The sequence below is a fragment of the Candidatus Binatia bacterium genome (assembly GCA_036563615.1).
GTDB lineage: Bacteria > Desulfobacterota > Binatia > UBA12015 > UBA12015 > DATCMB01.
Genome location: DATCMB010000019.1, coordinates 1 through 57,532, shown reverse-complemented (window position 1 = coordinate 57,532; position 57,532 = coordinate 1). Strand labels below are relative to the sequence as shown.

56 protein-coding genes (1 of these 56 cut by a window edge) are annotated in these 57,532 nt (G+C 70.1%); 33 read left to right on the top strand and 23 right to left on the bottom strand.

Features of this window, described 5'->3' with window-relative positions; all coding sequences use genetic code 11:
- Positions 1-157, bottom strand: the 5' end (the start) of a protein-coding gene (locus VIS07_15990; GenBank protein HEY8517011.1) for an amidohydrolase family protein. It extends 911 nt beyond the left edge of the window; only the first 157 of its 1,068 coding nucleotides appear in the window; it begins with the start codon at positions 155-157; its stop codon lies beyond the left edge, outside the window.
- 97 nt (positions 158-254) lie between these two features.
- Here VIS07_15990 and VIS07_15985 point away from each other — a divergent pair, with 97 nt between their 5' ends.
- The 7 genes from VIS07_15985 (at position 255) to VIS07_15955 (ending at position 8,580) form a co-directional block, all read left to right on the top strand.
- Positions 255-1,940 (top strand): amidohydrolase family protein, encoded by a 1,686-nt coding sequence (locus tag VIS07_15985; protein ID HEY8517010.1) that lies wholly within the window; start codon positions 255-257, stop codon positions 1,938-1,940.
- Positions 1,937-3,058: an amidohydrolase family protein gene (locus VIS07_15980; GenBank protein ID HEY8517009.1), complete on the top strand. Its 1,122-nt coding sequence runs from the start codon at positions 1,937-1,939 to the stop codon at positions 3,056-3,058. Before VIS07_15985 ends, VIS07_15980 begins: the two co-directional genes overlap by 4 nt.
- A gap of 417 nt (positions 3,059-3,475) precedes the next feature.
- Entirely contained in the window at positions 3,476-4,081 is a 606-nt protein-coding gene (locus tag VIS07_15975) for an outer membrane beta-barrel protein (GenBank protein HEY8517008.1), read from the top strand.
- A gap of 145 nt (positions 4,082-4,226) precedes the next feature.
- Positions 4,227-5,006, top strand: coding sequence for an ABC transporter ATP-binding protein (locus tag VIS07_15970; protein HEY8517007.1), 780 nt, complete (start codon positions 4,227-4,229; stop codon positions 5,004-5,006).
- Positions 5,003-6,169: an ABC transporter permease gene (locus VIS07_15965; GenBank protein HEY8517006.1), complete on the top strand. Its 1,167-nt coding sequence runs from the start codon at positions 5,003-5,005 to the stop codon at positions 6,167-6,169. Before VIS07_15970 ends, VIS07_15965 begins: the two co-directional genes overlap by 4 nt.
- A 59-nt stretch (positions 6,170-6,228) precedes the next feature.
- Positions 6,229-7,347, top strand: a complete 1,119-nt coding sequence (locus VIS07_15960) for an ABC transporter permease (GenBank protein ID HEY8517005.1) — start codon at positions 6,229-6,231, stop codon at positions 7,345-7,347.
- Positions 7,348-7,362: 15 nt separating this feature from the next.
- Positions 7,363-8,580: an efflux RND transporter periplasmic adaptor subunit gene (locus VIS07_15955; protein ID HEY8517004.1), complete on the top strand. Its 1,218-nt coding sequence runs from the start codon at positions 7,363-7,365 to the stop codon at positions 8,578-8,580.
- 10 nt (positions 8,581-8,590) lie between these two features.
- On the opposite strand, the gene VIS07_15950 is transcribed toward VIS07_15955, so the two are convergent.
- Both VIS07_15950 and VIS07_15945 read right to left on the bottom strand, forming a co-directional pair.
- On the bottom strand, positions 8,591-8,986 hold the full coding sequence (locus VIS07_15950) for an RNA-binding S4 domain-containing protein (protein HEY8517003.1): 396 nt from the start codon (positions 8,984-8,986) through the stop codon (positions 8,591-8,593).
- A 4-nt stretch (positions 8,987-8,990) separates the two neighbouring features.
- A complete protein-coding gene (locus VIS07_15945) occupies positions 8,991-9,857 on the bottom strand; it encodes a DMT family transporter (GenBank protein ID HEY8517002.1) in 867 nt (288 codons plus the stop codon).
- A gap of 293 nt (positions 9,858-10,150) precedes the next feature.
- Between VIS07_15945 and VIS07_15940 the strand changes: the two genes are divergently transcribed.
- On the top strand, positions 10,151-10,924 hold the full coding sequence (locus VIS07_15940; GenBank protein HEY8517001.1) for a glucose 1-dehydrogenase: 774 nt from the start codon (positions 10,151-10,153) through the stop codon (positions 10,922-10,924).
- A gap of 9 nt (positions 10,925-10,933) precedes the next feature.
- On the opposite strand, the gene VIS07_15935 is transcribed toward VIS07_15940, so the two are convergent.
- The 3 genes from VIS07_15935 to VIS07_15925 are packed head-to-tail and all read right to left on the bottom strand — an operon-like array spanning position 10,934 to position 14,082.
- Positions 10,934-11,743, bottom strand: a complete 810-nt coding sequence (locus VIS07_15935; GenBank protein ID HEY8517000.1) for a glycosyltransferase family 2 protein — start codon at positions 11,741-11,743, stop codon at positions 10,934-10,936.
- Positions 11,744-11,745: 2 nt separating this feature from the next.
- On the bottom strand, positions 11,746-12,531 hold the full coding sequence (locus tag VIS07_15930; protein HEY8516999.1) for a lysophospholipid acyltransferase family protein: 786 nt from the start codon (positions 12,529-12,531) through the stop codon (positions 11,746-11,748).
- A 42-nt stretch (positions 12,532-12,573) separates the two neighbouring features.
- Positions 12,574-14,082 carry a radical SAM protein gene (locus VIS07_15925; GenBank protein ID HEY8516998.1) on the bottom strand — a complete coding sequence of 503 codons (1,509 nt, stop codon included), beginning with the start codon at positions 14,080-14,082 and terminating at the stop codon, positions 12,574-12,576.
- Positions 14,083-14,153: 71 nt separating this feature from the next.
- Here VIS07_15925 and VIS07_15920 point away from each other — a divergent pair, with 71 nt between their 5' ends.
- The 5 genes from VIS07_15920 (at position 14,154) to VIS07_15900 (ending at position 22,607) form a co-directional block, all read left to right on the top strand.
- Complete coding sequence (locus tag VIS07_15920; GenBank protein ID HEY8516997.1) at positions 14,154-16,658, top strand: BamA/TamA family outer membrane protein; 2,505 nt, start codon at positions 14,154-14,156, stop codon at positions 16,656-16,658.
- Between the two features lie 404 nt (positions 16,659-17,062).
- Positions 17,063-18,148, top strand: a complete 1,086-nt coding sequence (locus tag VIS07_15915) for a hypothetical protein (protein ID HEY8516996.1) — start codon at positions 17,063-17,065, stop codon at positions 18,146-18,148.
- Between the two features lie 863 nt (positions 18,149-19,011).
- Complete coding sequence (locus VIS07_15910) at positions 19,012-20,241, top strand: CAP domain-containing protein (GenBank protein ID HEY8516995.1); 1,230 nt, start codon at positions 19,012-19,014, stop codon at positions 20,239-20,241.
- Between the two features lie 237 nt (positions 20,242-20,478).
- Positions 20,479-21,135 carry an acetate--CoA ligase family protein gene (locus VIS07_15905; protein ID HEY8516994.1) on the top strand — a complete coding sequence of 219 codons (657 nt, stop codon included), beginning with the start codon at positions 20,479-20,481 and terminating at the stop codon, positions 21,133-21,135.
- Positions 21,132-22,607, top strand: coding sequence for a CoA-binding protein (locus tag VIS07_15900; protein HEY8516993.1), 1,476 nt, complete (start codon positions 21,132-21,134; stop codon positions 22,605-22,607). Before VIS07_15905 ends, VIS07_15900 begins: the two co-directional genes overlap by 4 nt.
- Positions 22,608-22,613: 6 nt before the next feature.
- Here VIS07_15900 and miaB read toward each other — a convergent pair whose 3' ends face one another.
- Positions 22,614-23,987 (bottom strand): tRNA (N6-isopentenyl adenosine(37)-C2)-methylthiotransferase MiaB, encoded by a 1,374-nt coding sequence (gene miaB / locus VIS07_15895; protein ID HEY8516992.1) that lies wholly within the window; start codon positions 23,985-23,987, stop codon positions 22,614-22,616.
- A 102-nt stretch (positions 23,988-24,089) separates the two neighbouring features.
- On the opposite strand from miaB, the gene VIS07_15890 reads away from it, so the two are divergent.
- Genes VIS07_15890 through VIS07_15865 form a run of 6 tightly spaced genes read left to right on the top strand, consistent with a single transcriptional unit; the run spans position 24,090 to position 28,963 of the window.
- Complete coding sequence (locus VIS07_15890; protein HEY8516991.1) at positions 24,090-24,293, top strand: hypothetical protein; 204 nt, start codon at positions 24,090-24,092, stop codon at positions 24,291-24,293.
- Positions 24,290-25,240, top strand: coding sequence for a cobalamin-binding protein (locus VIS07_15885; protein ID HEY8516990.1), 951 nt, complete (start codon positions 24,290-24,292; stop codon positions 25,238-25,240). Before VIS07_15890 ends, VIS07_15885 begins: the two co-directional genes overlap by 4 nt.
- Before the next feature lie 3 nt (positions 25,241-25,243).
- Positions 25,244-25,786, top strand: coding sequence for a MogA/MoaB family molybdenum cofactor biosynthesis protein (locus tag VIS07_15880; protein ID HEY8516989.1), 543 nt, complete (start codon positions 25,244-25,246; stop codon positions 25,784-25,786).
- Complete coding sequence (locus VIS07_15875) at positions 25,783-26,049, top strand: MoaD/ThiS family protein (protein ID HEY8516988.1); 267 nt, start codon at positions 25,783-25,785, stop codon at positions 26,047-26,049. The genes VIS07_15880 and VIS07_15875 overlap by 4 nt, the downstream gene beginning before the upstream one ends.
- Positions 26,050-26,057: 8 nt before the next feature.
- Entirely contained in the window at positions 26,058-26,552 is a 495-nt protein-coding gene (locus tag VIS07_15870) for a molybdenum cofactor biosynthesis protein MoaE (GenBank protein HEY8516987.1), read from the top strand.
- Between the two features lie 2 nt (positions 26,553-26,554).
- The gene (locus VIS07_15865) at positions 26,555-28,963 is read left to right on the top strand and encodes a Smr/MutS family protein (GenBank protein ID HEY8516986.1); all 2,409 of its coding nucleotides are present in this window, start codon (positions 26,555-26,557) and stop codon (positions 28,961-28,963) included.
- 91 nt (positions 28,964-29,054) lie between these two features.
- Here the strand turns inward: VIS07_15865 and VIS07_15860 are convergent, their stop codons facing one another.
- Both VIS07_15860 and VIS07_15855 read right to left on the bottom strand, forming a co-directional pair.
- Positions 29,055-31,025 (bottom strand): hypothetical protein, encoded by a 1,971-nt coding sequence (locus tag VIS07_15860; GenBank protein HEY8516985.1) that lies wholly within the window; start codon positions 31,023-31,025, stop codon positions 29,055-29,057.
- Between the two features lie 195 nt (positions 31,026-31,220).
- On the bottom strand, positions 31,221-31,832 hold the full coding sequence (locus VIS07_15855; protein HEY8516984.1) for an RlmE family RNA methyltransferase: 612 nt from the start codon (positions 31,830-31,832) through the stop codon (positions 31,221-31,223).
- 79 nt (positions 31,833-31,911) lie between these two features.
- Here VIS07_15855 and VIS07_15850 point away from each other — a divergent pair, with 79 nt between their 5' ends.
- Positions 31,912-34,158 carry a UvrD-helicase domain-containing protein gene (locus VIS07_15850; GenBank protein ID HEY8516983.1) on the top strand — a complete coding sequence of 749 codons (2,247 nt, stop codon included), beginning with the start codon at positions 31,912-31,914 and terminating at the stop codon, positions 34,156-34,158.
- A 27-nt stretch (positions 34,159-34,185) separates the two neighbouring features.
- On the opposite strand, the gene VIS07_15845 is transcribed toward VIS07_15850, so the two are convergent.
- Complete coding sequence (locus VIS07_15845; GenBank protein ID HEY8516982.1) at positions 34,186-34,515, bottom strand: hypothetical protein; 330 nt, start codon at positions 34,513-34,515, stop codon at positions 34,186-34,188.
- A 65-nt stretch (positions 34,516-34,580) separates the two neighbouring features.
- On the opposite strand from VIS07_15845, the gene VIS07_15840 reads away from it, so the two are divergent.
- Positions 34,581-35,483, top strand: coding sequence for a 2-oxo acid dehydrogenase subunit E2 (locus VIS07_15840; protein ID HEY8516981.1), 903 nt, complete (start codon positions 34,581-34,583; stop codon positions 35,481-35,483).
- A gap of 175 nt (positions 35,484-35,658) precedes the next feature.
- Positions 35,659-36,378: a CDP-alcohol phosphatidyltransferase family protein gene (locus VIS07_15835; protein ID HEY8516980.1), complete on the top strand. Its 720-nt coding sequence runs from the start codon at positions 35,659-35,661 to the stop codon at positions 36,376-36,378.
- Between the two features lie 10 nt (positions 36,379-36,388).
- Here the strand turns inward: VIS07_15835 and VIS07_15830 are convergent, their stop codons facing one another.
- The 3 genes from VIS07_15830 to clpB all read right to left on the bottom strand — a co-directional run bounded on the left by VIS07_15830 (position 36,389) and on the right by clpB (position 40,270).
- Complete coding sequence (locus VIS07_15830; GenBank protein ID HEY8516979.1) at positions 36,389-36,856, bottom strand: hypothetical protein; 468 nt, start codon at positions 36,854-36,856, stop codon at positions 36,389-36,391.
- A gap of 122 nt (positions 36,857-36,978) precedes the next feature.
- Entirely contained in the window at positions 36,979-37,557 is a 579-nt protein-coding gene (locus tag VIS07_15825) for a TetR/AcrR family transcriptional regulator (GenBank protein HEY8516978.1), read from the bottom strand.
- An 88-nt stretch (positions 37,558-37,645) separates the two neighbouring features.
- Positions 37,646-40,270 carry an ATP-dependent chaperone ClpB gene (gene clpB, locus VIS07_15820; GenBank protein ID HEY8516977.1) on the bottom strand — a complete coding sequence of 875 codons (2,625 nt, stop codon included), beginning with the start codon at positions 40,268-40,270 and terminating at the stop codon, positions 37,646-37,648.
- Between the two features lie 187 nt (positions 40,271-40,457).
- Between clpB and VIS07_15815 the strand changes: the two genes are divergently transcribed.
- The 3 genes from VIS07_15815 to VIS07_15805 are packed head-to-tail and all read left to right on the top strand — an operon-like array spanning position 40,458 to position 41,635.
- Positions 40,458-40,676, top strand: a complete 219-nt coding sequence (locus VIS07_15815; protein HEY8516976.1) for a hypothetical protein — start codon at positions 40,458-40,460, stop codon at positions 40,674-40,676.
- Between the two features lie 7 nt (positions 40,677-40,683).
- Positions 40,684-40,989: a hypothetical protein gene (locus VIS07_15810; protein ID HEY8516975.1), complete on the top strand. Its 306-nt coding sequence runs from the start codon at positions 40,684-40,686 to the stop codon at positions 40,987-40,989.
- Positions 40,990-41,032: 43 nt separating this feature from the next.
- Complete coding sequence (locus VIS07_15805) at positions 41,033-41,635, top strand: riboflavin synthase (GenBank protein HEY8516974.1); 603 nt, start codon at positions 41,033-41,035, stop codon at positions 41,633-41,635.
- A gap of 6 nt (positions 41,636-41,641) precedes the next feature.
- Here the strand turns inward: VIS07_15805 and VIS07_15800 are convergent, their stop codons facing one another.
- Together VIS07_15800 and VIS07_15795 are read right to left on the bottom strand one after the other, a co-directional pair.
- Positions 41,642-42,316: a tetratricopeptide repeat protein gene (locus VIS07_15800; protein HEY8516973.1), complete on the bottom strand. Its 675-nt coding sequence runs from the start codon at positions 42,314-42,316 to the stop codon at positions 41,642-41,644.
- A gap of 63 nt (positions 42,317-42,379) precedes the next feature.
- Entirely contained in the window at positions 42,380-42,775 is a 396-nt protein-coding gene (locus VIS07_15795) for a hypothetical protein (GenBank protein HEY8516972.1), read from the bottom strand.
- Positions 42,776-43,083: 308 nt separating this feature from the next.
- On the opposite strand from VIS07_15795, the gene VIS07_15790 reads away from it, so the two are divergent.
- Complete coding sequence (locus VIS07_15790) at positions 43,084-43,488, top strand: hypothetical protein (GenBank protein ID HEY8516971.1); 405 nt, start codon at positions 43,084-43,086, stop codon at positions 43,486-43,488.
- 2 nt (positions 43,489-43,490) lie between these two features.
- On the opposite strand, the gene VIS07_15785 is transcribed toward VIS07_15790, so the two are convergent.
- From VIS07_15785 to hemL, 8 genes are all read right to left on the bottom strand, one after another.
- Entirely contained in the window at positions 43,491-44,381 is an 891-nt protein-coding gene (locus VIS07_15785) for an alcohol dehydrogenase catalytic domain-containing protein (GenBank protein HEY8516970.1), read from the bottom strand.
- A 105-nt stretch (positions 44,382-44,486) separates the two neighbouring features.
- Positions 44,487-45,071, bottom strand: coding sequence for a hypothetical protein (locus VIS07_15780; protein ID HEY8516969.1), 585 nt, complete (start codon positions 45,069-45,071; stop codon positions 44,487-44,489).
- Positions 45,072-45,121: 50 nt separating this feature from the next.
- Positions 45,122-46,039 (bottom strand): ParB/RepB/Spo0J family partition protein, encoded by a 918-nt coding sequence (locus tag VIS07_15775; protein ID HEY8516968.1) that lies wholly within the window; start codon positions 46,037-46,039, stop codon positions 45,122-45,124.
- A gap of 350 nt (positions 46,040-46,389) precedes the next feature.
- On the bottom strand, positions 46,390-46,710 hold the full coding sequence (gene atpE / locus VIS07_15770) for an ATP synthase F0 subunit C (protein ID HEY8516967.1): 321 nt from the start codon (positions 46,708-46,710) through the stop codon (positions 46,390-46,392).
- Positions 46,711-46,824: 114 nt separating this feature from the next.
- Positions 46,825-47,544 carry a F0F1 ATP synthase subunit A gene (atpB, locus tag VIS07_15765; GenBank protein ID HEY8516966.1) on the bottom strand — a complete coding sequence of 240 codons (720 nt, stop codon included), beginning with the start codon at positions 47,542-47,544 and terminating at the stop codon, positions 46,825-46,827.
- Positions 47,545-47,574: 30 nt separating this feature from the next.
- On the bottom strand, positions 47,575-47,958 hold the full coding sequence (locus VIS07_15760) for a hypothetical protein (protein ID HEY8516965.1): 384 nt from the start codon (positions 47,956-47,958) through the stop codon (positions 47,575-47,577).
- The gene (locus VIS07_15755) at positions 47,939-48,193 is read right to left on the bottom strand and encodes an AtpZ/AtpI family protein (GenBank protein ID HEY8516964.1); all 255 of its coding nucleotides are present in this window, start codon (positions 48,191-48,193) and stop codon (positions 47,939-47,941) included. Before VIS07_15755 ends, VIS07_15760 begins: the two co-directional genes overlap by 20 nt.
- Positions 48,190-49,455 (bottom strand): glutamate-1-semialdehyde 2,1-aminomutase, encoded by a 1,266-nt coding sequence (gene hemL, locus VIS07_15750; GenBank protein ID HEY8516963.1) that lies wholly within the window; start codon positions 49,453-49,455, stop codon positions 48,190-48,192. Before hemL ends, VIS07_15755 begins: the two co-directional genes overlap by 4 nt.
- Before the next feature lie 409 nt (positions 49,456-49,864).
- On the opposite strand from hemL, the gene dnaA reads away from it, so the two are divergent.
- From dnaA to VIS07_15715, 7 genes are all read left to right on the top strand, one after another.
- Positions 49,865-51,205 (top strand): chromosomal replication initiator protein DnaA, encoded by a 1,341-nt coding sequence (dnaA, locus tag VIS07_15745; GenBank protein ID HEY8516962.1) that lies wholly within the window; start codon positions 49,865-49,867, stop codon positions 51,203-51,205.
- A 321-nt stretch (positions 51,206-51,526) separates the two neighbouring features.
- Positions 51,527-52,657 carry a DNA polymerase III subunit beta gene (dnaN, locus tag VIS07_15740; GenBank protein HEY8516961.1) on the top strand — a complete coding sequence of 377 codons (1,131 nt, stop codon included), beginning with the start codon at positions 51,527-51,529 and terminating at the stop codon, positions 52,655-52,657.
- 27 nt (positions 52,658-52,684) lie between these two features.
- Positions 52,685-52,912: an RNA-binding S4 domain-containing protein gene (locus VIS07_15735; GenBank protein HEY8516960.1), complete on the top strand. Its 228-nt coding sequence runs from the start codon at positions 52,685-52,687 to the stop codon at positions 52,910-52,912.
- Positions 52,913-52,915: 3 nt separating this feature from the next.
- Entirely contained in the window at positions 52,916-54,061 is a 1,146-nt protein-coding gene (recF, locus tag VIS07_15730) for a DNA replication/repair protein RecF (GenBank protein ID HEY8516959.1), read from the top strand.
- Positions 54,062-54,109: 48 nt separating this feature from the next.
- The gene (locus tag VIS07_15725) at positions 54,110-54,436 is read left to right on the top strand and encodes a hypothetical protein (GenBank protein ID HEY8516958.1); all 327 of its coding nucleotides are present in this window, start codon (positions 54,110-54,112) and stop codon (positions 54,434-54,436) included.
- 69 nt (positions 54,437-54,505) lie between these two features.
- The gene (gyrB, locus tag VIS07_15720; GenBank protein HEY8516957.1) at positions 54,506-56,440 is read left to right on the top strand and encodes a DNA topoisomerase (ATP-hydrolyzing) subunit B; all 1,935 of its coding nucleotides are present in this window, start codon (positions 54,506-54,508) and stop codon (positions 56,438-56,440) included.
- Positions 56,441-56,479: 39 nt separating this feature from the next.
- Positions 56,480-57,532: DNA gyrase subunit A (locus VIS07_15715; GenBank protein HEY8516956.1), on the top strand; the 1,053-nt coding region annotated here is incomplete at its 3' end.

Here is a 57,532-nt window from a genome sequence, read left to right as displayed (position 1 = left end):
CGAGGCGCGCGTGGATCGCGCCGCGCTGGAAGCCGTCGGCGGTCGGCCACAGGGGAAAGCCGAGCACGGTCGCGCGTCCGGCGTACGGCGCCGGCAGGAACTCCCAGAGCGCGGTCGGGCTCTCGTAGACGTGTCCGTCGGCGTCGACGACAGGCATGTCGGCGGTGGAATCCATGGTCCGGTGTGAGGTGCGCCCACGGCGATTGTCAAGCTCGTCGACACCGCGATAGACCTGCGAGAGCGGAGGGCGATCAATGGCGGAGCAGCTCGATCTCGTGATCCGCGGCGGGACGCTGATCGACGGTACCGGCGCCCCGAGGCGTCGCGGCGACCTCGGCATTCGCGCCGGACGCATCGTGGCGCTGGGCAACGTCCGCGGCAGCGCGACGCGCACGCTCGATGCGGACGGCATGATCGTCGCGCCGGGCTTCATCGACATCCACACGCACTACGACGCGCAGGTCTTCTGGGATCGCCTGCTCACCATCTCGCCCTGGCACGGCGTGACCACGGTGGTGCTCGGCAACTGCGGCTTCGGCATCGCTCCCACGCGGCCGACCCATCGCGAGCTGATCCTGCGCACGCTCGAGAACGTCGAGGGCATGTCGCTCGACGCGCTGATCGCGGGCGTCGGCGACGACTGGCCGTTCGAGACCTTCCCCGAGTTCCTCGACGCGATCGAGCGCCGCGGCACGTCGATCAACGTCGGCGCGCTGATCGGACACACGCCGGTGCGGCTCTACGTCATGGGCGAGGAGTCGACCGAGCGCGAGGCGACGCCGGACGAGATCGCACGCATGCGCGCGATCGTCCGCGAGGCGCTCGACGCGGGAGCGCTCGGCTTCGCGACCTCGCAGTCGCCGACGCACGTCGGCTACGCCGGACGTCCGGTGCCGTCGCGCGCCGCGACGCTCGCGGAGATCGAGACGATCGCGTCGAGCCTCGGCGAGGTCGGGCACGGCGTCGTCCAGGCGACCGTCGGGCGCGGCTTCTTCATCGACGAGCTCGCGGGCATCCAGCGCAAGACGTCGCGTCCCGTGACCTGGACGGCGCTGCTCGCCGGCATGCTCGGTCCCGACGGACACCGCTGGGTGCTCGAGCGCACCGCGAAGCTGCAGGAAGAAGGTGTCGCCGTCGTGCCGCAGGTGTCGTGCCGACCGCTGATGGTCGAGTTCCAGTTCGCGGCACCCTTCCCGTTCGAGAGCCTGCGCTTCTTCCAGCCGGTGTCGGCCGCCGACCGCGAGGGCAAGAAGCGGATCTACGCCGATCCCGAGTTCCGCCGCACCTTCCGCGAGCACGGCGAGGGCAGCGTGCTCGCGGGGCGCTGGAAGGACACGACGATCGCCGAGGCGCCGTCCGAGCCGGCGCTCGCGGAGCGCAACCTCGCCGAGGTCGCGGCGGAGCGCGGCGTCCATCCGGTCGATCTGGCGCTCGACCTCGCGCTCGCGTCCGATCTCGAAGCGCGCTTCCGCATGGCGGTCGCGAACACGGACGAGGCGATCGTCGGCGAGCTGCTACGCGATCCGACGGTCGTGCTCGGTCTCTCGGACGCGGGCGCGCACGCGAGCCAGCTCTGCGACGCGAGCTTCTCGACGCACCTCCTCGGCCACTGGGTCCGCGACAAGGGCGTGCTCACGCTCGAGGAGGCGATTCGGCTCTTGACGTCGCGCGGCGCGGATCTGCTCGGGCTCGCGGATCGCGGCCGGCTCGCGCCGGGTGCGGTCGCGGACGTCACGGTGTTCGACCCGGAGACCGTCGGCTGCACGCCGCTGCGGCGCGTGCGCGATCTGCCGGCCGGCGCCGATCGTCTGGTGTCCGACGCGGTCGGCGTGCGTGCGGTGATCGTCAACGGCGTCGTGATCCGCGAGGACGGCGTCGATCGCGTGGACGCGGAAGGTCCGCTGCCCGGTCGTCTGCTTCGCGGAGGGAGGCCATCGTGAGCTACCCGATCATCTCTGCCGACTCGCACGTCACCGAGCCGCCCGAGACCTACGTCGACCACATCGATCCTGCCTGGCGCGACCGCGCGCCGCGCATGGAGCACCACGAGACGCTCGGCGACGTGTTCGTCGTCGACGGGCTCAAGACGCCGATCGCGCTCGGCACGGTCGCGGCGGCGGGCAAGCCCGCCGAGGAGATCCGCTACACCGGTGCGAAGTTCAGCGAGCTGCATCGCGGCGGCTGGGATCCCGACGCGCGGCTCGCCGATCAGGATCGCGACGGCGTCGCGGCCGAGGTCATCTACCCGACCATCGGCATGGTGCTCTGCAACCACAGAGACTTCGACTACAAGAAGGCCTGCTTCGACGCGTACAACCGCTGGCTCGCGCAGTACTGCTCTGCGCACCCCGATCGCTTGATCGGCATCGGTCAGACGGCGATGCGCTCGCCGCAGGAAGGCATCGAGGATCTGAAGGCGATCAAGGCGCTCGGGCTGCGCGGCGTCATGATGCCCGGCGTGCCGGCGGTCGAGGACTACGACTCTCCGATCTACGACGACTTCTGGCGCGCGACGGTCGAGCTCGGGCTGCCGCCGTCGTTTCACATCCTGACGACGCGCGAGCAGCGTCCGCGCGGTCCGGCGATGAACAGCTTCCTCTCGGTGATCCGCGGCTGCCAGGACATCATGGGCACGCTCGTGCTGGGCGGCGTCTTCGAGCGCGTGCCGGAGCTGCGCGTCGTGTGCGTCGAGGCGGACGCGGGCTGGGTGCCGCACTACATGTATCGGATGGATCACGCCTACAAGCGGCACCGGAACTGGCTGCCGCCGGGTCAGAAGCTCTCGAAGCTCCCGTCCGAGTACTTTCGCGAGCACATCTACACGACGTTCCAGGACGACTGGGTGGCGTTCAGGACCGCGCACCTGATGAACTGGAAGCGCCTCATGTGGGCCAACGACTTCCCGCACAGCGACTCGACGTGGCCGTGGTCGCAGGAGATGCTGCGCGAGCACCAGGCCGATCTCGGCGACGAGCAAAGGGAGCACATCCTGTCGCGCAACGTGGCCGAGCTCTACGGGATCGATCTCGCCGCGCTCGTACCGCGCGGCGCCGCCTGAACGACGATCTTTGTTCTTGACAGTGCGGCTGCACGTCGTCGTGCGCCGCACGGTGCAAGAATTTCCAAACCGCAGGGCGTCGACCCGGTATCTGCTACACGCTGGCGCCCCGAACGCGCGCGTCTGCTGACTTTTTCGCTCGGCACGACGCTTGCCATTCGCCCCTGACGAAGTAGCGCGCGCGACATCCGCGCGCCTCGAGAGGTGGCGATGATCGAAGTGCGCGCGGTGGTCCGCGTCCGCGCGCAGCGCGTTCGACACAAGCTTCCCATTTCGTACCCCCACGGCCGCAAGGCGCGCGACCGCAGCCTCGGCCGTGCGGCGCTTCCACCGACCTCGTCGGTCGAGGAGCGCCCGATCACACAAACCTGGCCGCTTTCCCGGGGGAGGGAGCGACCGAGAAAAGGAGCTCAACCGGTGAACAAGTTCGAGAGAGGGGCGTGGCTCGTCGGTGTCGCCGTGCTCGCGATGTCGTTGTCGGTAGGGATGGCGCGCGCCGAGCACCACAGCGACGATCCGTTCAACCGTCCAGGTCCGTACGTCGGTCTCGGTGCGAGCTGGATGGTCGAAGGCTTCCAGGACCGGACGGCAAGCGGAGACTTCGGCAACTCGTGGGGCGGCAACGCGCGCTTCGGCTACCGTCTGCACGAGATCTTCGGGCTCGAAGGCATCTACGAGTACGGCGACGACTTCGGCGCGCACCAGGTCGTGCCCGAGGGCGCGCGCATCCGCACGCACTCGTTCAGCGTCAATGGCAAGCTGATCGTCCCGGTCGGGCGCTTCAATCCGTACTTGATGGGCGGCGTCGGCTTCCTCAACGCGGACGCAGACCGTTCGATCTCGAGCCGCAGCAACTGGGATGCAGACGGCACGAGCTTCATGGGCCGCTTCGGCGGCGGCGTCGACCTGTGGGCGACGGAGAACATCGCGCTCTACGTCGACGCGGCCTACACCATCCCGGTCGACGAGGTCTCGGACCTGAACCACTTCTCGCTCGGCTGGGGCGCGAAGTACGCGTTCTGAGCTCGGCGAGCTTCGCACACGCCACCGCCCCCGCTCCGCGGCGGGGGCGGTGCGCCAATTCCCCACCGACGCGCCGGAGCGCAGCCTTCTCGCTGCACCCCGAACGGTCGCATGGCCTGAACCCCTGCGTTAGGATCCCGCCGCGATGGAATCCCCGGCGGATCCTGTCCATCCTCCGCTGATCGAGATCCGCAACGTCTCGCGCCGCTACCTGCGCGGCGTCGACGAGGTGCACGCGCTCGAGAACGTCTCGCTGACGATCCCGGCGGGACGCTTCGTCGCGTTCATGGGACCTTCGGGCTCCGGCAAGTCGACGCTCATGAATCTCGTTTCGGGCATCGACCGCCCGAGCGAGGGCGAGGTGATCGTCGCGGGGCAGTCGCTCGGCGAGCTCACCGAGGACGAGCTCGCCGACTGGCGGGCGCGCCACGTCGGGCTGATCTTCCAGTTCTTCAACCTGATCCCGGTCCTGAACGCGCTCGAGAACGTCGCGCTGCCGCTGCTGCTCACGGATCTCCCGAAGGCCGAGCGCTTGCGTCGCGCCGAGACCGCGCTGCGCGTGGTCGGTCTCGCCGATCGGCTGCGGCACTACCCGCGCACGCTGTCGGGCGGTGAGCAGCAGCGCGTCGCGATCGCGCGCGCGATCGTCACCGACCCGGATCTGATCGTCGCCGACGAGCCGACGGGCGACCTCGACGCGCGCAACGCCGAGGCCATCCTCGAGCTCCTGCGCGAGCTCAAGAACGAGTTCGGCAAGACGATCGTGATGGTGACGCACGATCCGCGCGCGCTGCGCTTCGTCGACCACGCCTTCCACCTCGACAAGGGCATCCTGCTCGAGGGCGAGGAGGCGGAGCGCGCCGATCGCGCGGTGCAGCTGGCGGCCGGCGGACACCTCATCTCCGCCGCCGGAGGCGCCTCGTGAAGTACGCGCACCTGGTCTGGAAGAACCTGTGGCGCAACAAGCTGCGCACCGCGATGACCGGCGGGGCGATCATGCTCGCGGTCGTGCTCGTTTGTTTGCTCTTGACGATGCCCGCCGGGCTCGACGCGATGCTCAACCAGTTCGCGAGCAACACGCGCCTCACGGTGCACAACAAGGCGGGCATCGTGTACTCGATGCCCTACTCCTTCACGCGCAAGGTGCGGCAGATCGACGGCGTCGCGGCGGCGGTCGCGTGGGTCTGGTTCGGAGGCGCCTTCGAAGAGGACGGCAAGGTCACCTTCCCGAACTTCGCGGTCGAGGTCGAGCACATCGGCGAGGTGTTCCCGGACTACCCGATCGCGCCGGAGCAGCTCGAGGACTTCAAGCGCTACCGCGACGGTGCGATCGTCGGCCGCCAGGTGATGCAGAAGTACGGCTGGAAGATCGGCGATCGGGTGACGCTGAAGAGCACGGTGTGGCCCGTCGACCTCGACTTCCGCATCGTCGGGATCATCGACAACGACCGCGCGCCGCACTTCTGGTTCAACCGCGAGTACCTCGACCAGGCGCTGCGCGAGAAGGGCGCCGGCGGGCTCGGCATCGCCGGCACCATCTGGGTGCGCGTCCACGACCCGCGCGACGTCAACGAGGTGATGCGCAAGGCCGACGAGATGTCGCGCAACAGCGAAGCGGAGACCGCCTCGGAGACCGAGAAGAGCTTCTTCTCGAACTTCTTCGGCTCGCTGCAGGGCTTGGTGACGATCATCCTGCTGGTCACGGGGCTCGTCTCGCTGTGCATCGTCTTCATCGCCGCCAACACCGCGTCGATGGGCGTGCGCGAGCGCTCCGGTGAGCTCGCGGTGATGAAGGCGATCGGCTTCCCGCGCCGCGTGATCTTCACGACGCTGCTCGCCGAGGCGTCCTTGCTGTCGACCGTCGCGGGCGTGCTCGGCGTCGGCATCGCGATCGGGCTCACCCGGCTGCTCGCCGCCGCCGCGGGCTGGGACGACACGCTCGGGCCGCTCGGCAACTTCATCATCACGCCGTTCGTGATCGTGCAGGGTCTCTTCCTGTCGCTCTTCGTCGGGATCCTGGCGGGCGTCGTACCGGCGTTCGGCGCGGCGCGGAAGCCGGTCGTCGAGTCGTTGCACGAAGTCTTCTGATGGCGCTGCCGCTGTCCTACAGCGTGCGGAACGTCCGTGCGCGACCGACCCGGAGCCTGATGACGGCGGGAGTCATCGCGCTGGTCGTCGTCGCGTCGACCCTTTTTCTTGGATTGATCTCGAGTCTGAAGCGTACGCTGGTCGTCAGCGGCCATCCGCTGAACCTCGTCGTGATGCGCAAGGGCTCCGACAACGACGGCTCGAGCCAGCTCTCGCTCGAGGTCTATCAGGCGATCCGCTTCCTCGACGGCATCGCGCGCGACGAGAACGACCAGCCGCTGGTGTCGCCGGAGCTCGTCGTGCAGCCGTTCCTGCGCACGCGCGACGGCGGACGCGAGAACGTGCTCGCGCGCGGCGTCGAGCCGATGGCGCTCAAGGTGCACGACAAGGTCAAGATCATCGCCGGGCGCATGCTCAACCCGAGCTCCGGCGAGGCGATCGTCGGCGTCGGCGTCGCGAGTCGCTACGCCGGCGCGGAGCTCGGCAACGAGCTCGTCTTCGGTCGCGGCCGCTGGAAGGTGGTCGGGATCTTCGAGGCCGACGGCTCGTCGTTCGAGAGCGAGGTGTGGGTCGACGTGCGCGAGCTCGCGAACGACGCGAAGCGCCCGTTCCCCTACTCCGGCATCCGGCTGCGGGCGGCGAGCCCCGCCGACCTCGAGCGGCTCGAGAAGCGCATCGACGACGACCCGCGCTACGCGATCGAGGCCGAGCTCGAGACCGACTACTACGCGAAGCAGTCGGAGTCGGCGAACTCGCTCTACATCCTGGTGATCGGCATCGCGGTGCTGGCCGGCATCGGCGCCGGGTTCGGCGCGGCCAACACCATGTACGCGGCGGTCCAGGCGCGCACCGCGGAGATCGGTACGCTGCGCGCGCTCGGCTTCTCGCGCGGCTCGATCCTGCTCGCGTTCCAGCTGGAGGCGATCTGTCTCGCGCTGCTCGGCTTCCTGCTCGGCGCGGGGCTCGCGCTCGCGCTGTCGGCCGTCCTCGGCTGGCTGCTCGGTGGCATCGCCTTCGGCGCGCAAACCTTCACCACCAACGTGATCTCCTTGCGCGTTTCGCCGTCAGATCTGATAGGAGCGCTCGGCCTCGCTCTGCTGGTCGGCGCCCTGGGCGGGTTGGGCCCCGCCTGGCGCGCCGCGCGGCTACGGCCGATCGAGGCGCTGCGCAAGGCTTGACGGACGGTACCCATGATGGCCCAGAGCGAACGCGAGGAGCGCCTGCGAGCAGACCTGGCATCGCTGCGCATCGAGCGCGAGCCACGCGCGAAGCCAGCCGCGTCCGGGCGGCGCCAGCGCAGCCCGTGGCGCAACCGCGCGATCGTCGCCGCGCTCGTGCTCGTGGCGCTGATCGTCGCGTGGCGGCTCGTGCGGGGGAACGCGGTCGAGGTCTCGGTCGCGTACGCGACCGCGATCGACGCCGGCAAGGTCGAGCCGGCGCCGCTGCTCTCGGGCTCGGGCTACATCGTCACCGGCGACCGCTACGTCTCGATCGGCGTGCGCGTCCCGGGTCGCATCGAGCGCTACTTCATCGAGGAGGGCGAGAGCGTCAAGAAGGGCGACCCGCTCGTCCAGCTCGACGACCGCGACTATCGCGCCGCGCTCGACCGCGCGCAGGCGAGTCTCGAGCTCGCGCGGGCGAACGCCGAGCTCGCCGACGCCGAGCTCCGCCGTGGCCGCGAGCTGCGCAAGAACGGCGTCATCTCCGAGCAGGAGTTCGACATCCTCGAGAACAAGGCCGACGTGGCGCGCGCGTCCATCGCGCAGCTGGAGGCCGAGGTCGAGGCGGCGCGCGTCAACCTCGAGTACACGACGCTGCGGGCGCCGACCGACGGCGTCGTGCTCGCCAAGCTGAAGGAGGTCGGTGAGATCGCGGTTCCGGGCGGCTTCGCCGGCTCGGGCGATTTGGTCCGCATCGCGAACCTGACCGACATCCGCGCCGAGGTGGACGTCAACGAGGCGGACCTCGACCGCGTCAAGATGGGCGGGCTCGCGCGCGTCACGCCCGACGCCTATCCGAACCGCAACTACGCGGCGCGCGTCGTCAAGTTGTATCCGCAGGTCGACCGCCAGAAGGGCACGCTCAAGATCGAGGTCAAGCTCGAAAATCCAGACGACAAGCTGCTGCCCGACATGAGCGTGCGCGTCACCTTCCTCGCGGATCCGCCGGCGCCCGGGGAGGAGACCGGGAAGACGGTCCTGGTGCCCGCCGGCGCGCTGCAGCGCGACAACGACGGCACGTACGTCTGGGTCGTGCGCGACGGCCGGGTCGCGCGCGTCGACGTCGTGACGGCGGGCGACGTCGGCGACCGCGTGCGGATCGCGTCGGGGCTCGCGGGCGGCGAGGCGGTGGTGGTGGGCGACGTCGCGCTGAAAGAGGGTCAGCGCGTGTCGACGCCCGAGCGCGGCTGACCCGCTCCGCTCAGAACCCGCGGCGCAGGCGCTGCAGCTCGCGGCGGTCGCGCTTGGTCGGCCGGCCGGTTCCCGGATCGCGGATCTCGGGCGGCGCGAAGCGACGGCGCTCGATCTCCTCGGGCGAGGGCGGCGGGGTCACGTCCTCGTAGAGCGCGCGGGCGCTCTCGGCGTCGAGCCGCCGGATGCCGAGCCCGCGGACGATGAGCTGGCGCTTGCCGGCGGGCGTGGTCACGTGCACGCGATCGCCCACGCGCACCAGCTTGTGCGCGCTCGCCGTCTGGCCGTTGACGTCGACCTTGCCGCCCTCGCACGCACCGACGCACAGGCTGCGCGTCTTGAAGATCCGCGCGGCGAGCAGCCAGCGGTCGATGCGTACGGCGTCGGCGTCGCTGGGGGAGGACACGGCGCTAGCGATCCGCGGCGCGGGTCGTCAGCAAAAGACCTGTCACCACCGCGGCGCCGCCCGCGACCTGCGCCGCGCTCAGAGCCTCGCCGAGCAGCGCGACCGACAGCGCCGCCGTCATCACGGGCACCAGGTAGATGAACACCACCGCCCGGCCGATGCCGGCCGCGCGCACGCCCCAGAGAAAGAGCTGCCCCGACATGACGGACGAGATCAAACCCATCGCGACGATGGTCGCAAGGATCTCGGGCGACGCCGCGGTGAGCTGTCCGAGCGGGTCCTCGTCGAGGCCGAGGACGTACAGCGCCACCGCGCCGCTGGTGAACACCGCGAGGTTGACCGTCGACGGCGGGATCCGCTCGACCACCAGCCGCGAGGCGAGGTTGAACGTCGCCCAGCACGCCGCCGCCACGAGGGCGAGCAGGTCGCCGGCGTCGATCCGCAGCGCGAGCAGCTCACCCAGGTCGCCGCGGCTGATCACGATGACCGCGCCCGCGAACGCGAGCAGTCCGCCGGCGACGCGCCGAGCGCCGAGCGTCTCGCCGACCAGCGGCGAGAGCAGCAGCGTCACGACCGGATTGAGCGCGATCAGCAGCGAGGTGTTGGTCGCGCTCGTGCGCGCGAGCGCCTCGAGGAAGAGCCACGGATAGGCGACGCCTCCGACGACGACCATCACCAGCAGCGGCAGCGCGGCCGCGCGCAGACCCGCACTGGTCACGGCGCCGGCGCCGCTCGAGCGCACGACGAACGGCAGCAGCGCGAGCACCGCGACGACGTAGCGCCACGCGCCGAGCGCGAGCGGCGTCATGCCGGCAAGCGCAATCTTGCCGAGGATGAACGCCGCGGCCCAGCCGGCGGTTGCAAGCGTCAAGCCTAAGTATGCGGCATTGATCGTCGCGCGGGGTGACGCCACGACCGCGGAAGGAGCGACGTCGCTTGCGGCCATGCTCGGCGATACCACCCGCGCCGAGACCTGACGAGGTGCGCTCGACGAGGTTGGAAACGAGCGCGCGACGCTCGAAGCGCTGCACGCCCACGACGGCGCGCATCACGAACACACGAGCAGCGCGTGGGCGTCGCACGACGACGCTACGGTTGTCGCGGCGACGCGAGCTGTTGCGCCGCGCCGCCAGGTGCAGATAGTCCTCGCCGCAAGGGAGGGAGATCGTGATCCTCGACCGCTTTCGTCTCGACGGCAAGGTCGCCCTGATCACCGGGGCGGGACGCGGCATCGGCCAGGCGATCGCCCGCGCCTTCGCCGAGTGTGGCGCCGACGTGGTGTGCGCCGCGCGCTCGCGCGACGAGATCGAAGCGACGGCCGAGCGCGCCCGCGCCTTCGGTCGTCGCGCCCTCGCGGTGACGTGCGACGTCAACGAGCGTCCGCAGCTCGAGAACCTCGTCGCGGAGACGCTGCGCGAGATGGGCCGCGTCGACGTGCTGGTCAACAACGCGGGCGGCTGGCCGCCGCGCCCAGTGCTGCAGACCAGCGAGCGCTACTTCGAGCAAGCGCTGCGCTTCAACGTCACCTCCGCGTTCCTGCTGAGCCGCTTCGTTTTGCCGCACATGCTCGAGGGCGACGGCGGCGCGATCGTCAACGTCTCGTCCGCCGCGGGACGTCTGCCGATGTCGGGCTTCGTCGCCTACGGCACGGCGAAGGCGGCGCTGTCGTTCATGACCAAGGAGCTCGCGATCGAACTCGCGCCGAAGGTGCGCGTGAACGCGATCGCGGTCGGTTCGGTCGAGACGTCCGCGCTCACGCCGTTTCTCAACGACGAGCTGCGCGCCAAGATGGAGTCGCTGACGCCGATGCGGCGTCTCGGCACCGTCGAGGACATCGCGCTCGCGGCGCTCTACCTCGCGTCTCCCGCCGGCAGCTACTTGACGGGCAAGGTGCTCGAGGTGGACGGCGGTCTGCTGACGACGAACTGGCCGTACTGAAGAGCCGGCTCAGCTGCGCAGCCCGATCAGGAACGGCACGACCGTGAAGATGATCCGGCACGTGTCGGCCCACGGCGCATAGTGGCTGACCCGCTCGTCGGGCGGCGGGTAGTACACCGCCACCTCGCGCGTCACGACGTCGACGCCGCGGCGCCCGGCGAGGATCAGCACCTCGCTCTCGAACGCGTAGCGCTCGGCGCGCACGCCGAGCTCGAGCGTCGCGCGGATCGGGTAGATGCGAAAGCCCGACTGCGTGTCGCGGAACTCGCGCCCCGCGGCGAGCGACACCCACCAGTTCGCGAACTCGTTGCCGAACCGGTTGATGCGCGCGACCTCCTGATCGGGAGAAAGCTTTCGCGCGCCGAGCACGATGGCGGCGGGATGCGCGCGCGACTCCGCGATCAAGAGCGGCATCTGGTCGGCGAGGTGCTGACCGTCGCCGTCGAGCGAGAAGGCGTGGGTGTAGCCCTCGGCGAGGAGACGCACGAGGCCGCTGCGCAGCGCAGCGCCCTTGCCGCGGTTGGTGTCGTGCCGGACGACCTCGGCGCCGGCGGCGCGTGCGACCTCCGCGGTGCGGTCGTGCGAGCCGTCGTCGACGACGAGCACGGCGTCGCAGTGCTCGGCCGCGCCGCGGACGACGTCCGCGATCGTCGCCTCGACGTCGTACGCGGGGATCAGCGCCGCGAGCCGGTACGCTCCGGCGCGCGCCGGGCCGCTCGCGCCACGTGCGGTCGCGCCGCGCACCGCTCCGCTGCGCGCGCCACGCGTACCGGCCTGGCCGCCGTCGACGCGCCTCAGGTGCCCGCGGTCGACCGCCAACGTCAGTCCGCGTCCTGCGCTGCCGCCAGCCGCTCCGCGATGCGCGTCGCGGTCATGTCGCGCAGCGCGATGCGATCCTCGTAGGTGAGGCCCTCGGTCCAGATCGGCTCGAGCACCTCGAGCACCACCGTGCCGGGCAGGATCGAGAGGTACTTGCCCGGCGGCATGATGCTCGACGTGCCGTGGATCGCGATCGGCACGATCGGCCGGCCGCTCTTGATCGCGAGCGTGAACGCGCCGTTCTTGAACGGCCCCATGCGGCCGGTGCGCGAGCGCGTCCCCTCGGGGAACATGATGAGCGAGAACTCGCCCATACCCTTCGCCGCGATCTTCTCGAGCATCGCGATCGACTCGGCGGGGTCCTCGCGGTCGATCGGGACCATGCCGAGCGTCCGCATGACCATGCCGAGCACCGGCTCCTTGAACAGCTCCTTCTTCGCCGCGAACCGGTTGTGGCCCGGCAGGTAGCCGAGCAACGCGGCGATGTCGAAGTGGCTCGCATGGTTGGGCGTGATGATGCTCGGCTCCTTGGGCAAGTTCTCGGCGCCGACCACCTTGACGTCGACGCCGGTCGCGAACGCCAGGTTGCGCGCGGAGAGCTTGGCGAAACTCCATGCGATCTCCGGGCTCAACTGGTGCAGGCCGACCGCGATCGTGCCCATCGAGAACAGCATGCCGCGGTAAATGATGCGATTGACGAACACGCGGAGCTCGGACGCGTCCGCCGCGCCGATGGGCGTGACCCACTCCTCTCCGAGCTCGCTCGCCGGGATGCGTAGCTGCTGCACGCGAAGCCTCCTTGGTTCTGCCGCCGCGAGATCGGCCGACGTTCAGGCAGCGGCCCGCGGCGTCGCCGTCTCCGCCGGCGGGCGCCACGATTGCCACATGCGTCGCAGCGCGCCGGCCATGTACGGTCCGGCGTAGCCGCGTAGCCGACCGAGGAAGCGCGGCTCCTCGAGCACGACCTTGGCGAGCCCGAGCAGGACGTCGGGCCGCGTGTAGAACGTCCGGTACATGCGGTGGAACCAGTACTCGAGCGTCGGCACGTCGAGCCCGTTCGGGATGAACACGAAGTTCATCGCGTTCATGTTCTCCCAGTCCTCGACGAACGTGCCGTACTCGTGGATCGTCGGGTAGGACGGCGTCCCGGGGTACGGCGTGAACTTGGTGAGCTGCATCAGATCGAGCGGCGCCGTGCGGAGGAAGCGGTTGGTCTCGGCCAGGCTCTCGACGGTCTCCGTCGGGTGCGCGCACATCATGAGGCCCTTGATCTTGAGCCCGGCTTCGCGCGTCATGTGCAGGGTCTTCAGCAGCCGATCGATCTTGACTTCATGCTTGACGTGGTTCAGCACGCGCTGCGAGCCCGACTCGATGCCGTAGGCGATCTGCCAACACCCGGCGCGACGCATCAGCGCCATGGTCTCGGGATCGAGCAGGTTCGGGTGGCTGTTGCAGCTCCAGGTGAAGTCGAGCTTGTAGTCGAGCATCGCCTCGCAGAGCTGGCGGACGCGCTGCTTGTTGACCGTGAACAGGTCGTCGTAGAACAGGATGTGCTTGACGCCGTAGTCGCCCATCTGGCGCAGCATCCGCACGACGTACTCGACCGAATGCCAGCGACCGCGCCGTCCCGAGGTCGAGCGATCGCAGAACGTGCACGAGAATGGGCAGCCGCGCTGCGTGATCATCGTCCCCACCGGGCTGCGCCGGTAGTTGAACATCGACGGCGCGAACGCGTGCGGGAAGTTCGGCACCAGGTCCCACGCCGGCATCGGCAGAGCGTCGAGATCCTCGATGTACGCGGCCCGCGGGTTCGCCCGCACCGCGCCGTTGCGCTCGGGATCGCGGTAGGCGAGCCCGGGGACGTCGCGGACGTCGCGTCCCTGCTCGAGACGCGCGAGCAGCTCGAACAGCGAGTGCTCGCCCTCGCCGACGATCCCGTAGTCGAACGACGGGAACTTCTCGAGCGTCCGCTCGGGAATCGCGCTGACGTGCGCGCCGCCGAGGATCGTCACGCAGCCCGGTAGTGACGCCTTCACCTGCGCGGCGACGCGGCTGCCGTTCGTCACCGAGATCGTCGTGCACGAGATGCCGAGGTAGTCCGGCTTGAGGGCGATGGCGCGTTCCGCCGCGTCCTCGTTCGTCGTGCCGGCGCGCTTCGCGTCGACGACGTGGACGTCGTAGCCCTTCTCGCGCGCGAGCGCGGCGAGGATCAGGATGCCGATCCCCGGGATCGTCTCCTCGCCCTCGCGCAGGCGGTCCATGCTGCGGTCCCAGAAGCAGAACGGCGGCTCCATCAGGACCAGCGTTCGCTTGCGCGGCGGCGCGGAGTCGTCGGGCATGGCGACATTTAACCGAGGGGCAGTTCGCAAGTCTACGCTCGTGCCCCCTTTCACGATACGAACAGGGCGACATGACTCGCCGCGACCTCGCCCTCGTCACCACGTCCCGCGTGCACCGGGTGGCGTCGTGGCTGCTCGCCTGCGCGTTGCTGGCCTGCACGTGGCTCGCCGCGGCGGGTACGACGCACGCGGACGAGCGATCGACCCGCACGACCTACGAGGTGACGGCGACGCTCGAGACGCACCACGCGAAGGCCGTGGTGCGCGGCAGCGTGTCGATCTCGTTCGCCAACGCCTCGGACACGCCGCTCGAGCGCGTCTACCTGCACCTCTATCCGAACCGCTTCCGACGCGACGGCGACGAGGTGAACGACATCACGCGCATGCACGTCTACCCGCACGGCGCGTTCCACGCGGGCGGCATCGAGGTCGCGTCGGTGCAGGATGGGTCCGGCGCCGCGCTGCAGCACCCTCTGGCCGCGAGTCAGCCCGACGTGCCGGCGGACACGCTCCTCGAGGTCGATCTCGGCGCACCGCTCGCGCCCGGTGAGCGCAGGACGCTCGTCCTGTCGTTCACCACCTACGTGCCCGAGCGCTACGGTCCGTTCGGCGTCACCGAGTATGGCGTCGCCGCGGTCGCGGGCTGGTATCCCTACCTCGTCGCGCGCGACGCGAACGGCGCCTGGCGCTTCACCGACGGGCCCGAGCCGGCCGACGTCAGCGCGACCGTCACCGCACCGGCGAACGTGACGCTCGTCGTCGGCGACCAGGTGTACGCGCCGCCGCATCCCGCCACCGTGCAGGCGAGCGCGCGCGGGGTGCGCACCTTCGCGCTGATCGCGCTCCGCGAGGCGCGGATCGTGTCCGGGGAGGCGAACGGGACGCGCATCACCTTCGTGTCGCCGGTGCCGCGGCGCGCGCAGCGGCTCGCGCCAGGACCCGAGATCGAGGACCTGCTGCGGCTCAACGTCGAGCGCGCGATCTCGCTCCGGCCCGCGACGCTCGCCGCGCCCGCCGAGCTGGTGGTCGTCCAGGTGCCGCTGCGCTGGAACCTCGCGACGCCGAGCGACGGGATCGTCGTGCTGTCGGACCGCGCGCTGCGCGTGCAGGAGCTGCTGCGCGGCTTCCACGAGGCGCAGGTGGCGCAGGCGACCTACGCCGAGCTGCTGCGCGACGCGACCCGCGGCTGCCCGCGTCAGCCGCCGCGCTGGGTCACGGACGGCGTCGCCTGGCAGCTCGCGGACCGCTACGTCCGCGCGACCCAGCCCGACCACCGCAGCGTGCACGACTGGATCGCGTGGTTCGACTTCTTCGCGATCGTCGACCGCTTCGAGTCGGCGCCGAAGATCCCCTTCGTCCAGTCGTACTTCGAGAACGCCCGCAGCGACGACGAGCTGCGCGAGAACGTCTTCTCGTACGTCGGCGATCGGCCGCCGGCGCGTCTGGTGCTCGCCCGTCTCACGCGCGACGCGGGCAGCGAGCAGGTGCAGGCGGCGGTCGACGACTGGGTCGCCGCGCCGTGCGAGCCGTTCGACACGGCGCTCGCGAGCGCTCTCCAGGAAGACCCGGCGCAGGCCGACCAGCTTCTCGCGAGCGCGCTCGCGCCGCCGCCGCCCGCCGAGGTGCCGACCATCGTCGAGCCGAGCCTGCGACCGCGTCGTGAGCGATCGACCTACCAGCTCGTCCTCGACACGGCGGACGTCGAGGTGAGCTCGACCGAGTTCGGGCTCGCGGCGCTGTTCGTCGCGCGGCGGCGCTACGACTACACCAAGGACATCGCGATCAACCCGTACTTCACCGAGCGCTCGTACGGCTTCAACGTCGGGCCTCGCGTGCACTTCGGGCCGCGCAACGACCCGAACACGTACCGGCACAACGTCTTCCTGTTCTACAACTACGCCTGGCTCGATCGCGGCTTCACCGACGACTCGGAGCCGGAGCTGCGCACCAGCGGCAACGTCGGCGGGCTCGGGCTGCGCTACGACTATTCGAACGTCTACTACTACGACAATCCGACGGAGCAGCGGGAAGCCCGCCTGTTCGTCGACTGGCACGACGAGGCCCTCGGCGGCGACTACGGGTTCGTGCGCTTCGGGGCGCGGGTCGCGACGACGACGCCGCTGTTCACGCCCAACACGATCGGAGCCATCGAGCTGCTGATCGGCTTCGAGGAGGAGACCTCGAGCAAGGGCGTCCCGCTCCAGGAGCAGTTCAGCCTCGGCGGACGCCGGGCGCTGCGCGGCGTGTCGGTCAACGAGAAGCTCGCGCGCAACATCGGGCTCGCGCGCTTCGAGCTCCGTCAGGACGTCTACCCGGAGGTCGACCTCAACCTGCTCGACCTCGCCGTCTACCGCAGGCCGCAGCTCAAGCTCTTCGTCGACACCGGGCAGGTCGACGACTCGGCCGGGCGGGCGCTCAACCCGGCCCACTTCGCGATCTCGGCCGGGGCGGGCATCAACGTGCTCTACGACTTCCTCGGCTTCTTTCCGGGGCGCGCTTACATCGAGCTCGCGACCCGGCTCGACCGGGAGCAGACCGACTTCCAGGTCCTGTTCGGGACGCGCCAGGCGTTCTGACGGCTGGGCCTACGGCAGGCCCGCCCCCACCCTAGCTCGCCCGGCTGCCCGTCGCCGGCCGGAAACGACCGGCTCACCCGCGTTGACGTTCCACCCGGGGCCGCCGCCATCAGTCCGCCAAAAAATGCGTCAAACTGTGCGCCGTCAATTGCTGCGACACGGGGCATGTACTTTGCTGGCGAACCGGCTTGACTACAGCGCAACGCGCGCATACGGAGGATGATCGCGGAGCTGTGTTTTTTCTCCGTTGTCGGTGACGGTTCGCGAACGTCTATCTCAAGCGCAAAAGCAGCGTCCCGATCAGTCCTCCAAGAGTGTGCTGACGTACTTCCACCGGAACTTCCGCTAACCGCCCCTCGCGGGGCCGCATCCCCGTGGGGGAATGCGAAACAAGGAGAAGCACGATGTGTAGAGCAGTTCGCGGCACCATCCGACTGCTAGCGGTCTTGTGCGGCATAGGTCTGTTCGCCGCACCCGCGGCGCACGCGATCCAGGCGAGCGGGTCGATCATCCTGTCCCCCTCGCAACAGCTCGGCCTGTCGCCGGGTGATCAATTCGAGCTCACCGTCTCCATCGTGAACACCAGCTCGCACACGCCGCTCCCTCCTGGCCCCGATGCGCCCGCGACCCTGACCGGGCCGATCGCGATCGATCTGGCCTGCACGGATTGCGACTGCAGCTCGAAGCAGTCGGGCGCGATCACCTTCATTCCCGGGCCGGTCGATGGCTGCGTGTCGCACGTTCCCGGGGTGACGAGCTGCTCGTCGGGCGGCAGCACCGTGGTGCTGATCAACCTCGCACCGGGCGGCCTCTCGCTCCCGGCCGGCTCGGCTCCGGTCGAGATCGCCCGGATCCGCCTGCAGATGAACACCGACTCGGGCCCGCCACTCGGCATCCGGGCGGGCACCGGTGTGTGTGCGTTGACTGCATGCATCACGCCGCCTGATCAGGGCTGTGTCAGCTGCTCCGCCGAAGGCTGCACGTTCGTCACCCCGCAGCAGGGCAACCAGCCGTGCGACTGCCCGCACCAGTGCGCGAACAAGCTGCGCTTCATCGGCGACGCTGCCAAGCCGGACTTCTTCGAGTTCCACTCGATCATCCTGCCGAGCCCCGGCTTCGATCCGGTGAATCAGCCGTTCTCGGTGTCGCTGAGCAACGCGATCGTCGGGCAGATCTTCAGCTTCACCCTGCCTCCGGGCTCGCTGAAGAAGGGCGGCGACGCGTTCACCTACACGAACAACCAGGCCGCCAACACGGGTGGCGTCAAGATGGTGAAGCTCGCCGCGCGTGACGACCTCCCGGGCGCCTTCCGGCTCGACATCCAGGGCTACAGCCCGAACATCCAGCCGGATACGACGATCCCGATGGACATCCCCGACATGACCGTGGAGTTCTCGGTCGGCGGCCAGTCGTGGACCACGGGCGTCAAGACCTGGGACCGCAAGAACTTCGGCTGGCAGCTGAACGAGTTCGGCACCTGCAGGCCGTAAGCGCGCTACCGCCTTCCCGTGCGGGGAGGTGACGAAGAAGCGGCCGGAGAGCGATCTCCGGCCGCTTTTTTTGTTTGAACGCGCTCGCGCGCGGTGCCGCCGCTCGCGCCGGTCGAGGCGGCGACGCGAGCTCGTCGCCTCTCGCTCGCATCGCGCGTGGAGCTCGCGCCCTCACCATCGAATGGGAATCCGCACATTCTCCGCGAAGGGGGTTGTGCAAGCGCTGCGGCGCACGTTATCTCACCTCGCACACCCGGCCCGTTCCCAGCTCTTCGCGCTCTGCACCATCCCATGGCCGGGTGCTCGACGACGTGGGCCGTCCAGGCTCACCAGGGATCATGCGGGAGAGGGGAAGTCGTGGGCGACGTGCGCCCGGCGCCCGAGGCGCACGTCCGCGTCTGCTGCGTGAGGCGCGTTCGAACGCGACGCGGCGACATCTGTGTGTCGGACCGGTGCGTTTTTGGCGACCGAGGCCCGGCGCGCCCCGCGCGTCGGCGGCGATCATGCGCCGAGTGCCGCTGCGCGGCACCGCCGTGCACGCCGCGAAACTCGTAAGCCCGACGGACATCCCTCCGACTCGCAGCCTCATGTGCGGTGCGCGCTGCGCCTTCGAACGACACGTCGACTCATGAGGCAGATCCCTTCCGGACTCGATGGCACCTCGATTGCCATCCCGGGACGACAGAATTTCTTCTCGATGGTTTGGGGGGTGGGGCCCCCGGGGGGATCAAATGGGGAAGTGGGAGGTGCGGTGCGGATCGCACGGCTGGGTGCGGTCCTTGGTGCTCGCCGGCGTCGCGATGACCGCAATGCTGACGGCACAGCGGGCGATGGCCGCAAGCGGTGAGGAGCTGGCCTTGCTCGTGTTCGCCAACGAGGCGCGCGCACAGCAGAACATTCCGCCGCTGATGTGGAACAACCAGCTCGCCGCGGCGGCGCTCGCGCACAGCGAGGACCTCGCGGCACACGGCGGCAACTGCAACCTGCACAACTCGTGCAACGGCGAGTCGTGGTTCAAGCGCGTGCAGCGCTACTATCCCGGCTCGGTGACGCTCGGTGAGAACGTCGCCGTGTCGGTCAACGACGCGCGCATCCTGCACGACTCATGGATGAACAGCGCCTCGCATCGCTCGAACATCCTGAACGCCTCGTTCACCGAGTTCGGTGCGGGGATCGCGATGGGCCAGACCAACTTCGGCAAGCTCGCCTTCGCGACCGAGGACTTCGGGAGCCGCGGCGCGCTGCCGATCGGCGGTCACCCGACGCTGCCGGGCGGCGCCGTGCGTCCGATGATCGGCGGGAACGAGCCGCGCGATCTGATCGTCACGTACTACCACCACAACGGCGGCGCGCCGCGTGCGGTGCGCGCGCTCGTCGGCCCGTCGTGCGTCAACCTGTCGCTGCAGAACGGCAAGGCCGCCTACGGAACCTACGGCGCGACGCGCGCGTTCAGCGGCAGCGGCTGCGTGCCGGTGGTCTTCGAGGCGATCCGCTCGGACGGTGTGCGCGTGCGCTGGCCGGAGAACGAGGCGATCCTCGTCGGCGTCGGTGCGGGCGGCGCGTACTGCGCGGAGCGCACCACCGCGGTGCCGACGCAGGATTGCGGTGGCGGCGGCACGCCGCTTCCGACGCCGAATCCCGAGCCGACGCCCACGCCGGGTGACGCGCAGCTGAAGGCGCTTCGCGTCGTGCTCAAGCCGAACCCGAAGAAGGCGAACAAGGACGTCGTGCAGATCCAGGCGACGCTGCCCGACGTCGGCGACCTCGACCCGACGTCGGGGCCCGTGTCGCTGCGGCTCGACATCGGCCAGTCGGGTGACTGGACCGAGACGCTGCCGCAGCTCTGCAACGGGTCTGCGTGCCTCAAGTCGAACCCGAAGCGCACGACGTACCGCGCAAAGTACGCTCCGAACCAGACGCTCAACCTGACCCGTGCCGCGAACGGGACCTGGAAGCTGCGCTACGCGTCGCGCAACGAGTCACTCGCCCATCTCCAGTCTGGGACGGTGCGGTTCACGGTGACGCTCGGCGGCCGGACGTTCTCCGGCTCGGCTTCGGGTCAGCTGAAGCAGCAGGGTCTGGTCGCGAACTGACGTCCGCGGCCGGTACTTGACGCAACCGTGCGGGGGAGCGGGCTCGAGCTCGTTCCCCCGCTTTGCTTTGCGCGGCGGGCGTCTCGCCGCGGCGCTCCTTGGTTCGCTCGCCATGGCGCAAGCTGCGCGGCTGGATCGAGCCGCGCGGCAGCCAGCAAGCGCTGGACACCACCGCCGGCCCCGACGCCCGCCACGGGCAGTCGCACGGGGCGCGTGCGAAGTGTTACGGGAACCGCCGTGCCCGCGACCAAGACCCTTTCCGAACACGCATCGAAGCAGCTCCTCGCGGCGGCCGGGATTCCGGTCGCCGACGAGCGTCTCTGCGAGACCGCCGACGACGCCGTGCGCGCCGCGGTCGAGCTCGGCTTCCCCGTCGCCGTCAAGCTCTGCGGCGACACCATCGCGCACAAGACCGAGCGCGGCCTGGTGCGCCTGTCGCTCGCGGACGAGGACGCCGTACGCGCCGCGGCGAACGAGCTACTCGCGCTCGCGCGCCCCGAGGACGGCCGCGTGTCGCTGCTCGTCGCGCGCATGGTGCGCGGCAAGCGCGAGCTCATCGTCGGCTACACGACCGATCCGACCTTCGGTCCCTGCGTCATGCTCGGCATCGGCGGCATCTTTGCCGAGATGCTGAGCGACGTCGTCTTCCGCCTGGTGCCGGTGACGCGCGTCGACGCCGAGGAGATGCTCGACGAGCTGCAGCACCGCGAGTGGCTCGGCGCCTTTCGCGGCGAGCCGCCGGTCGATCGTGCGCGGCTCACCGACGTGCTCGTCGGTCTGAGCCGCATCGTCGAGCAGAACCCGACGATCCGCTCGATCGACGTGAACCCGCTCATCGTGAGCGACGGGCTGCCGATCGCGGTGGACGCGCTGGTCGAGGTGGAGGCGGCATGACGACCTCGACCGTCGATCGCTTCCGCGCGCTCTTCGAGCCACGCGGCATCATCGTCGCGGGCGCGTCGAGCCATCCCGGCAAGTTCGGCTTCGTCGCGGCGCACAACATCCTCGCGCACGGCTACGCGGGGCCGGTGTTCCTCACCAACCGCGATGGCGGGACGATCCTCGACCGCACGGCGTACCGCTCGGTCGACGAGATCCCAGACGGCGCCGCCGAGCTGGTGTTCGTCTGCACGCCGCCCGCGACCATCCCCGACCTGCTGCGCGCGTGCGCGCGCAAGGGCGTCAAGGCGGCGTTCGTCAGCTCGGCCGGCTTCGGCGAGGCGGGCGAGGAGGGCAAGCGCGCCGAGCGCGAGCTCGCCACGCTGTGCGACGAGCTCGGGATCCTGCTCGCGGGTCCGAACGGGCAAGGGATCATCTCGACCCCGGTCTCGCTGTGCGCGCAGATCATCGCGCCCTACCCACCCGCCGGCCGCATCGCCGTCGCGAGCCAGTCGGGCGGCTTCGTGCAGGCGTTCCTGAACTACGCGCGCTCGACCGGCGTCGGCGTGAGCCGCGCGGTGTCGGCCGGCAACTCGGCTGCGACCACCGTCGCCGACTACCTCGAGTACTTCGCGGACGACCCGGCGACCGCCGTGAGCCTGATCTACGTCGAGGGCCTCGCCGACGGTCGCAGGTTCTTCGAGCAGGCGCGTGCCGCCGCCGCGAAGAAGCCGATCGTCGTGCTGAAGGGCGGCGTCACCGCCGGCGGGCAGCGCGCGGCGGCGTCGCACACCGGCGCGCTCGCGAGCGACGACAAGGTGTTCGAGGGCATGTGCCGCCAGGCCGGGCTCAGCCGCGCGCACACCGTCGAGGAGGCCTTCGAGATCGCGGCGAGCTTCGCGGTGCACCCGCTGCCGCCCGGGCCGCGCGTCTTCGTCCTGACCACGGCGGGCGGCTGGGGCGTCATCACCGCGGACCGCATCTCGCAGTCGCGCGACCTCGAGCTGCTGCCGCTGCCGGCGGACCTGAAGGCCGCGTTCGACGAGCGCCTGCCGCCGCGCTGGAGCCGCAACAACCCCGCCGACCTCGCGGGCAGCGAGACGCGCGACACCGTCGTCGAGTGCCTCGAGCTGGCGGTGAGCCACCCCGAGGTCGACGCCGTCGTGCTGCTCGGCGTCGGCATCCAGTCGAACCTCGCCGACCTCGAGCGGCGCGGACCGTTCTACCCGGGGCACGGGCTCGAGCGCATCGTCGAGTACCACGAGCGTCAAGACACGCGTTACGCGACCGCCGCGGTCGAGCTCTCGCGTCGCTACGACAAGCCGATCCTGGTCGCGACCGAGCTCGCCGACGCGCAGCCGACGAATCCCGGCGTCGTCAAGCTCAAAGAGCTTGGCGCGCTCGCGTACCCGTCGTCACACCAGGCGGTGACGGCGCTCGAGCACCTCTACCGCTACCGCCGCTACCGCGAGCGACGAGGTCTTTGAGGAACGCTACGCGACCCGCACGCCGGTGAGGGTGTGCGCGGTCGCGTCCTCGACCTTCACCCGCACGAGGTCGCCCGGGGACGCGCCTGCCGCCGGAAACACCGTCGTCTTGAAGTTGCGCGTCTTGCCGACGGCGTAGCCGGGCGGGCGCTTCGCGGGTCCCTCGACCAGCACCTCGACCTCGCGCCCGATCCAATCGCGGTTCACCTCGAGCGAGATCTCCTCCTGGCGGTCGATCAGGCGTGACAGCCGGCGCTGCTTCTCGTCCTCGCTCACCGTCTCGCCGAGGCGCCAGGCGCGCGTGCCCTCGCGCGCCGAGTACTTGAACAGGTAGGCGAAGTCGTAGCGCGCCTCCTCGAGGAAGGCCGCGGTCGCCTCGAAGTCGGCTTCCTCCTCGCCGGGGAAGCCGACGATGATGTCGGTGGAGACCGCGATGCCGGGCACGCGCTCGCGGATGCGCGCGAGCAGCGCCCGGTACTCGTCGATCCCGTAGCCGCGCTGCATGCGCTCGAGCACGCGGTCCGACGCCGACTGCAGCGGCAGGTGCAGGTACGGCATCACCTTCGGCTCCTCGGCCATCGCGTCGATCATCGCCTCGCTGACGTCCGACGGATGCGGCGAGGTGAAGCGGATGCGCTCGAGGCCCTCGACGCGCGCCGCGCGCCGCAGCAGGGCCGCGAAGTCGGTGTCCCCGTCGCGGTACGCGTTCACCGTCTGGCCCAGGAAGACGACCTCTCGCTTGCCGAGCGCGACCGCCGCCTCGACCTGCGCGATCACGGCGTCGGCCGGCAAGCTGCGCTCGCGGCCGCGCGTGTACGGCACGACGCAGAAGGTGCAGAACTTGTCGCAGCCGCGCATGACGCTGAGCCAGGCACGCGGACCGGGCGCGAGATCCGGGGTGAGATCGGCGTAGGTCTCGCCGCGGTCGAGCCGGACCTCGACCTGCGGGTCGGTCGCGTCGCGCAGCAGCTCCGGCAGCGAGCGGTAGCCGTCCGGTCCGACGACCAGGTCGAGGTAGGGCGCGCGATCCAGCAGACGCTCGCGCTGGTGCGAGGCGACGCAGCCGAGCAGCCCGAGCTGCACCGAGGGCCGCGCGGTCTTGAAGCGCAGAAGCTCCGAGAGCCGTCCGAGCACGCGCTCTTCCGCGTGCTCGCGGATCGCGCAGGTGTTGAGCAGCAGCACGTCCGCCGAGGCGGGGTCGTCGGTCCGCTCGTAGCCGTGTCGGCGCAGGATGCCGCTCACCAGCTCCGAGTCGGCGAGGTTCATCTGGCAGCCGTACGTCTCGAGAAAGACGCGGCGCGCCCGCCCTGCGGCGGTCGCCGCAGGCGTCGCGGCCGACTCTCCGGTCCGCATCGTGCGCTCGCTGACGCCGTGCTCCACCCGCTTCCTATAACGACGCGCGAATGCGGCTCGCAACGCGCGTCGGCCCAAAGGCGGTCGTCTTGTCTGAGCCGTCAGGGCAGGGGTACAGATGAAGCTCCGATGACGCCGGGTAAGCAGTTCGAACAGCTCGAGGCGACGATGCTCCTCTGCCCGCAGTGCCGCGTCGCGCAGCCGGTGCGCAAGCGGCTCCTGCTCTGCCTGCCGCAGGGCGACAAGTACGAGTTCGTGTGCGTGCGCTGCGGCAGCTCGTGCGGCGACAAGATCGAGGAGCCTCCCCGGCAGGTGCGCTCGGTGCTGGTGTGAGCCCGCGCATCGTCTCCCTGCTGCCGAGCGCGACCGAGATCGTGTGCGCGCTCGGGCTGCGGGACCAGCTCGTCGGCGTGTCGCACGAGTGCGACTTTCCGCCGGACGTCGTCGGGCTGCCGGTGGTCACGGCGCCGAAGCTCGACGCGAGCCGCGACAGCGGGACGATCGACGCCGAGGTCCGCCGCCTGGTCGCCTCCGGGCTCGGCGTCTACACGATCGACGTCGAGCGGCTGGCGGAGCTCGCCCCCGACCTCATCGTGACGCAGGATCAGTGCGACGTCTGCGCGGTGTCGTACGGGGACGTCGTCGCCGCCACGCGCTCGGTGCTCGGCGGGCGCACCGAGATCGTGTCGCTGCGCCCGAGCCGGCTCGAGGACGTGTGGCGCGACGTCCAGACGGTCGCCGCGGCGGCCGGCGTCGAGGATCGCGGACGCGAGGTCGCGGCACGCCTGCGCAGTGCAATCGCCGAGCTGCAGGAGCGCACCGCCGGACTGCCCCGCCCTCGCCTCGCCTGCATCGAGTGGCTCGACCCGCTCATGGCGGCCGGCAACTGGCTCCCCGACCTCGCCGACGCGGCCGGCGCGTCCTACGCCCTCGCGCAGCCGGGCGCGCACAGCGCGCGCCTCGAATGGCAGTCGCTCGTCGACGCGCAGCCCGACGTGATCTGCGCCATGCCGTGCGGCTTCACGCTCGCGCGCACCATCACCGAGCTCGAGACGAAGCTCACCGAGGAGCGCTGGCGCAAGCTGCCGGCCGTGCGCGCGGGACGCGTGTATGCCGTCGACGGCAGCGCGTACTTCAACCGACCCGGACCGCGGCTCGTCGAGTCCGCGCACATCCTGGCGAGCATCTGCCATCCCGACGAGCTCGGCGACCTCATGCCGAGCGGCGCCGTCGTGCAGCTCGACGCCCGCGCGGGCGGCGACGAAACCCTTCCCCTCTGAGCCATGGCGCACGAGCACCACCACCGACACACGCCCAGCGAAGCCGGACCCGTCGAGCAGCACCGCGCCAAGGGACGCGCGACGCGCTGCATGGTGATCACCGTCAGCGACACGCGCGATCTGGCGAGCGACAAGAGCGGTCAGCGCGCCGTCGAGCTCTTGACGGAAGCGGGGCACGTCGTCAGCGAGCGCGAGATCGTCGCCGACGACCGCGCGAGCATCGTCGCGCTCGTGCGCGCCGGCATCGCGAACCGCGACATCGACGCCATCATCCTGACCGGCGGCACCGGCATCGGCCCGCGCGACGTCACGTACGAGGCCGTGCACGAGGTGCTCGAGAAGCCGCTCGACGGCTTCGGCGAGCTCTTCCGCAGCCTGTCCTACGCCGAGATCGGCGCCGCGGCGATGCTGTCGCGCGCGATCGGTGGCGTCGTCGGGCAGACCGCGGTGTTCGCGCTGCCCGGCTCGACGAAGGCCGTCGAGCTCGGGATCCGCAAGCTGATCGGTCCGGAGCTCGGCCACATCGTCGGTCTGCTCGCACCATGACCATCAAGATCAAAGTATTTGCTTCGCTGCGCGAGCGTCTCGGTCGCTCCGAGCTGGTGCGCGAGGTGGCGGAAGGCGCCACCGCGGGCGACGTGCTGGCGACCCTGCGCAGCGAGTACCCGGCGCTCACCGGCACGGGCCGGCTCGCGATCGCCGTCAATGCAGAATACGTCGACCCAGGTCACGCGCTTGCCGACGGCGACGAGCTCGCGCTGATCCCGCCGGTGAGCGGTGGTTGCCGGGTGTCCGCGCGCCCAGAATAATCAGCGAGATGCTGCGCCTCACCGCCGAGCCGATCGTCATCGACGAGCTGCTCGCCGCCGTCGCCGACCCCAAGGCCGGCGCGGTGGTGCTGTTCATCGGGATGACGCGCGACAACAACGAGGGCCGCCAGGTCGAGCGTCTCGAGTACGAGGCCTACGCCGGCATGGCCGAGCGCGAGCTCGAGAAGATCGCGGCGACGGCCCGCGAGCGTTGGCCGATCGCCAAGATCGCGGTCGTCCACCGCACCGGCGTCGTGCCGATCGGCATGGCGAGCGTCGCGATCGCGGTGTCCTCCGCGCACCGCGGCGACGCCTTCGCAGCCGCCCGCTACACGATCGACCGCCTGAAGGAGGTCGTGCCGATCTGGAAGAAGGAGTTCTTCGAGGGCGGCGCGGTGTGGATCGGCGACCAGGCGGGCCGCGACGGCGTCTGGCAGAACGCGGACGAGATGCAAGCGGGGCCTGCGCCCCAGCCGGGGAGCGGAGCGCCGCGCGTCGGTTGAGCGTGCGACCCGTCGATCTCGACAACCTCGAGTTCGCGCGGCTGCTCGAGGCAGTCGCGGCCTACGCCGCCTCGGAGTCCGGACGCGAGGCCTGCCTCGCGCTCCGGCCGGCGACCGAGCCGCACGTCGTCCGCGACGAGCTCGCGCGCGTCGAGCAGATGCGCGCGATCACCGACGAGGAGGCCGCACCGCTCGGCGCCTTCCCCGACATCCGACCACACCTCGCGGTCTCGGCGACGCCGGGCGCACGCCTCTCGGGACGCGAGCTCAAGGAGGTCGCGGCGACGCTGTCGACCGTGCGCCAGATGCGCGGCTTCATCCGCGCGCGCGCCGCCGGCCATCCGCTGCTGCTGCGGTACCTCGGCTCGCTGCACCCGCTGCCCGAGCTCGACAAGCTGCTCGCGAGCGCGCTCGACGAGGAAGGCGAGCTGCGCGACAACGCGAGCCCGACCCTGCGCGCGCTGCGCCGCGAGCTGCGGGAGCTGCGCGCCGACATCGAGCGGCGCTTGTCGCGTCTGCTGCGCCAGGGACAGGGCTCGAGCGCGATCGCCGAGGACTACGTCACGGTACGCAACGGACGCTTCGTCGTGCCGGTGCGCGCGCAGGCGGCGTCGGAGCTGCCGGGCATCGTGCAGGACCGCTCGGCATCGGGCGAGACGCTGTTCGTCGAGCCGCTGTTCGCGGTCGAGGCGAACAACCGCCTGCTGATCGCGGCGCGCGAGGAGGCGGAGGAAGAGGCGCGCATCCTCGCGGAGATCACCGCGGCCGTCGGCGCCGAACGCGAGGCGCTCGGTGAAGCCTTCGCGGCGCTGACCGAGCTCGACACGCTGCTCGCCCGCGTCGCGTTCGCGCGACGTCATCGCGCCGTGTGCCCCGCCGTCGGCGAGGAGTCGGTCCGGCTCGGGCAGGCGCGTCACCCCCTCCTCGAGCTCACCGGACGCGCCGTGACGCCGATCGACGTCGTCCTCGATGCCGACACGCGCTTGCTGGTGATCAGCGGTCCCAACACCGGCGGCAAGAGCGTCGCGCTGAAGACGCTCGGGCTCGCGGTGCTGATGGCGCAATCCGGGATCCCGATCCTCGCCGATCGCGACACGCAGCTGCCGGTGTTCGACGCGGTGTACACCGACATCGGCGACCCGCAGAACGTCGCCGGCGACCTGTCGACGTTCTCGGGCCACGTCCGCAACGTCGTCGACGTCCTGCGCGGCGCCGGCGAGCGCTCGCTGGTTTTGCTCGACGAGCCCGGCACGGGAACCGATCCCGAGGACGGCGCCGCGCTCGCGCGCGTCCTGCTCGACGAGCTGCTGCGGCGTCGCTGTCGGGTGCTCGCGACGACGCACTTCCAGAGCGTCAAGGCGTTCGCGCTCGCACGCCCCGGCGCCGAGGTGGCCGCGGTCGACTTCGACCCGGAGACCTTCGCGCCGCGCTACCGGCTGATCTACCGCAGCATCGCGCCGAGCCTCGGGCTGCAGATGGCGCGTCGCCTCGGCTTCCCCGAGCAGCTGCTCGACGCCGCCGAGCGCGAGCGCGAGCACCTCGGCGCCGACCTCGTCGCCGCGGCGAGCGCCCTCGAAGCCGAGCGTCGACGCTACGACGAGGAGGCAAGGGCGGCCGCGGCCGAGCGCGAGCGCCTCGCCGCCGCGCGCGCCGAGCAGGAGGCGCTGCTCGAGGAGCTGCGCGACAAGCGCCGCCGTCGCTGGGCGGACGAGCTCGAGGCGGCGCGCCGCTTCGCCGAAGAGCTCCGTCGCGAGGGACAGCGCATGCTCGACGAGGCGCGCCGCCGTCCGCAGGAGCTCGGCCGTCGGCTGCGCGAGCTCGGCAACGAGCAGCGCGCGCGCATCAGCGAGCAGGTGCGCGCGCTCGCGTCGGCGCCGAGCGCGGCGGAGGGGCAGGAGCCGGGCAGCGCCCCGCCGCGGGTCGGCGACGAGGTGCAGGTCGTCGGCAGCGGTCTGCGCGGTCGCGTCGAGTCGATCTCCGGCGAGCGCGCCCGCATCGTCCGCGGCGGGGTGCGCTTCGACGTGCCGCTCGCTCAGCTACGCCGCATTCCCGGGTCGGCTGGGTCGCCGGCCCGCGCGTCGTCCGGCTCCGGTGCGCGACGCGCGCCCGCGCCGACTCCGCAGGTGCAGGTCGAGGTCGAGCCCGACGAGCCGCGGTCGCAGCCGATCGCGATGCGCGAGATCAACCTGGTCGGCGAGCGCGTGCAGAGCGCACTGCACCAGCTCGAGTCCTTCCTCGACCAGGCGGTGCTCGAGGATCAGACCAGCGTGCGCATCATCCACGGCATGGGCACGGGCGCGCTGCGCGACGCGATCCGGGAGTACCTCGCGAGCTCGCCGTACGTCAGCCGCTTCGAGCAGGCGGACCGGCGCACGGGCGGCGGCGGCGCGACGATCGCCTTCCTGCGCTGAACGACGACGCAGGCTGATCGCCGACGCGAGCACCCTGAGGCGCGTCCGCGGCTTGACGAGACGCGTCCCGAGTGGGTCAGAGCGGCGCGGCTCAGCGCGCCGCGATCGCCTCGCCGATTTCGTCGACGGGCAGGCGGACGAGCGCCCGGCTGCGCAGCCCGCGGTTGTCGACCAGCGCGACGTCGAGAACGGTCGCCTCGGGCGGCAGGTCGCGCAGCGCGAACGACACCGAGCCGCGGCGATGGCCGAACGTGCCGAGGGCGACGTCGACCACCGTCGGCGCGACGCCGCGGCTCGCGTCGGTCCGGACCTCGAGCGCCGTCAGGTCGCCGTCGTAGTCCGCGTAGTCGAGCACCACCTCGGTGCGTCCGGTGGCGTCGACGTGCACGCTCGCGTCGAGCAGCCGCGGCCGACCCGTCAGCAGCGCGGGGTCGCTCGGCACCGGCAGACCGTCCGCGACGTACGGCAGCCAGGTCTGCATGCGCGCGCGGTGCCCGGTCGCGTTCGCGAAGAACGGACCGAAGCCACGGCGGATCCGCTCGAGCTTCGCGATCTGCGCCGGGTCGGGCTTCGTTCCGGCCGGGACGACCAGCACCATCGCCATGCGGAAGTGGCGGCGCGCGCGCGTCGAGTCGGGGTCGCGCACGCCGGCGCGCTCGATGACGTCCTCGACCGTGACCTCGCGGCGCGTGCCCTTGAAGGTCACGCCCTCCTCGGGGTGCGAGTTCGCGTCGAGCCAGGCGCCGCCGCGGCTGCGCTCGGGGACGAAGTCGTGCGCGTTCTCGACGACGAACGAGCCGCCGACGTCCTCCGGCGCCGCGAGCCCCATGAGGTAGAGGTCGAGCGGGCCGTAGGCGCGCATCGCGGCGATGCTGGTGAACGAGCCGTCCTCGTTCTCCTGCAGCTCGTTGCCGCCGAGGAAGGACGCGCCGCTCGCGAAGGTGTAGCTCCAGTGCCCGTCGTCGCCCGCGAGATCGGCGTCGATCGCACCCGCGTAGGCGAGCCAGCGATGCCCGACCTCGTGCGCGAGGACGGCGAGCGTCGACGGCGCGTACGCGTAGCTCGGCACGAGCGGTGGGCGCAGCGGGTCGTCGTCCCAGAAGGCGAGGTCGTTCATCACGACGACGTGCTCGAGCACGTCGCTGCCGAAGAGCGCGCTGTGGTCGAAGATCGGCATGCCGATGCCGCGCTCGGCGTTCTGCACGGTCGTGCTCCAGACCGGGGTCGGTCCGTCGACCGGCTGCGTGGTGAAGACGGTCAGGAACTGGAAGCGGTCGGGGATCCGCTCGTAGACGCGACGCGCGAGCGCGATCTCGTTGAGCGTCGGCAGGTCGCGGTACCAGGCGAGCGCTGCCTGGCGCGGCGCGACGAGCGGCGTGGCGGCGAAGTCGACGATGCGCACCGACTGGCGCTCGACGCCGGGCGAGACGCCGACCACGCCCCAGCGCGTCGCGAGCGCGCCGTAATCGATGGCGATGCCACCGTGCGGCGTCAGCGTGATGCGGAAGGTGTTGTCCCCGATCGCCGGACGCACCGACGGCACGCGGTACCAGGTCACGGTCAGCGCGTCGTCGCGCTGGGCGACGAAGACCCCGCTCTCGCCATCGGTGGCGGCCGTCTGCAGCTCGTTCCACAGCGCTGCGACCACGGGCGGCCCGCCGAGCAGCCCGGGCAGCAGACGGCCGCTGGCGGTCGCTTCGGGTGAGGTGGTCAGCGGCTCGCCGAAGCTGATCGCGCCCTGGGCGTGAACGAAGACCTCCGTGTGCAGCTCGCCGAAAAAGGCGAACGGCGTTTTGAGCGGTACGCGGGCAACCGCGGCAGACTCGGCGAAGTCGATGCGGACGCCGTCGTTGGCGATCGGACGCGCCGGGCTGAGCAGCGTCGCGTAACCACCGTTCGCGAGCGGCGCGAACGACAGCCGACGCCCTGCGAGCGGCAGCGGGTCGGGCGGCGTCAGGATCCGGCCGTCGTCCTCGACGACCAGGATGTGCGCCGGCTGGCCTGCTCGCCCCTGGGCGGCCGCGAGCCCCACGAAGGGCGGCAGCACGAGAAACGTCGCCACCAGAGCCAGCGAACGGCGCATTATCCGTGGAGACAGCCGCACTCGATCTTCCTCGACCCCCGGACCGACTACCTGGCTTGCGGTTCAACCGCCCGCGCGCGCCGAGGTAGCGCCCCTCACCTCACGAGAAGATCCGACCGAGCCGGTTCTGCAGATGTCGAGGCTGGGAGGCAAAACTCGCGTTCGCGGGGAAGGTTACGTCGCCGCCGCCGCTTCTTTCAAGCCACGTCCGCACGCGTAGAGCTCGGAGGATCCCTTGCGGGTCGTACCGAGCTTGCGGGTCTTTACCGTCGCGAACGCGGCGCGCAGGTCGGCGACGAGCCCCTGGTACTCGGCGTCCATGAACAGCTTCACGAGCAAGGCGCCGCCGGGCGCGAGCCAGGCGCGGGCGAGCTCGATCGCCCGCCGCACGAGATCCGCGTGCCGGGCGGCGTCCGTCGTGGCGATCCCGCTGAGCTTGGGGGCGAGGTCGGAGAGCACGAGGTCGGCGGGGCCGCCGAGGGCGTCGCGCACGCGCTCGACGATCGCGTCGTCGTAGACGTCGCCGACCAGCGCGACGACGTTCGGCCGCGGCACCGCGTCGGTCTCGGCGACGTCGACGCCGACCACGCGACCGCTCGCGCCGACGCGGTCGGCGCAGATCTGCAGCCAGCCGCCGGGCCAGCAGCCGAGGTCGACGACGCGCATGCCCGGCCTGAAGAGCTTGAAGGCCGCGTCGAGCTCGTCGAGCTTGTACGCGGCGCGCGAGCGCAGCCCTTCGCGCTTCGCGCGTCGGTAGACGGCGTCCTTTCGCTCGTACGCGGGCACGGTCGAGGTTAGCGCGCGCGTGCGGCGGCGCGCCACTTCCCTTTCGATCGCGGTCCGCTAGGTTCAACGCCTCGCCGCGATGGACCTCACGACCCTCAATCCGCAGCAACGCGAAGCCGTCCTGCACGAAGGCGGACCGTTGCTCGTGCTGGCCGGCGCCGGCAGCGGCAAGACGCGCGTCCTCACGCATCGGGTCGCGTACTTGATCGCCGAGCGCGGGGTCGCGCCGGAGCAGATTCTCGCCGTCACCTTCACCAACAAGGCCGCGCGCGAGATGCGCGAGCGTCTCGAGAAGCTCGTCGGCGACGACGTTCGTGGCTTGACGGTCGGCACCTTTCACGCCGTCTGCGCGCGCTGGCTGCGTCGCGAGGCGCCGAAGCTCGGGCTGCCCTCGGGCTTCGCGATCTACGACGAGGCGGATCAGCTCGCGCTCTGTCGCCGGGCGCTCGCCGAGGCGGAGATCAGCGAGCACGTGCTGACGCCGGCCGCGCTGCGCAGCTACATCGAGCGACGGCGCAACGCGGGCGAGCCGCTCGACCGTCAAGACGGGTTCGAGGGACCGCAGCGGACCGAGGCGCTGCTGCGCGCCGCGATGCGCTACGAGGCGCTCCTCGCACGCGCGGGCGCGCTCGACTTCGGCTCGCTGATCACGGCGATGGTGCGTCTCCTCACCGAGAACGAGGCGGCACGCAAGGCGTACCGCGCGCGCTACCAGCACGTGCTGGTCGACGAGTACCAGGACATCAATCCGGCGCAGTACCTGCTGATCCGCCACATCGCCCGCGCGCGCAACCTGGCCGTGGTCGGCGACGACGACCAGTCGATCTACGGCTTCCGCGGCGCGACGGTGCGCGCGATCCTCGACTTCGAGCGCGACTACCCGGATGCGCACGTCGTCCGGCTCGAGCAGAACTACCGCTCGACGGGCAACATCCTCGCCGCCGCGAGCGCGGTCATCCGGCGCAACTCCGACCGCCACGGCAAGACGCTGTGGACCGACAACGGGCCCGGTGAGAAGGTGGTCGTCGCGACGTTGCCGGACGATCGCGCCGAGGCGCGCTGGGTCGCCGCCGACATCGAGCGCGCGCTCGCCTCGGGACGCGATCCTGCGGACATCGCGGTGTTCTACCGCACCAACGCGCAGTCGCGGGTCGTCGAGGAGGAGCTGCTGCTGCGCGGGCTGCGCTACATCCTGATCGGCGGCACGCGCTTCTACGATCGCAAGGAGGTCAAGGACGTCCTCGCGTACCTGCGCTTGCTCGTGAACCCGGCCGACGACGTGAGCCTCGCGCGCGTGATCAACGTGCCGACGCGCGGCATCGGCGCTGCGACCCTCGCGGTGCTCGTCGACACCGCGCAGCGACGCGGCGTCTCGCTCGCCCATGTGCTTGACGGGCTCGCCAACGACGAGCAGGTGCCGCTCGCGACCGCGAGCCGCGGACGGGTCGTCGAGTTCTGGGCGATGATCGGGCGGCTGCGCGCCGCGCTCGACGACCTGTCGATGGCGGAGGTCATCGACATGGTGCTGCACGAGACCGGCCTTCTCGCCCGGCTGCGCAACGAGGGCACGCAGGAGGCGCAGGCGCGCGCGGACAACCTCGAGGAGATGGTCGCCGCGGCGCGCGAGCTCGACGCGATGGAGAACGCACCGCGCGGTGCAACCGCGGTCGAGGCGTTCCTCGAGCGCGCCGCGCTGGTATCCGACCTCGACGAGGCCGACGGACGCCGCGGCGCGCTCAGCCTCATGACGCTGCACAACTCGAAGGGGCTCGAGTTCCCGCTCGTCTACCTGATCGGCATGGAGGAGGGCGTCTTCCCGCACTCGCGCGCGCTCGACGAGGGCGGCCTCGAGGAGGAGCGACGCCTCTGCTACGTCGGCATGACGCGCGCCCGCGAGCAGCTCGTCCTCACGCGGGCGCGGCACCGCGTGCTGTTCGGCTCGAGCCAGCAGAATCCGCCGTCGCGCTTCCTGCGCGAGATCCCGGCCGAGCTGGTGCGCGTCGTGGGGACCCCGATCGAGGAGCGGCGCGAGCACGAGCAGACGTGGTTCGAGCCGAGCGAAGATTGGACGGCGTCACCTCGCCGCGTCCCCGGCCGCAGCGTCAAGCTCAACAGCGAGCCGGAGATCGACTACAGCGTCAGTCAGGAGCCCGACGCGGGGGCGACGTTGCGCATCGGGACGCGGGTGCGACACCCGCAGTTCGGGGAGGGAGTGGTTCGTCGCAGCGAGGGCACGGGGATGGGCGTCAAGCTCACCGTGCAGTTCGAGCGGGCGGGGATCAAGAAGCTGATCGCGCGCTACGCGCCGCTCGAGGTGGTGTCTTGACGAGCGTAGTCGGCTCGTCGCGTGCGCTCAGGGCGAACCTTCCTGCTGCATCACCGTGTACGGGCTCTCGAACGTCACGCCCGTCGACAGACCCTCTTCGTAGGTCTCGTAGTCGAAGCCACCCTGCGGCGTGTAGGAGAAGATGGGAGCGGTGTCGTCCTGGGAGACGAGGCGGAAGAGGGGGCGCGTCACCAGCCATTCCGCGAGAAACCCGGCGGGAGCGACCAGGTACGCGAGGACGCGCAGCGGATGTGCTTGACCGTCGTCGTACTGGCCCTGAGCACGGGCCGGCGCGGCGACACACGCCAGGAGAGCAAGCGCGGTCCCCGTCGCGATCAGTCGTCGACGAAGTTTCATAGATCCCCCTTGATAGGATACATCGCATATCAGGGCCCGGAGCTTAAGGCCAACAGGAGCGTGACGTGAGTTCGCTACACAAGCCGAAGAACGCTGCGGCGACCGAGCAGGACGACGCGGCGTCGCCGCAGGCCGCCGTCCCACAGCGCCGGAAGCCCCCGTACTCGCGGGTGACGTCTCCGAGCAGTTGGCGTCGGCTCGCGCTGGTGACGTGGAGCCCGCCGGACAACCCGACGGTCTACGGCACCATCGAGATCGACATGACGGAGTCCCTGGCGCTGATCCAGCGCATGCGCGAGACCGAGGGGATCCACGTCACGGTCACGCACCTCGTGACGAAGGCGCTGGCCCTCGGGCTGCGGGACTACCCCGACGGCAACGGGTTGATCATCGGCAAGCGGCTCTACAAGCGCGACGAGGTCGACATCTTCTGCCAGGTCTCGAGCGAGGACGGCCGCGACCTCTCCGGCGTCAAGCTGTGCAGCGTCGACCGCATGTCGCTGCGGGACATCGCGCAGCAGCTCAACGCGCGCGTGGCGCAGGTGCGGGCGCGCAAGGACCGCGAGGTCGAGAAGACCAAGGCGTCGCTGTCGCGCATCCCGGACTGGCTGCTCGGCCCGGCGATGCGGACGATCGGCTATTTGACCTACGACCTGGGTCTCGACCTGAGCCGCTTCGGCGTCGCCTACGACCAGTTCGGCAGCGCGATGGTGACGAGCATCGGCCTGATCGACGCGGGGCTCGGCATGGCGCTGGCACCGCTCGTGCCGTTCAGCCGCGTGCCGATCGTCGTGCTGGTCAACAACATCCAGCGGCGGCCCGCGGTGGTGGGCGATCAGATCATGATCCGACCGATCCTGACGCTCGGCTGCACGTTCGACCACCGGTTCATCGACGGCGTCACGGCCGCGCGCATCGCGGCGTCGTTGCGGCGGGCGCTGACGCATCCGTACGAGCGGCTGGCTTGATCGATCGCGCCGGCGCCGCCGCGGCGTCGGTCCGGATTCTCCCGCCCGGCATCCGGGGTGGGTCTCGCGGTCGAAGAGGTTCGACGTTCGACGTCGAACCTCGCACCGCGAGCCTGCTGCACCCGGCGGGGCGGGGCGTCCACGTCGCCGTGCCGAGCGGACCGCGGCTCACCCTATGACGACGTACGAATCGACGAACTCCCCGAGCCTCCTGCGCCTCGCCGCGTGCTGGGCGGTGCACTTCTACACCGCCTCGGGCGCCCTGACCGCGTTCGCGTCGCTGCACGCGATCTTCCACGACGATCTACGCGCGGCGTTTCTCTGGCTCTACGTCGCGGTGGTGATCGACTCGACCGACGGCATGCTCGCCCGTCTCGCGGGCGTCAAGCGCTACCTGCCCTACTTCGACGGCGCGAAGCTCGACGACATCGTCGACTACCTGACCTTCGTCGTCGTTCCGATCGTCCTCATGGTGCAGATCGGAACTCTGGCCTCGACGCTGGGGCTGTTCGCCGCGTGCGCGGCGTTGCTCGCGTCGGCCTACCGCTTCTGCCACGCCGACGCGAAGACGCCCGACCACTACTTCACGGGCTTTCCGTCGTACTGGAACATCGTCGCGCTCTACCTGTGGGTGTTCGACGCGCCGCCGGAGGTGTCGGCGTGGATCGTCGTCGTGCTCGCCGTGCTGGTGTTCGTGCCGCTGCGCTTCATCTACCCGTCGCGGATGACGGTGCTGCGCAAGCCGACGATCGTGCTCGGCGTGGTGTGGGCCGTGATGGTGGCGGTGGTGCTGCTTCGCGTGCCGACGCGCTCGGCCTGGCTCGCCGCGCTGTCGATGTTCTACCCGGCCTACTACACGCTGCTGTCGTTCTACCTGCAGTGGCGCGGGCGCTGAGCGCGCACGGTCAGGAGATCAGCCACTCGATCAGCTTGCGCAGATCCTTGTCGGCGAGGGCCGGCGGACCCGTCTCGTTGTCGTGCAGCTTACGGTGCCAGCCGTCCTCGCGCAGCGTGACGTCGAACCAGTCGGCGCCGGTAGGATCGCTCGCGTCGTACTGGATCACCGACGCCGAGGCGAGGCCGCCGATCGGCACCGGACGTCCGCCGACGCTCTGCAGCGGATTGACCACCACCTCGAGGCGACGGTCGAGGAACTTGAGCACGAGGCGCGCGCCGTCGGGCACCTCGATGCCGCCCAGGTTCTTCGCGCTGATCGAGCGCTGCGTGGTGATCAACGTGCTCGACGCTTCCTTGTTGATCGCCTGCGACAGCGACTCCATGCGCTGAAACAGGTCCTTGACCTGCTTCGCGCGCAGCGCGAACAGCTCCTTCTCGCGATTACCGCGGCGCGGCGCGCGAGGTTGTGCCTCCACCTTCTGGAGGGCTTTGTCGGCCATCGACCGGACCCAGTCGCGCATGGAGTGCCCCGACCCCACCTCCGGTCCCTCCGCGCGCTGGCGTGCCTCACGGGGCGGGCTCACGCCGGCCGACATTCTCACTGGATCTTCAGTCTGTCAACGAGCGTCGTCTTGAGTTGTTCGACCAGACTGACCGGGGCGAGCGGGTCCGACTCGCCCATGAAGCCCTGCACCAGGATGCCGTTCAGGGTGCTGAGGATCAGCGCCGCGTGCAGCGCCGGATTGACCTCCTTGACCAGCGTCCCACGCTCCTGGCCGCGCGCGATGACGTCACCGAGCAGCTGCTGATAGAGCCGATAAAGATCGAGGATCTTGTCGAAAAGCGTGTCGGGACGCTTCTCTTCGCGCAGGAAGAGGCTCAGGAAGAAGCGCACCGAGAAGACGTTTTCGGTGACGAACTCGTAGTAGAGGTCGATCAGCCGCTTGAGCTGCTCGGGCTCGCTCATGCCTTCGAGATCGTCGATGTCGAGCGAGTACGGCTCGATGGTGCGCGACAGGACCGCCTTGAACAGGTTCTCCTTGGTCTCGAAGTGCCAGAAGATCAGCGCCTTGCTGACGCTCGCCGCGCGCGCGACGTGCGACAGCGACGTGCTGTCGTAGCCGTGGGTGGCGAACAGCCGCGTCGCGGTCTCGAGGATCTTCGTGCGCGCGTCCATCGGCGAGCCCGAAACGTCAGGTAATCCAGCCGGTTGACTCGATGTCAAGGGACGTTTCTGGGCGCTCGGCGCGCTCGCCGAGGCACCTTCAGGCTGCCTCGGCGAGCGGCTCCGTCGTGAACTCGAGGTGGTCACCAATCCAATCGACGACGACGCGCGTCCGCTCTCCGACCTCGCCGGCGAGGATCCGCCGGCCGAGCTCCGTCTCGATCTCACGCTGCAGCACGCGCTTCAAGGGACGCGCACCGTAGACCGGGTCGTAACCGACGTCGACGAAGTGGTCGATGGCGGCCGGCGTGAGCTCGAGCTCGATGCGCCGGTCGGCGAGCCGCTGGCGGATGCGCCCGAGCTGGATCTGGATGATCTGCGACAGGTGCTCCCGCGTGAGCCCGTGGAAGACCACGATCTCGTCGATGCGGTTCAGGAACTCGGGCCGGAACTGCTTGCGCAGCGCCTCGAGCACCTCCGCCTTCATCTCCTGGTAGGCGATCGAGCTCGGATCCCAGTTCGACGTACCGCGGGCCAGGATCAGCTGGCTGCCGACGTTCGAGGTCATGATGATGACCGTGTTCTTGAAGTCGACGGTCCTGCCCTGCCCGTCGGTCAGCCGGCCGTCGTCGAGGATCTGGAGCAGCGCGTTGAAGACGTCGGGATGCGCCTTCTCGATCTCGTCGAACAGCACGACGGCGAACGGACGCCGACGCACGGCCTCGGTGAGCTGACCGCCCTCCTCGAAGCCGACGTAACCCGGAGGCGCACCGATCAGACGCGCGACCGAGTGCTTCTCCATGTACTCCGACATGTCGATCCGGACCATCGAGCGCTCGTCGTCGAACAGGAACTCCGCGAGCGCGCGCGCGAGCTCCGTCTTCCCGACGCCCGTCGGGCCGAGGAAGATGAACGAGCCGACCGGCCGGTTCGGGTCGGAGAGCCCGGAGCGGGCGCGGAGGACGGCGTCGGACACCGCACGCACCGCCTCGTCCTGGCCGATGACGCGCTGGTGCAGGTGCTCCTCGAGGCGGAGCAGCTTCTGCGCCTCGCCCTCCATCAGCTTCGAGACCGGGATGCCGGTCCAGCGGGCGACGACCTCGGCGATGTCGTCCTCGTCGACGTGGTCCTTGATCAGACGCGTGCCGCTGTCCTGCTCGCCGGCCGCGATCCTCTTCTCGAGCTCGGGGATGACGCTGTACTGCAGCTCGCTCGCCCGCGCCGGATCGTAGTCGACGCCCGGGCGGCGGACCTTCTCGTACTCGAGCCGCGCCGCCTCGAGCTGCTTCTGTAGCTCGGCGACGCCGCCGAGCGCGCGCTTCTCCTGCTCCCACTGCGCGCGCAGCCGGGTCTCCTCTTCCTTGAGATCCGCGAGCTCCTTCTCGAGCCGCTCGAGCCGCTCACGCGACGCGCGGTCGGTCTCCTTGCGCAGCGCCTCGCGCTCGATCTCGAGCTGCATCGTGCGGCGCGTGATCTCGTCGAGCTCGGCCGGCATCGAGTCGATCTCGGTGCGCAGCTTGGCCGCGGCCTCGTCGACCAGGTCGATCGCCTTGTCGGGCAGGAAGCGGTCGGAGATGTAGCGGTTCGAGAGCACCGCGGCCGCGACCAGCGCGGAGTCCTTGATGCGGACCTTGTGGTGCACCTCGTAGCGCTCGCGCAGACCGCGCAGGATCGAGATCGTGTCCTCGACGGTCGGCTGATCCACCAGGACCGGCTGGAAGCGACGCTCGAGCGCCGCGTCCTTCTCGATGTGCTTGCGGTACTCGTCGAGCGTCGTCGCACCGATGCAGTGCAGCTCGCCGCGCGCGAGCATCGGCTTGAGCAGGTTCGACGCGTCCATCGCGCCCTCGGCGGCGCCGGCGCCGACGACGGTGTGCAACTCGTCGATGAACAGGATGATCTCGCCCTCGGACGCCTGCACCTCCTTGAGGACGGCCTTCAGGCGCTCCTCGAACTCGCCGCGGAACTTGGCGCCGGCGACGAGCGCGCCCATGTCGAGCGCGATGATGCGCCGACCCTTGAGGCCCTCGGGGACGTCGCCGCGCGCGATGCGCTGCGCGAGCCCCTCGACGATCGCCGTCTTGCCGACGCCCGGCTCGCCGATCAGCACCGGGTTGTTCTTGGTGCGCCGCGACAGGACCTGGATCGCGCGCCGGATTTCCTCGTCGCGCCCGATCACCGGGTCGAGCTTGCCGGCCGCGGCGAGCTTGGTCAGATCGCGGCCGAACCGCTCGAGCGCCTCGTAGGTCGCCTCGGGGTTCGGGCTCGTGACGCGCTGGTGCCCGCGGACGCTCTGCAGCGCCTGCAGGAGCTTGTCCCGGGTGAGGCCGGCGTCCTTCAGCGCCGCGCCCGCGGCGCCCGACTCGGCGAGCATCGCGAGCAGCAGGTGCTCGACGCTGACGTAGTCGTCCTTGAGGGTCTTGGCCTCGGACTCGGCACGATCGAGCAGGCGCGCGAGCCGCTGCGTGACGTAGACCTGGTCACTTGCGGCGCCGGCCCCGGTGACCTGCGGGATCTTCTGCAGCGCTCGTTCGACGGCGTCACGGAGCACGCGGGGGTCGCCGCCGGCGCGCTCCACGAGCCTCCCGGCGAGGCCGCCCTCGTCGTCCAGCAACGCTGCCAGCAGGTGCTCGACGTCGACTCCCTGGTTGTGTCGTCGGCTGGCGAGCGCTTGTGCGGCGCGTAGCCCCTCCTGGGATTTCTCCGTCAAACGATTCAGATCCATCGAGCACCCTCCTTGCCCACCGCCGAGCGGCAAGCGGGTTCCAAGCTAACCACGAACCGCGCGGGAACAATATTTGCCCGCGCGATTTGCTCGCGCGCCGGCTTCCGGACCCGTCCCGACCGCCCGCATGCCGCGCGCAGCGGCGGCTGGTGCGGCGCCCGGGTGCGTGGTATCCGAAAGCCCGCTCATGCTCTTCGCGGCGCGCTTCATTGCCTCGGTCGCCATCACGGTGTGGGGCCTGTTGATGGTGCTCCTCGGCATCGTCAACGGGATGTTCCTCTGGATCCTGCTCGGCCTCGCGGTCACCGTGGTGGGGCTGCCGCTGCTCGGCTCGAATCCCTGGATGACGCCGCGGCTCTACCCGCTGCGCGGGAGCATCGGTCCGGCAAACGGTGCTGGGAAGTGAGGTCGGCATGGCTCCGAACTCCGAGAAGGACCGGCTGGGCGACAAGCTTCGCGATCTGGAGCACGCCCGCGAGGATCTCTATTTCGCCGAGCGCGACCGGCAGCTGATCGAGCAGCTACGCGCGCAAGCCGCTGCCGCCCACTGGCGCGCGGAGGTCGTCGACTTGGCGTCGCTCGTGAAAGCCGTCGCCACGGGTGCGGCGCCGCTCGAGGTGTTGCAGCCCAATCAGCAGTTCCTCGACGGTCTCGCGGCGCGCGAGAAGGACGCGCTCTCTCTGCCGGGCGTCCGCGCCACGCAGGAGCCGGCGCGGTGACCGACGCCGTAGGGCGCCGCTTTTCTACCTGACGGAACGATCCGTGTTCTCGGGCATCGTCGAGGCCATCGGCACCGTGGCCGCGCTCGACCACCACGGTGACGACGCGCGGCTCGTGATCGAGGGCGGCCTCCCGGCGTCGGAGCTGACGCCCGGCGAGAGCATCTGCACGAGCGGCGTGTGCTTGACGGTGCGCGAGCGCACCGCTGCGGGCTTCGTCGCCGATCTGAGCGGCGAGACGCTGCGGCGCACGAGCCTCGGACGGCTGCGTCCCGGCGATCGCGTCAACCTCGAGCGCTCGCTGCGCATCGGCGACCGTGTGAGCGGCCACTTCGTCTTCGGCCACGTCGACGGCGTCGGACGCATCACGAAGCTCGAGCCGGCGGGCGCCGGCTACGTCCTGCGGGTCGACGCCGGGCACGATCTCGCGCCCTTCCTCGTCGACAAGGGGTCGATCGCGGTCGATGGCATCAGCCTCACGATGTGCGACGTCGACGCGACCTCGTTCGGCGTTGCGATCATCCCGCACACCTTCGAGGTGACGACGCTGTCCTGCCGGCGCGTCGGCGACCTGGTGAACCTCGAAGCCGACATGCTCGCGCGCTACGCGCGCCGCGCGATCGAGACGCTGCGCGCCGCGGGCTGAGACCGCTCAGCTCTCCGCGTCGATCGTCGCGAGCAGCCGTCGCGCGTCGGCGACGCCCTCGGGATCGTTCTTCGCCTCGGCCGAGGCGAGCGCGCGGCTCGCCTCCTCGCGCGCCTCGCTCTTGCGGTCGTCCTCGAGCAGCGCCTCGGCGAGAACGAGGCGCGCCCCGACATAGTCCGGCTCGATCTCGAGCGCGCGGCGCACGAGCCGCTCGCCCTCCTTCGGGCTGCCGCCGAGCAGCCGCGGCACCGACATCAGGAACGCGCCCTTGCCGAGCAGGGCGTCGGGGAAGTCGGGTGCGAGCTCGAGCGTCCGGTCGATCGCGTCGCGGATCGCCCACAGCTTGACCAGATTGGAGAGCGAGACGCCGGCCGCGCGCGCCTGCTCGCCGAGCGCACAGAAGCGTGCAAAGTGCGCGAGCGCGTCGTCGTCCTTCTCGGCGATCGCGGCGTCGGCGCGCTCGAGGCTCTGCTCGAGCAGCGCGTCGCGCTCCTTGCCCGAGGCCTTCTGCGCTTGGTGACAGAGCGCGAGCGCCTCACGCGACGCGGGCGTACCGGTCGGCTCGGCCGCCCGGGTGACGGCATTCGCTGCGAGTAACAGCGTGACCAGCAGCGCCGCGCCGCACGCGGTGCACGTGAGGGTGCGCGCGAGACGTCGTCCGCGTCCGACGGACGACGCCAACCGCCGCAGGGTCTGCGCTGCACGGCGCCGCACGAAGCGCGCTGCGCCGCTCGGCGTCATGCGTCAGACCTGGGCCCGGCTCATCGCGCCGAAGGTCAGGAAGTAGCGCTTGGTCTCGTTCACCGAGAATCCGATCACCGGACCGCGCCCGACGCTCGTCGCCGAGGTGACGACGACCGCCCGCTCCCACGGCTTCCCGCGCACGTTCGCTGCGTACTCCGGCGCGTCGGGCAGCACGTAGCTCGCCTCGTACGTCCAGCCCGGCGCGAGCCGCTCGCCCGGTCGGACGTCGGCCGCCTTCACCTCGGTGCCGTCCTCGCGCACCAGCACGTGCTCGGCGCCCAGTCGGACGCGTTGCCCGTCGGCGTTGACGAGCTCGATCAGGTCGCTCTCTCCGAGCGGGCGGATCTCGCGCATCATCCGGAAGCCCAGACGGCCATCGGGGAAGCGCGTCAGCACCGGCATCACCTTCCCGACCAACTCAACGATCGGAACGGGGCCGTCGATAGTCTCGACGAGCGCGTCCTCGGCGAGACGGCTCAGTGTCGGAGCAGGAGGGGGCTTCGGTTTGTCCGCGGGAGGCATAACGCAACAGCCGGGTTTGGTCCGATCCTTTCGGATTGTCGCAATCCAACACGACGCAGGCTCTGGATCAACAGGTACGCGCGTCGCGCAACGAGACACACGTGGCATGGAACCTGCTGCCGAGTCGGCCCAACTTTCGGGGAGGCACTATGGATTCCGCGTACTCAGCGCCTGAGGACAACGTGGTTCGGCTGTTCGAGCCGGAACTCATCACGCCCGACCAGCATCGTGATCGCATCCGCGCCGAGTCGACCGACCGTCCAGAAATCCGCCTCATGCTCGCCGTGATGGAGGACGCCGTCGCGACCTACCAGCGCTTCGCCGTCGATCCGGGACGTCGCAACCAGCGGCTCTTCGAAGAGGCCGAGAGCTGGATAAACTCGCGCGACACGTCGTGGCCGTACTCGTTCGAGAACATCTGCGCCGCGCTCCACTTCGAGCCGGAGACGCTGCGCCGCGGTCTCGAGAACTGGCGCAAGGAGCGGATGAACGGGCGCTCGGGCATGTACCGGTTCCCCTTCCGCCGCGTGAACGGCAAGCGTCACTCGATCACGCTGCGTGATCGGCACCTGCGCAAGTCGGCCTGACTTCAGCCTCGAGCGTCGAGCAGGATCTTGAGCGCGCCGGGTTGCCCGGCGCGCTCGAGACCTTCCACCCCTCGCGACAGCGGTAGCACGGCGTCGACGAGCGGCTCGACGCGAATCGCACCTTCCGCGAGCGCTGCGAGCGCCGGCGGGAAATCGCCGCAGCGTGAGCCGATCAGCGACACCTCGTTGACGACGAGCGGCGCGAGATCGATCTCGTAGCGCGCGGCGACGGTAGACTTGAGAACGATCGTGCCGAGCGGCCGCACGTGCTCGATCGCGATCGAGAGTCCGGCTGCGTCGCCGGTCGCGTCGACCACGAGGTCGTAGCCACGTGGGGCTTGCTCGCGCGTGAGCGTTTCGAGGCCGAGCTTGCGACCGACCTCGTGCGCGCGCTCGCTTCGACACATGACCTGGACGTCGTCGCCGCGCGCGGCGAGCGCCTGCGCGATCAGCAGGCCGAGCTTGCCGGCGCCGAGCACCAGCGCGCGACCACCGCGCAAAGCGTCGCTCGCGCGCGCGGCAGACAGCGCGGCCGCGACCGGCTCGACGAACACCGCGCCCTCGTCCTCGAGCCCGTCGGGGACGACGTGCAGGTTCTCGACCGGCACGCGGACGAGCTCCGCGAACGCGCCGTCCGCACCGAGGATCCCCATGACGGTGCGCGTCGGGCAATGGCGCTTGCGGCCCGCTCGACAATCGGCGCAACGCCCGCACGCGAAGTTGATCTCACCGACGACGCGTCGCCCGGCGAGCTCCGCCGGACCCTCCACGACCTCGCCGACGAACTCGTGGCCGAGCGTGCCGCGGAAACCCATGTAGCCGCGGAGGATCTGCAGGTCGGTCGAGCAGATGCCGGCGAGGTGGACGCGCACCAGCGCGGTGTCGGCTTGCACGCGCGGCTCGGGTACATCGTCGAGCACCCGCGCACGCGCCCCGTCCCAGCTCAGCGCGCGCACATTCTTCCTCCGCGGCGCCGGTGAGGGCGCCGCACGCTCGCCTCAGTTCTTGTACAGCGAGCGCGTGAAGTCACGCGCGCCCTGGTCCGCGATCGCTTCGGCGCGGTCGGCGAAGCGCTCGGCCTGATCCGCGAGCGCTTCCGCCTCGGCGGCCGCCCTCTCGGCGCGCGCCGCCGCGTCCTCGGCATCGCCGCCGATCCTGGTCACGGCGGGCCAGCGGCGGTCCGGGGGAATCGGTCCCTCGTAGCGCAGCAGCGAGACCTCGGGCACGCCGAGGATGAACGCGCGCCCGAAGGCGAACATCCGGTTGTACTCCGGGTAGTAGGCGCGCACTTCCCACGAGTACCAGGGATCCTCGACGCGCACGCGCTGCACCTCGACCGCGTACGGCATGCCGATCCGCTTCACGAGCGCGCGGATCGCCTGATCGTTGGCGAGGACCTCGCGGAAGCTGCGCATCGACAGCGGGCGCGGTGGGCCGATGTCGCACACGTACGGGCGCTCGGGATCCGGCGTGTCGCACGGATGAACGACCGGCACGCGCTCCTGCGCGTGGCTCGTCGCAGCGACGGTCGCCCAGAAGAGAAGTCCGCCCGCGACGTAGACGATCTTCCTCGCAGCGTTCATCCTTTGCCTCCCGCGCCTCGCGCCTTCCCGCGCATACCGGTTTTCGGCAGCTAGAAGGATCCCCTAAAGCGCCCCGGGTGGGAAGCGAACGCGACCCGTCCAATGGACGGCGCTTCGCCCGCGGCGGCGACCCGGCGCAGCGGCGTCGGCTGCGCGCTGCGGTCCTCCGCGGCGCTCGCGCCGGCGCTCGCGTCGCCCGAGAGAGCCGCGAGCACCCGGGCGACGTTCCGCGACGTCCGCCGCAGGGCGCGCTGCAGGGTGCGTGCTTCCTGCTCGGGCAGCGCGAGCGGGTCGGGCAGGGACTGCAGGATGCGGTTCAGCTTGCGCGCTGCCCGCAGCACCTCGGCCGTCGGCGACGGCTTCTTCGCCTCCTTCTCGCGCTCGCGGAAGGTGCGCACCGAGAGCGCCTCCATCCGCACCCGGCGCCACAGCGCGCGCATCTTCTCGGGATCTTCCTGGCGCGCGATGCTGATCAGGATCTCGCGCGACACCACGGCGCCGTCCGCGAAGTACTCCTGCTTGATGTCGGGTGGGAGCCGGGTGAGCGTGAGCGTGTTCGAGACGTAGGGACGGCTCTTGTGGATCTTCTCCGCGAGGTCGGCGTGGGTGAGACCACGCTCGGCGGCGAGCGCCGCGAGCGCTTCCGCCTCCTCGAGCGGAGAGAGATCCTCGCGCTGGACGTTCTCCTCGAGCGCGACCTCGAGCAGATCGTCGTCGCTGAGGATCGCGGGCACGAGACCGACGCCCGCACGCTCCGCCGCTCGCAGGCGACGCTCGCCCGCGACCAGCGTGTAGCCGCCGTCCGCGTCGCGCCGCACGATGATCGGCTGCAAGAGCCCGCGTGCGCGGATCGACTGCGCGAGCTCGTCGATGCTCGCGTCGTCGAAGTGCTGACGAGGCTGTAGCGGATTCGGCTTGATCGCCGCGACCGGCACGGCCGCGAACACCGTGCGCCGTCGTCCGATCACCTGACCCGCGACCGCGAAGTGCGGTGCGGTGCGACCTAGGACTTCTGCCGGGCGCGCAGCGTCTCCTTCACCACGCGCCGGCGTTGCTGCGGCGCCTTCGGTCTCGGCGCCGGCTGCCTGCTGCCGTTCCGACCACGACTCGTCGCCCACAACGCCACCCCCTTCACCCGAGCCGCCCCGGGCTGCCGTCGATCAGGGACCGCCAGCCATGCGGAGACGACGGTATCCGGGGCACGACCAGCGTGTCAACGATTTCGGGCCCAGCCGATGGCTCGGCGGGCCCGGGTTGCGGCTCGAACGCGGCGTCCGATCGGCACGTGGCCGACCGGACGCCGCGGAGCCAGCGAAAGTCAGATCTTGCCTTGCAGCAGGAAGGCGATCACGAGCGCGTAGATCGCCAGAGCCTCGATGAAGGCGAGACCGAGAATCATCGGCGTCTGGATGCGATCCGCCGCGTTCGGGTTGCGGCCGATCGACTCCATCGCTGCAGCGACGGCGCGGCCCTGGCCGAGCGCGGCACCGATCGCAGCGCCGGCAATCGCGATACCGGCCGCGAGCGCGATGTACGACGCGCTGCCGGCGGCCGCCGCTCCGGCTTCCTGGGCAAGGGCGACCCCGTGCCCGAGCGCCGCGAAGAGCAGCGTGAAGAATGCGATCCGCACGATCTGCATGCCTCTGGTCATGGCTTCTCCTCCTTTCCCGCCCGGTCCGCCCCGTGTGGGCACTCCTCTATCCTCATCCTCGCCACTCCTCGCCCGAGGTGGGACCTGCGTCAGGTTGCACGCTCAGTGATGGGCGTGCTCGGCGTGGTCGCCGTCGTGATGCGCGACGGCGAGACCGATGTAGATCATGCTGAGCAGAGTGAAGACGAACGCCTGGATGATCGAGACCAGCGTACCGAGCAGGTAGAACGCGACCGGCACGCCGACCTTGGTCAGGCTCGTGAAGATCTCGAGCACCAGGTGGTCACCGAACATGTTGCCGAACAGACGCAGGCCGAGCGAAGCCGGTCGGACGAGCAGCACGCTGATCACCTCGAGGATGATCATCAGCGGCGCGAGCGCCACGATCGGCCCGACGAAGTGCTTCAGGTAGCCCAGCCCCTGCGCCTTCAAGCCGTAGTAGTTGAACGCCAGCAGCGACACGACGCCGAGCGCGAGCGTGATGTCGAAGTCGCTCGTCGGCGGCGTGAAGCCCGGCAGAAGCCCCATGAAGTTCGAGAACAGGATGAAGATGAAGAACGTCGAGAGGATCGGCACGTAGCGCTGCGCGTCGTGCCCGATCACGCTCTCGGAGAGGTTGTTGATCGCCTCGACCAGCAGCTCGAAGACGTTCCGCGCGGTGAGCGTGTCGTCCGGAACGACGGCCGAGTCCTGCTGGAGCGCTGCGCGCGCGCGCAGCGCGAGGACGAGCAGGATGCCCATCACGAGCAGCGCGATCGCGAAGTACTCCCAGTCCCCGTGCGGGATTCCGATGAGACCTGTCCACGTGACCGGATGTTCCATGATGCGGGCCTTCCTGCCGTCGGGCGTTCGTCAACTGCCCGGCCGGGGCGGATAGCACGCGTCGAGCACGATCGCGAGCAGGAGCGTCGACGCGCCGGCAGCAAACGACATCGGCGCCACCATGGTCGTCCGCAGCCCCACCATGACCAGCGCGATCAGCAGCGAGAGCTTGAGCAGGAACAGGCCGACGGCGAGCTCGGGGCGCGGCCGGGCGCGCAGCGCGAAGCCGACGGCGAGCTGCTGCAGGCGCAGGCTCGCGTAGAGCAGGGCCGCGCCGAACACGATGCTCACGGGCGAGCCGCGCCCGCTCGCCAGCGACGCGACCACCAGGAGCACGGTCGCGCCGGCCTGCCAGAGCGCGATCCGGCCGGCGCGCAGCCGCGGACTCGTCCCTTCAGCGCTGCTGCTGCTCATCGCGGATCTGCTGGAAGCGCTTGGTGAGCGTCACGAGACGCACCACGGCGGTCGCGAGTCCACCGAAGGTGCCGAGCAGCATGAACCACGGCTCGGTGCCGAGCCATTCGTCGAGGTAGTAGCCGACCGCCAGTCCACCGATCACGGCCCCCGAGAACTCGAGGCCGAGCGCGGTCATCTGGACCGCCAGCTGACGGCGGCGCTTGTCGTTGCCCGGCGGCTCGGCCGGCTTCACGAACGCAACGCGCGACGCGCCGCAGCGACGACGTGGTCGATCTCGGCCTCGCCGTGTGCGAGCGACACGAACCACGCCTCGAACTGCGACGGCGGCAAATAGACGGACTCGTCGATCATGGCGCGGAAGAAGCGCGCAAAGCGCGCCGTGTCGCAGCGTGACGCGTCACTGAAGCTGCGGATCGGTCCCGCGCCGAAGAACAGCGTCAGCAACGAGCCGACGCGCTGCACGCAGGCCTCGACGCCGCTCTCGGCGATCGCCTCGCGCAGACCGCTCTCGAGTTTCGCGCCGCGCTCCTCGAGCGTGCGGTACGCGTCCGGCGTCAGCAGATCGAGCGTCGCCTTGCCGGCGCTGCACGCGACCGGATTCCCGGCGAGCGTTCCCGCCTGGTACACGGGACCCTGCGGCGCGAGCAGATCCATCAGCTCGGCGCGCCCGCCGACCGCACCGACCGGAAGCCCGCCGCCGATCACCTTGCCGAGGCACGTGAGGTCGGCAGCGACACCGTAGAGTTCCTGCGCACCGCCACGCGCGACGCGAAAGCCGGTGATCACCTCGTCGAAGATCAGCAGCGCGCCGGCCTCGTGCACGATCTCGCGCAGCGCTTCGAGAAAACCCGGCGCCGGCGGCACAACGCCCATGTTCGCCGCGATCGGCTCGATGATCACCGCGGCGACCGGCGGCTCCGCAGCAAGCAGCGTGCGCACGCCTTCGAGGTCGTTGTACTCGGCGACGCTCGTCAGGCTCGACATCGCGACCGGAACGCCGGCGCTGTCCGGTACGCCGAACGTCGCAGCACCCGAGCCCGCGCGCACGAGAAGGTGATCGCTGTGGCCGTGGTAGCAGCCCGCGAACTTGATCACGCGGTCACGCCCCGTCGCCGCGCGCGCGATGCGAATCGCCGTCATCGTCGCTTCGGTTCCCGAAGTGACGAGGCGCACCTTGTCGATGGACGGAAACGCGTCGACGATTCTTTCAGCGAGCTCGACCTCGATCGACGTCGGCGCACCGAAACCCGTTCCGCGTTGCGCAGCGTCGCACACGGCGCGCACGACGTCGGGATGCGCGTGACCAGCGATGAGCGGTCCCCACGCGCACACGAGATCGATGTAACGACGCCCTTCGCGATCCCAGAGATGTGCACCCGCGCCGCGTTCGACGAAGCAGGGATTGCCTCCGACGGCTTTCCACGCGCGAACTGGGCTGTTTACGCCACCTGGAATGACGTGCGATGCGCGGGCGGCGAGTTCTGACGTGCTCACTTGCAAATCGCGATGGGAAAAAAGAAATCGACGACGGTCCGGCTACCAGCGGTCTCTGCGAGCGTCAAGGCAATTCACCTGCCAACAATTTTTCCGCGATAAATCGCTTTGATCGGAAGACCGCCAGGTTTTTTTCTTGCCAACCACACCGTGCCGTAGTTAGAACCGCGCCCTTCGCACCGGCGGGGGTGCGAAAACTTCTCTCGGTTCTCCGACTCTACAAGTGGCGGCATCGACCTCTGGCCTCGCTCCTCGAACCTCGACCGGGCGTGGTGGGAGAAGCTCTGCGCGATGTGAAGACGCCCTCTCGGGGGACGGCGTAACCGTCGGAAAAACCAGGAGAAGTTCGTGTTGTCCACACCTGTGAATAGATCTGTGCACAAGCCTGGGCCACGGGAGGACGAGCAGCATGAGGAGTTGGCAGCACGCGCAGGAAACGCTTCGCGAGTCGCTGGGGGAGGGGAACTTCGCGACCTGGATCAAGCCCTTGCGCATGACCGTGCTGGAGGATGGGCGCGCGTCGTTCGAGGTACCAAGTAAATTTTTTCGTGACTGGGTAGAACAGCGCTATCTCGATGCCTTGCGGGCGGCGCTCGCCGACGAGACGAACCCGAACCCGGAGGTCGTCTTCAAGATCAACGGCGGCGCGCAGGGCGAGCTCTTCGCGAGCGACGGCGAGCCGCGCAAGCCGACGAAGCGACGCGAGCGGCCGACCAACGCCGCGCGCATCGCGAACCTCGTCCCCCGCTACACGTTCGAGAACTTCGTCGTCGGCCCGAGCAATCAGCTCGCCTACGCGGCGGCGCGTGCGATCGCGAACAACCCAGGCGAGGTCTACAACCCGGTCTTCATCTACGGCGCGACCGGCGTCGGCAAGACACACCTCGTCAACGCGATCGGCCACTTCGTGCTCGACAAGGATCCCGCGGCGAAGGTGGTCTATCTCTCGAGCGAAGCGTTCGTCAACGAGATGATCGCCGCTCTGCGGCATCATCGCATGGACGAGTTCAAGAAGCGCTTCCGCAAGGTCGACGTGCTGATCGTCGACGACGTGCAGTTCCTCGCCGGTCGCGAGCGCACGCAGGAGGAGTTCTTCCACACCTTCAACACGCTTTACGAGGCGGGTCGCCAGATCGTCCTCTCCAGCGACCGGCCCCCGTCGGAGATCCCCAAGCTGGAGGAGCGCCTGCGCTCGCGCTTCGCCTGGGGCCTGCTGGCCGACATCCAGCCGCCCGACTTCGAGACGCGCCTGGCCATCCTGCGCAAGCGCTGCGAGGCGGACGGGCTCGAGATGCCCGACGACGTGCTGCGCTACGTCGCCGAGGTGATCCGCTCCAACATCCGGGTGCTCGAGGGGGCCCTGCGCAAGGTGGCCACGGCCTCGAGGCTCGCGGGCACGCCTCCGACCCTCGACCTGGCCATCGAGGCACTGCGGGACCTGGCCGAGTCGCAGCACCGTGCGGTCACCATCGACCGCATCCAGAGCGTCGTCAGCGAGCACTTCGGCCTCACCCCCGCCCAGCTCAAGGGCAAGAGCCGGGCCCGGGAGCTGGCCCTGGCTCGGCAGATCGCCATGTTCCTCTGCCGGGAACTGACCCAGGCCTCGCTCCCGCACATCGGCGAGCAGTTCGGCGGGCGCGACCACTCGACGGTGCTGCACGCGGTGGACAAGGTGCAGAGCCTGGCCCGCCGCGACCCAGCCATCGCCGATCTGCTGCGCCACCTGCGTCAGCGGCTCACGCGCCCTTGATCGAGACCGTGGTGCGAATCGCGTGGATAGGATGTGACCGACCATCGAAATCCTGTGGACAGATCGCCCCCGTTGCCCACAGCCACGGACGGTCTCGAGACGCGCCGCCGCGCCGTCCCCACCCTCTCCACCTGGCGCCGAGCGGTCCTTCCACAGCTCCCGACCCCGCCGAGGAGCGTCGCACCGGGACGCCCGCCGTTGTCCACTCTTTGCACAGGCCTTACTGGGACCTCTACTGTCTTGGCCATGGGGTCCTTGGTCCGATAGGTTGGACCAGATCGTCGTCTTCAGCAGATCGACCGGAGAGGAGCCATCCCGCCCATGATCGTCACATGTGCTCGTGAGCGCCTCGCCACGGCCCTGGCCCTGGCCGAGCGGGCAGCCGCCACCGGCGAGAACCTGCCCGTGCTGGGGGGCGTCCGGCTCCACGCCGCCGGCGGGCGCCTGGAGCTGGCCGCCACCGACCTGGAGATGTCCGTCTCGGCAGGCGTGGAGGCCCTCGTCGAGGAGCCGGGGGAGAGGGTCGTGGATGCCCGGCTCTTCTCGGCCCTGGTGCGGCGGCTGCAGGGGCAGGACGTGGGCCTGCGGTCGGGCGCCGACGGCCAGGTGTTCGAGGTGAGAGCCGGGGGCTCGCGATTCTCCCTGGTCTCGATGGCGGCCGACGAGTTTCCGGAGCTACCGCAGCTGGCCGATGGTTGGCGGGTGCAACTGCCGGCAGGCGACCTGGCACGTGCCATCACGCAGTGTCGCTTCGCCAGCGCGGTCTCGGACCAGCGCCCCGTGCTGAGTGGCGTCTTGCTCGAGAGCGAAGAGGGGCTCCTGCGGCTGGTGGCCACCGACAGCTCACGGCTCGCCTACCGCGAGATCCCCATCGCCGGGCTCACGCCCTTCGGCAACGCGGGGCTCTTCTCCCCTCGTGCCATCTTGCCGGCCCGTGCGCTGGAGGAGATGCGGCGGATGTGCGCCTCGGTGGATCCCGACATCGCGGTGAGCCTCTCCCTGGGCGAGCGTCTGGCGGAGCTCGAGGTGACCACCGCTCGCCTCACCACCCGCCTCATCGAGGGCAACTTCCCGCCGTACCGGCAGGTCTTCCTGGACGACCTCCCGAGCCGGGTGCGGTTCCGGCGGCCCTCCTTGCTCGATGCGGTGCAGCGGGTCGCCCTCTTGAGCCGCCGTGGGCCCGCGGTCGTCCAGATCTCCGTGGAGGAGGGCCAGGTGCTCTTGCGCAGCGCTGTGGCCGACTCCGGCGAGGGAGAGGAGAGGGTCGAGGCGTACGCCGAGGGGCCGGGTTTCACCGTCGCCTACCAGGCCCGCTTCCTGGAAGAGTTTCTCAAGGCCTTCGACGAGGAGGAGGTAGAGCTGGAGCTGGGCGATCCTGCCCGCCAGGGCACCTTCCGGATCGCCGGCGATCCTGGATACCGCTATATAGTGATGCCGTGGCGCACGGGCTAACCGGCGTCCCGGGGAGGCGAAGGTCGCGTGGCAGCCGTCCCTGTCAGCATCCGGGTCGAGCCCATCGAGCTGCAGCAGTTCCTCAAGCTGAGCGGGGCCGCTCGCACGGGCGGAGAGGCCAAGACGCTGGTGGCGCGCGGCCTGGTCAAGGTCAACGGCCTGAGGGAGTTGCGGCGCTCGCGAAAGCTCTACCCGGGTGACGAGGTGGAAGTGGTGGGCCGAGGGCAGTTCGTCGTCATCGCGCGGCTGGGCTGAGCCGTGAGGATCGTCTCGCTGCGGCTGGCGCAGTTTCGCAACTACGAGTCCGTGGAGCTCGAGCCGCACCCCCGTCTCAACCTCGTCGTCGGCCCCAACGCGCAGGGCAAGACCAACCTCCTCGAGGCCATCTGGGTGCTTGGAGGTGCCCGCTCCCCTCGAGCCAGCGACCCCCGGGCCATGATCCGGTTCGGCCACCCCCAGGCCGTGGTGGAGGCGCGGCTCTCCTTGGACGCCACGGGAGCCGAGCGCGATCTGCGCCTCGACTTGCGGCCGGGCGGCCGGCTTTTTCGCATCAACGGCAAGGCCATCACGCGCCATGCCGACGTGATCGGCACGCTGGCAGCGCTGTGGTTCTCGCCCGACGAGGTGGACGTGGTACGGGGCGGCCCGGCCCATCGCCGGCGCTTCATCGATCTGATCCTGGCGCAGGCCGATCCCCTCTACCGGGCGGGCCTGTTGCGCTACGTCCAGGTGCTGCGCCAGCGAAACGGGCTCTTGCGCGCGGCCGTCAAAGGGGCCTCGGCGTCGGCGGCCCTGCTGGCGATATGGGACGAGGAGCTTGCGCAGAGCGGGGCGGAGCTGGTGGTGGGCCGCCTGGGGCTGCTACGCGATCTGGCGCCCGTCGCCTCCCTCGTCTACCAGCGCATGGCGGGCGACGGTGCCCCCCTGGAGGTGGCCTACCAGGCACGCTACGACATCGGACCCTCGGGGTCACCCGACGCGGAGGCCGTCCGGGAGGGGCTGCTGCGACGGCTCCAGGCGCTACGGGTCGCGGAGCGGGCCCGGGGCGTGACGCTGGCGGGGCCCCACCGGGACGACCTCGTGGTGCGCGCGGGCGAGACCGATCTGCGTCACTACGGCTCCCGAGGGCAGCAGCGGATGGCGGCGGTGGCGCTGTTCGTGGCGGCGTGGGAGTGGATGCGGGCCCGGCTGGGGGAGGCGCCGGTGTTGCTGCTGGACGACGTCACCTCGGAGCTCGACGAGCTGCGCCGGCGTCGGCTCCTGACCGTCCTGCCCGCCGAGGCGCAGACCTTCATCACGGCTACCGAGGCGTCGCTGCTGGAGGGCGCGGGCCCCTCTCCCGGCGCTCCGGGCAGGACATGGAGGGTTTCGGCCGGTCGGCTGGAACTTGTTCCGGGCCGCTGATGGGCGGCCGGCCGGCTCCAAGAGGTCTTCGACGGAGGCGAGTGCGGCGTGTACGTCCACTTGGGAGACGACGTGGTGATCCGGGCTCGGGACGTGGTCGCCATCGTGGATCTGGCGGCCCTGCAGCGGCGCGGTCTCGCTCTCGACAAGATCCTGGGGTCGGGTGACCACGTCGCCGTCACCTGGGTAGGGGACGGGGTCGGCACCTCGCTGGTGGTGACGCCCGGTCGCCTCTACGTCTCCCCCATCTCTCCCATGACGCTGCGTCGCCGCGCCAGCATGCCCTGGTCGGGCGAGCGGGACGGCGACGGGTCGCCCGTGGTCGTCGGCCGGGGCCGCCGTCGTGCTGGACGGCGCCGGCGCCGGGGGGCCTGACGGAGACCCCCGGGGTATAATGAGCCTGGACCTCGGCCGCTCTTGCTTTCATCGTGGAGGAGGCTTCCCTTGACGCCCTCGCGCGGTTCGCCTCAGCGGGACAACCCCGTGACGCCTTACGGCGCTCAGCAGATCCAGGTGCTCGAAGGCCTGGAGGCGGTGCGCCGCCGCCCCGGCATGTACATCGGCAGCACCGACGAGCACGGTTTGCACCACCTCGTCTGGGAGGTGGTCGACAACAGCGTCGACGAGGCGATGAACGGCTTCTGCACCCAGATCGAGGTGCGGATCCATCCCGACGGCTCGCTGTCGGTGGACGACGACGGGCGGGGCATCCCCGTCGACGTCCACCCCCGCACCGGCCGGCCGGCGGTCGAGACGGTGTTGACCACGCTGCATGCCGGCGGCAAGTTCGGCGAAAACGGCGGCTACAAGGTGAGCGGCGGGCTGCACGGGGTCGGCGTCTCCGTGGTCAACGCGCTGTCGGAGTGGCTGGAGGTGCAGGTCCGTCTCAACGGACAGGTCTACCGTCAGCGCTACCAGCGGGGCAAGCCGACGACCGAGCTCGAGGTCATCGGGCCCACGGACCGCACGGGCACCCTGGTGCGCTTCAAGCCCGATTCCGAGGTCTTCGAGACGACGGCGTTCGACTACGACACCATCTTGCAGAGGCTGCGCAACCTGGCCTTCCTCAACGCCGGGCTGGAGCTCCGTCTCATCGACGAGCGCAGCGGACGCAGCGATACCCTCCGCTACGACGGCGGCATCGTCGAGTTCGTCCGGTACCTCAACCGCAACAAGGAGCCGTTGCACCCCACGGTCATCTATGCCCGCCGCGAGCTCAACGGCACCCAGATCGAGATCGCGCTGCAGTACAACACCGGCTACCTGGAGACGGTCATCCCCTTCGCCAACAACATTCACACGACCGAGGGCGGCACCCATCTGGCTGGCTTCCGGGCGGCGCTGACCCGCACCCTCAACGACGCGGCGCGCAAGCTCGGCATGCTCAAGGACGGCCAGGACAACCTGACCGGCGACGACGTGCGCGAGGGGCTCACCGCGGTCGTGAGCGTCAAGCTGCAGGAGCCCCAGTTCGAGGGGCAGACCAAGACCAAGCTGGGCAACAGCGAGGTGAAGGGCTGGGTCGACTCCGTCGCCGGCGAGGCCATCGCGCTCTTTCTGGAGGAGCATCCCCAGGAGGCGCGGCGCATCCTCGACAAATGCATCACGGCGGCCAGGGCCCGGGAGGCGGCCCGCAAGGCCCGCGAGCTGACCCGGCGCAAGAGCGCCCTGGAGAGCGGGGGGCTGCCGGGCAAGCTGGCCGACTGCATCATCACCGACCCCGAGCAGTGCGAGCTCTTCCTGGTCGAGGGCGATTCGGCAGGCGGCACCGCCAAGCAGGGGCGGGACCGGCGCTTTCAGGCCATCATGCCCCTGCGGGGCAAGATCCTCAACGTCGAGAAGGCCGGCATGGAGAAGATCCTCGCCAACCTCGAGATCCGCGCCATGATCACGGCGCTCGGCACGGGGGTGGGCGAGGAGTTCGACATCTCCAAGAGCCGCTACGGGCGCATCATCCTGATGACCGATGCCGACGTCGACGGGGCCCACATCCGCACCCTGCTGCTCACCTTCTTCTACCGCTACGCCCGCGAGTTCATCGAGCAGGGGCGGGTCTACATCGCCCTGCCGCCGCTCTATCGCGTGCGCAAGGGCAAGCAGGAGCGCTACTGCTACTCCGATGCCGAACTGGAGCGGGTGCTCAAGGAGATGGGCTCGAGCGGCGTCGAGATCCAGCGCTACAAGGGTCTCGGCGAGGTGAACGCCGAGCAGCTGTGGGAGACCACCATGAACCCCGAGACCCGCACCATCTTGCAGGTGACCATGGAGGACGCGGTGGCCGCCGACGAGATCTTCACCATCCTGATGGGCGAGCAGGTGGAGCCACGGCGCCAGTTCATCCAGCGGCATGCCCGGGAGGTCCGCAACCTGGACGTCTGACGCCCAGGCACGACCGCACGCCGGACGGAGGCTTGCTCAATGGCCGAGGAGCAGCGGATCGGCAAGGTCATCCCCATCGAACTCGAGGACGAGATGCGGCGCTCCTACATCGACTACGCGATGAGCGTCATCGTCGACCGCGCGCTGCCCGACGTGCGCGACGGCCTCAAGCCGGTCCAGCGCCGCATCCTCTACGTGATGAACGAGCTCAACCTCCGTCCGGACCGTCCCCACAAGAAGTCGGCGGCCGTCGTGGGCGAGGTGATGGGGAAGTACCACCCCCACGGGGATGCGCCCATCTACGAGGCCATGGTGCGCATGGCCCAGGACTTCTCGTATCGCTATCCGCTGGTCGACGGGCACGGCAACTACGGCAGCGTCGATGGCGATCCGCCGGCGGCCATGCGCTACACCGAGGCGCGCCTGTCCGCCATCGCCATGGAGATGCTGCGGGACATCGACAAGCAGACCGTCGACTTCGTCCCCAACTACGACGGCACGCAGCAGCAGCCGGTGGTCCTGCCCGCCCGCATCCCCAACCTGCTCATCAACGGGGCCTCGGGCATCGCCGTCGGGATGGCGACCAACGTGCCCCCCCACAACCTGGGTGAGATCGTCGACGCCCTGGTGCTGCTCATCGACCGGCCCGACGCCAGCGACGAGGAGTTGCTCGCCGTCGTCAAGGGGCCCGACTTTCCCACGGGTGGCATCATCATGGGGGTCCAGGGCATCCGCGACGCCTATCTGACCGGACGGGGCCACATCCGGGTGCGGGCCCGCCTGGCGACCGAGCCCATGGGGGGCGGCCGGGTCCGCATCGTCGTCACGGAGCTGCCCTACATGGTCAACAAGGCCACCCTCATCGCCAAGATCGCTGACCTGGTGCGGGAACGGCGCATCGAGGGCATCACGGAGGTGCGCGACGAGTCGGATCGGGAGGGGCTGCGGATCGCCATCGAGCTGCGGCGCGACGCGCAGCCCCAGGTGATCATCAACCGGCTGCTCAAGCACACCCAGCTGGAGGATACCTACGGCGTCATCATGCTGGCGCTGGTCGACGGCACCCCCCAGGTGCTGACGCTGCGCCAGGCG

Coding starts and splice junctions, on each gene's coding strand:
- VIS07_15955 (HEY8517004.1), top strand. CDS start 7,363: ATGGCCCAGAGCGAACGCGAGGAGCGCCTGCGAGCAGACCTGGCATCG.
- atpE (HEY8516967.1), bottom strand. CDS start 46,710: ATGCAGATCGTGCGGATCGCATTCTTCACGCTGCTCTTCGCGGCGCTC.
- VIS07_15835 (HEY8516980.1), top strand. CDS start 35,659: ATGACGACGTACGAATCGACGAACTCCCCGAGCCTCCTGCGCCTCGCC.
- VIS07_15960 (HEY8517005.1), top strand. CDS start 6,229: ATGACGGCGGGAGTCATCGCGCTGGTCGTCGTCGCGTCGACCCTTTTT.
- VIS07_15915 (HEY8516996.1), top strand. CDS start 17,063: ATGTGTAGAGCAGTTCGCGGCACCATCCGACTGCTAGCGGTCTTGTGC.
- VIS07_15875 (HEY8516988.1), top strand. CDS start 25,783: ATGACCATCAAGATCAAAGTATTTGCTTCGCTGCGCGAGCGTCTCGGT.
- VIS07_15970 (HEY8517007.1), top strand. CDS start 4,227: ATGGAATCCCCGGCGGATCCTGTCCATCCTCCGCTGATCGAGATCCGC.
- VIS07_15880 (HEY8516989.1), top strand. CDS start 25,244: ATGGCGCACGAGCACCACCACCGACACACGCCCAGCGAAGCCGGACCC.
- VIS07_15890 (HEY8516991.1), top strand. CDS start 24,090: ATGACGCCGGGTAAGCAGTTCGAACAGCTCGAGGCGACGATGCTCCTC.
- dnaA (HEY8516962.1), top strand. CDS start 49,865: ATGAGGAGTTGGCAGCACGCGCAGGAAACGCTTCGCGAGTCGCTGGGG.
- VIS07_15850 (HEY8516983.1), top strand. CDS start 31,912: ATGGACCTCACGACCCTCAATCCGCAGCAACGCGAAGCCGTCCTGCAC.
- atpB (HEY8516966.1), bottom strand. CDS start 47,544: ATGGAACATCCGGTCACGTGGACAGGTCTCATCGGAATCCCGCACGGG.
- VIS07_15780 (HEY8516969.1), bottom strand. CDS start 45,071: ATGAACGCTGCGAGGAAGATCGTCTACGTCGCGGGCGGACTTCTCTTC.
- VIS07_15810 (HEY8516975.1), top strand. CDS start 40,684: ATGGCTCCGAACTCCGAGAAGGACCGGCTGGGCGACAAGCTTCGCGAT.
- VIS07_15815 (HEY8516976.1), top strand. CDS start 40,458: ATGCTCTTCGCGGCGCGCTTCATTGCCTCGGTCGCCATCACGGTGTGG.
- VIS07_15825 (HEY8516978.1), bottom strand. CDS start 37,557: ATGGACGCGCGCACGAAGATCCTCGAGACCGCGACGCGGCTGTTCGCC.
- VIS07_15870 (HEY8516987.1), top strand. CDS start 26,058: ATGCTGCGCCTCACCGCCGAGCCGATCGTCATCGACGAGCTGCTCGCC.
- clpB (HEY8516977.1), bottom strand. CDS start 40,270: ATGGATCTGAATCGTTTGACGGAGAAATCCCAGGAGGGGCTACGCGCC.
- VIS07_15920 (HEY8516997.1), top strand. CDS start 14,154: ATGACTCGCCGCGACCTCGCCCTCGTCACCACGTCCCGCGTGCACCGG.
- VIS07_15925 (HEY8516998.1), bottom strand. CDS start 14,082: ATGCCCGACGACTCCGCGCCGCCGCGCAAGCGAACGCTGGTCCTGATG.
- VIS07_15900 (HEY8516993.1), top strand. CDS start 21,132: ATGACGACCTCGACCGTCGATCGCTTCCGCGCGCTCTTCGAGCCACGC.
- VIS07_15985 (HEY8517010.1), top strand. CDS start 255: ATGGCGGAGCAGCTCGATCTCGTGATCCGCGGCGGGACGCTGATCGAC.
- dnaN (HEY8516961.1), top strand. CDS start 51,527: ATGATCGTCACATGTGCTCGTGAGCGCCTCGCCACGGCCCTGGCCCTG.
- VIS07_15845 (HEY8516982.1), bottom strand. CDS start 34,515: ATGAAACTTCGTCGACGACTGATCGCGACGGGGACCGCGCTTGCTCTC.
- VIS07_15760 (HEY8516965.1), bottom strand. CDS start 47,958: ATGAGCAGCAGCAGCGCTGAAGGGACGAGTCCGCGGCTGCGCGCCGGC.